The sequence below is a fragment of the Streptomyces sp. NPDC026673 genome (assembly GCF_040638135.1).
Taxonomy (GTDB): Bacteria; Actinomycetota; Actinomycetes; order Streptomycetales; family Streptomycetaceae; genus Actinacidiphila.
On record NZ_JBEZXR010000077.1, the window covers coordinates 1 to 41,298 of the forward strand.

Genomic DNA, 41,298 nt, shown 5'->3' on the forward strand with positions numbered 1-41,298 from the left:
CGCACCCCGGCCCGGGGTGCGGAGGACCGGCCGTCCGGCGTACGCGAAGGGGGCCCGGGCGGATGTGCGGCCGGAGGGGGATCGCCGTTCCAGCCTGGGGGTCGGGGGTGGCGGGCGCGTTCCCGCGCGGTTCACCGGCGGGGGTCGCCCGCCGCGGGCCGACGACCGGGGCCGGTGGTTGTCGCCCCGCGCCGGGCCTCGCCCGGGACGCGGTACCGGTCGGACCGGCGCCGGGCCGTGCTGGACGGAGGCCTGGAAGCGTTTCGCGGTACGGCGCGAGGGCCGGCCGTCCTCGGCGACGCAGCGGGCCGGCCGCGGGCGCGCGGTCTCGCTCAGGGGCGCGTCACGATGCTGCGCGAGGGCCTTCCGGAGCCTCCCCGGACCGGGCTTTCCCGCCGTGTGCGTGGGACATTCCGTGGCGGGTTGACGGCCGGGGAAGGCGGGGCGGTCGCCTGCGGGGGTGGGCATGACGGTGTTCACAGGGCGCTCCTGTCCAGGTAGCGCCGCTCCTCGAAGAACTCGCGCTCGGTCCACTGGGCGGTAACCCCCGCGGTGGTGCGGGTGATCCGCACGACGCAGTCGGGCAGGTGCCACACCCGCGAGGGCGTCCTGCCCGGGTGCGTCTCCTCGGCGGGGCCGAACACCGCCTCGGCCGCGGCAAGCACCTCGACGAAGCTGGCGTCGAGGGGGGCGGCGTCCTCGTCGACGGCCGGCCAGTGGTTGATGCCCGAGAACCGGATGTCGAGGTTGCGGACCCGCCCGCGGGAGATGTTGATCGTCTGCAGCAGTTTTCCGAGGTCCCACGTCGCCCGAGCGATGATCGGGCCGTTGGGGACCGAGTCGACGGTGGTCCAGCCGAGGTGCGCCATGAGCGCCGGAACCTCGTCGCCTGACCAGGCCCACTGCCAGCCGCGGACGACGGCCAGCGTCGCGTGCACGGCGGCGGTGTCGGCGGTCCTGAAGTCGGTCACGGCTGCTCCTGGGGCTCGTAGCCGACCACTTTATGAGCGCCGGCCACGGAGCGGGTTGATCGGTGGCGCAGCGTCGACGCGGGCATGCGGGCCGCGGTGGCCCACTGCCTCCCGTGCTCGTCATCCCGGTGCTGCAGGTGCGGTGCCTCCCGCGGTCGTGAACGAGTGCTGTCGTGAGCCGTCGACAAAGCCACCATGGGTTCGGCCCCCGTAGACGAGGCGAGGGTGTCCACTCTCAGTGCGTGACGACCGAGATGGACACCCTCGCTACCGCACTCCACGTGCGTGTCGACGACTGGTCGAAGGATGCGCCGGAGCCGGCGCCATGGCGGCCCGCGGTGGGCATCGCCGCTCGGCTGTCGGACGCCGAGCCGGTCACCGTGGCGGTGAGGCGGGCTCTGCTCGGTTACACCTCCGTGGCCCGCCGGATCCGGCATGCCCGAACCCCCCTGCGGCACCTGTTCCCCCACCTGCCACTGCAGCCCGGCTGCGACAAGCGGCTGCGGCGGACTGCCCGTCCGCTTCGCGCCGACCGGTGCCAAGGCTGGCGAACGCGAGACGTTGCCCGACCCGCCGGCCGTCGAACCTCAGCTGACCGGCCACCGCCCGGGCGGACACTGATCGCCGACCGGCACCAGCACGGGCGCGCGTTCGAGCGGGCGCCTGGCACAGCCGGACGTGCGGTCGCTGCGGCAGGCTCGCAAAGGCGAACCCGAGCGGGCCGGAGCGCAGCTGCTCACACCGCTGCGGCAGCCGATCGAGTCGGTCGACGACACGCTCAAGGCCGGCCGCACACCTGGCGGAGTGGCTGTCCGCGTCCTGCGACGACTCCTCGCCCTGACCGCCGCCGGCCGGCACGACCACCACACCGGCCGTCCCGACCTACGGTCCCTGACCGCCTGCGACCACCAGTCACCGGGAACCGGTCTCTAAAAGCCGTCGACGTCGACGACGGCCTCCGCGAAGGCCTCCGGTGCCTCCTGGGGCACGTTGTGGCCGATGCCCTTCAGCGTCCGATGGGCGTACTTCCCGGAGAACTTGCCGCGGTAGAGGGCGCCGTCGCCGGCCGGGGTGAACGGGTCCGCCTCACCGTCGAGGGTGATCGTGGGCACGCCGATCACCGGGCCCGCGGCCAGCCGCCGCTCGAGGCGGTCGTAGCGCGGGTCGCCCTCCGCCAGGCCGAGCCGCCAGCGGTAGTTGTGGAGCACGATGGCGACATAGTCCGGGTTGTCGAAGGACGCCGCGGTGCGGTTGAACGTGGCGTCGTCGAAATCCCAGGTGGGGGAGTTGAACTCCCAGACCAGGCGCGCGAGGTCGTGCCGGTTCTCCTCCAGGCCGAGCCGGCCGCGCTCCGTGGCGAAGTAGTACTGGTACCACCACGCCCACTCCGCCTTCGGCGGCAACGGCATCTTGTTGCTCTCGCGGTTGGTGATCAGGTAGCCGGTGACGGAGACAAGGGCCTTGCAGCGCTCCGGCCAGACCGCCGCGATGATGTCGGCGGTCCGCGACCCCCAGTCGTAGCCGGCGAGGACGGCCTTCTCGATCCGCAGGGCGTTCATCAGGGCGATGACGTCGAGCGCGACCACCGACTGCTGTGCGTTGCGGAAGGTCTTGGGCGAGCGGAAGCGCGTCGTGCCGTGACCGCGCAGATGCGGGACGATCACCCGGTAGCCCTGCGCCGCCAGCAGTGGCGCGACGTCGACGAAGCTGTGGATGTCGTAGGGCCAGCCGTGCAGGAGTATCACCGGCGGTCCGTCGGCGGGGCCCGCCTCGGCGTAACCGATGCTCAGGACGCCGGCGTGGACCTGCTTCAGCGCGCCGAAGGAGGTGTACGTCCCCGGGGTGACGGTCGGCCCGCCGCCGGGCTGCGGCCGGTTCGGCGCCGCGGCCGAGGCCGAGGGCGCCGCGAGGCCCGACAGCCCGGCCAGCGAAGCCGCGGCGGCACCCGCACCGAAGACCTTGCCAAAGGTCCGCCTGTCGATCATCCCAAACCTTCTTTCGTGAACGGGAGTTCTCCGTCGGCAACCCTCGCACGCTCATCGTCACCGGTCAAGGAGGTGACGATTCCGGTTCGGTGACCCCGGACTCCCCGGCGTCCCGGTGGCGGGGGCGGCCGGTCGGGTGGCGACGCGGGATGACAAGATGAGGTCCGGCCGTCGGCCGCGCGTGCCCGCCCGCACGCCCGCCGTTCCCGTCGGCCCTCCCGGGCACCTCGCGGCAGTGTCGCCGCCGGACGGCCCGTCACGCGGCCGTCCGCATCTCGCGGTCCCGCGTTCCCCGTCGCTACCGCTGGAGTTCCGCCATGTCCCACCGCACCGGCCTGATCCTCGACTTCGGCGGTGTCCTGACCACGCCTCTGCTGCCCGCCGTCCTCGCGTTCGAGCGGCGCGAGGGCCTGGCCGAGGGTGCCTGCATCACCGCGCTCTACCTCGACGAGGAAGGCACGCGGCGCACCCATGACCTCGAGCGCGGCGCGATCACCCAGACGGAATGGAACATCGCCGCGGGCCGGCGCCTCGGTGTGGCGCCCGACAACCTCATGGGCCGCATCTTCGCCGACCTGCGCCCCGAGACGGCCCTGATCGACGCCGCGGCCGCCGCACGGCGCGCCGGTGTGCGGGTCGGGATCCTGTCGAACTCCGTCGGCCTGGACCCGTGGAACCTCTACGACGGCTACGACCTGGAGCGTTCGTACGACGCGGTCGTCATCTCCGAGCAGCACGGGATGCGCAAGCCCGAGCCCGCCATCTTCCGGCTGACGCTGGAGGAGCTCGGTCTGCCCGCCGAGGCCTGCGTGTTCGTGGACGACACCGAGCAGTACCTCGCGCCGGCGGCGGAGTTGGGGCTCGCGGGCGTCCACGCCAAGGACCCGAAGGAGACGATCGCGCAACTGGAGGCGCTGCTCGGCGTTTCCCTGAGCTGAGCGGAGCTGAGCCGGACGGGCCGCCCGGGCGGTCCGCCCGGGCAGCCCGGACCGTGCGGACCACCCGGGCCACCCGGGCCACCCGGGCGATCAGGGCGGCCCGCCGGGACCGGTCAGAGGCCGGACGCCAGCCTCCGCAGGATTCGCTCGGCGGGCTCCTCGGTGGCGTGACGGTATCCGGTGCCGGCCCACAGGTTGATCCGCTCGGGATCGCCCGCGGCCGCGGCCGCCTTGCGCATCGGGCTGGTCAGGTGGTGGAGGGCGGGATACCCCGCGGGCGCGCCCTCGGTGTGGCGGTCGGTGAAGTCGTTGCGCAGCGCCCGAGCGGGGCGGCCCGTGAAGGCCCGGGTCACCACCGTGTCGCGCGGCGCCGGGTCGGCCAGCGCTGCCCTGTGGGGCCGCGAGGTGCCGGCCTCCTCGGCGCGCAGCAGGACGGTGCCGACCATGACCGCCGCGGCTCCGGCGCGCAGCGCCCCGGCGACCGCCTCCGGGGTGGCCACACCGCCGGCGGCCACGAGCGGCAGGGATACCGCCCTGCGTACCTCGCCGAGCAGGTCGGTCAGGGGGACGGACGCCGGGATGTGCTGCGGGGTGAGCGTGCCCGAGTGCCCGCCGGCGGCCGACGCCTGCACGGCGAGCACGTCGGCGCCGGCCTCCGCGGCGAGCCGGGCCTCCTCGGCCGAGGTGACCGTCTGGACGACCACGCTTCCGGCGGCGCGCAGCGCGGCGACCACCGCTGCCTCCGGGATGCCGAAGGTGAAGCTCACGACCGGTACCGGGTCGGACAGCAGCAGCTCGATCTTGTCCCGCCAGTGGTCGTCGTCCTCGACGATCTCCGCCGCGAGGACCTCGATCCCGTGCTTCTCGGCCTCGGGCGCGATCGCGCGGGCGTAGTGCCGGAAGGCGTCCGGATCGACCGGGACGGGGTTGGGTGCGAAGAGGTTGACGCCGAAGGCCACCCCTTCGGTGCGGACCGCGGCGATCTGCTCGGCCAGTGCCGCCGTGGTGCGGTAGCCGCCGGCCAGGAAGCCGAGACCGCCCGCCCGGGCCACCGCGGTGACCAGGGCGGGAGTGGTGGGACCGCCGGCCATCGGCGCGGCGAGGACAGGGGTGTCGACCCCGAGGGCGGCCAGTGGGGAGACCATGATGTGAGTGTTCCTCCTGTGGGGGTGGCGGCGTTCGCCCGCGGGGTCAGGCGCCGGCCGGTTCCCGCTGCGGCGGCCGGGCGCCCAGCAGCGCCAGGCAGTTGGCCCAGAGCGGGTCGAGCTGGGACGCATTGTTGTAGAGCTTGGCGAAGAGCACTTGTCCCTCGAGCTGCGCGACGACGGATCGCGCGGCCTCGCGGGTGTCGGTGACCGTGACCTCGCCGCGCGTCAGAGCCTCGACGACGACGGCTTCGACCATGTCGACCTGCGCCTCGAATATCTCCTGCAGCCGGTCGCGGAAGACCTCGGTCTGGTTGCTCATCTCGAGCGCGAGGTTGCCGAAGATGCAGCCGGAGATGGTCCCGCAGGTCAGCTGCCCGGCCTGCTGGGCGGCCTGCGCGTGCTCGAACAGCTCGCGCAGGCGGTACAGGGGCGCCCCGGAGCCGTTCAGCACGCGGGCCCAGACGTGCTGCCGGGCGGCCCACTCCTGGTCGATGACGGCGAGCGCGAGAGCCTCCTTGGACGCGAAGAAGTAGTAGAAGCTGCCCTTGGGCACGCCGGCCGTCCTGCAGATCTCCGCCACGCCCAGGGCCGCGTATCCGCGCAGCTCGATGAGCGAGTGGGCGGCGCTGAGGATCTTCTCTCCGGCGTCACTGGTGCGTCCCATGTTTGTCAGTATACGACCGCTCGACTACCTTTACTAGACCGGTCGACTAGTCATCCGGTCGGCCCGATCCCCGGCGCCGTCCGCACGCGGACCCGCGCCACCTTTCCTACCGTTGTGCACAGAGGAGAGCTGACACCATGAACGCTGACCCGACGAACGACCCGATGCGCGAGACGCTGTCCCGCTGGCAGGCCGCCTTCGACGGCCACCGGCCGGACGACATGGCCGAGCTGTTCACATCCGACGCCTTCTTCCAGGGATTCGGACCGGAGGTCACGGTCGGCCGGGACGCGGTGCGCGCCTACTACGACGCGGTCCCCGAGTATCGCAGGGCCCATGTGGGCAAGGTGCAGGGCTACCGGATCGGCGAGGAGGTGGCCGGCGGCTTCGCCGACGTCGTCTTCCGGGATCCCTCGGGCTGGGAGGCTCCGGTGCACCTGTCGCTCGTCCTGCAGCGCGAGGGCGGCGACTGGCGGATCCGGGCCTACCACGTCTCCCGGATCGCCACCGACCACTGAGGCCCGTGCGGTCACCCGCCCGCCGGGCGGGGCCCGTTGAGAGCCCGCGCCTCCCAGAAGGGAGGAAAGCGATCGTGGCGCCGTCCCCGGTCGTGGGCGCAGGGTGGTGGTCGTGGAGGACCGCCGGTTCGTCGCCGGCTCGGCCGACCGCCCGTCGTACATCCCAGCAGTTCCGAAGAGAGGCAATGCCGTGAAGGAGTTCCTGGTCGAACTCACCACCACCGTTCCCGAGGGCACCGACCCGGCCGAGGTCGACCGCCGTCGCGCGGCCGAGGCCGTCCGGGCCGGTGAGCTGGCCGCCGCCGGCCACCTGGTCAGGCTGTGGCGCCCGGTGGGCGAGCTGCGCAGCATCGGCCTGTGGCGCGCCGCCGACGAGGCCGAACTGTACGAGAAGGTCCTCGGCACCCTTCCGCTGTGGCCGTGGATGTCCCCGGTGGTCACCGCCGTCCAGTCGCATCCCAATGATCCGGGGAAGGCGGGCGGCGCGGCCTGATCGCGCGCGTTCCACCGCGCACGGCTCCCCGCCGCCCGGCAACGGTCGCGACGGGGGGCCGTGGCCCGTTCCGCCCCGGGTTCGAACCGTCGAGGAATATGTCATGAGCGAATCAATCCAGCGTGGTGCCGCCCCCCGCGGCGGCGCACCCGGCTCGCCTTGGGCGCACGTCGCCCAGGCGGCGGCGGCGCTGGCGGCGGCCATGGGGGTCGGCCGCTTCGTCTACACCCCGATCCTCCCTCTGATGCAGGCCCGGGCGGGCCTGACGGCCGGGGCCGCCGCGCACCTGGCCACCGCCAACTACGCGGGGTACCTCATCGGCGCGCTCGCCGGGACCTTCCTCCCGCGGCTGACGCGCTCCGCCGCCGTTCTGCGCGGCTCGCTGCTGGTGCTCGTGGCGACGCTCGCGGCGATGCCGCTGACGCACGCCACCGCGGTGTGGCTGGTGTTGCGGCTGGTCGCGGGGGCGGTGAGCGCGTCGGTCTTCGTGATCGCCGTCAGTTCGCTCCTCGGCCGGCTGCGCGAGCACCCTCCGCACCTGCCCGGCTGGGGCTTCGGAGGGGTCGGGGCCGGGATCGCGCTGTCCGGCCTGCTCGTCCTGGTCCTGCGCGGCTTCGCCGACTGGCGGGCCGCGTGGTGGGCGTCCGCAGCCCTGGCGGCACTGCTCTCCGTGCCCGCCTGGACCATGCGGCCGGAGCAGGCGCCGCCGACGACGGCGGCCGCGGCCCCGGGCGTACCGGAACAGGAGCCGGTGCCGCGTACGCACCGCTGGTTCGGCGCCCTGTTCGCCTCCTACACCCTGGAGGGCGTCGGCTACATCATCGCCGGCACCTTCCTGGTCGCCGCCATCGACCAGGGCTCGCCCGGCCGCCTCGGCAGCGGCGCCTGGGTCCTGGCCGGTGTGGCGGCGGTTCCCTCCGCCGCGCTGTGGGCGAGGCTGGGGCGGCGCTGGTCCCGCCCGGACGTCCTGCTCGCCGCGCTGGTCGTGCAGGCCGTCGGCATCGCCCTGCCGGCCCTGGTCAAGGGGCCCGCGGCGGCCCTCGCCTCGGCGTTCCTCTTCGGCGCCACCTTCATCGGCGTCAGCACGCTCGCGCTCGCGGCCGGAGCCCATCTGCGCTTCCCCCGTTCCGTCGCGCTGCTGACCGCCGGGTATTCGGTCGGCCAGATCCTCGGCCCCCTGGCCGCCGCACCGCTGCTCCACCACGGTTACCGGCAGGCACTGATCCTGGCGGCGTGCGTCGTCCTGGCCGCCGCCGTCGCGGCGCTCGTGCTCCGGGTCGGATTCCCGCACCGCATGGAGCCGCCGCTGCCGCGGGAACCCGCGGCCGGGGGGACGTTCGCGCCGGTCAAGGGGGCCAGGACGGGTGCCGGATGACCGGCGGGCGCGGGGCGTCCGTAGCCGCCCTTTGACAGTTCTCGACCGGTCGTCTACTTTGTAGATGACCGGTCGTCTAGTACCGGATCGCATGACTCCCCACACAGAAGGAACACCATGAGCGTTCAGGGTCAGAAGGTCGCGGTCGTCACGGGTGCGTCGCAGGGTATCGGTGCGGGTCTGGTGGCCGCGTACCGGAAGTTGGGTTACGGCGTGGTGGCCACGTCCCGGAACATCGCGCCGTCGGCTGACCCCGAGGTGGTGACGGTGCAGGGCGACATCGCGGACTGGAACACGGCGGAGCGGGTGATCGCGGCCGGTGTGGAGCGGTTCGGGCGGATCGACACGCTGGTGAACAACGCGGGGATCTTCGTGGCGAAGCCGTTCACCGAGTTCACCGAGGAGGACTACCGCGCGGTGCTGGGCGTGAACGTGGACGGCTTCTTCCGGATCACGCAGCTGGCGGTGGAGCGGATGCTGGAGCAGGGCGACGGCCACATCGTGCAGATCACCAGCAGCCTCGGCGACCAGGCCGACGCGAAGATCACGTCGGTGCTGGCGGCCCTGACCAAGGGCGGTCTGCAGTCGGCGACGAGGGCGCTGGCGATCGAGTACGCGACCCAGGGGATCCGGGCGAACGCGGTGGCGCTCGGCACGATCAAGACGCCGATGCACCCGGTGGAGTACCACGAGACGCTGGCCGGCCTGCACCCGATGGGTCGGATGGGCGAGATCGACGACATCGTCGACGCCGTCATCTACCTGGAGAACGCGCCCTTCGTGACCGGCGTGACCCTGCCCGTCGACGGCGGCCAGACCGCCGGCCGCTGAACGACCGCGCTCCGTACGGTCCATGCGGTCCGCGGCGGGCGGCCCCACCCCACCCCCGCCGCGGACCGCTCCCCGCGGAGCACCCGCCAGGACCCCGCATCCCCCCTCCACGCACCGGAGTTCGTGATGAGCAAGACATTCCTGATCACCGGCGTCAGCAGCGGCCTCGGCCGCGCCTTCGCCCAGGAGGCGCTGGGCGCCGGCCACCGGGTCGTGGGTACGGTCCGCGCGCCCGAGCGGATCGCCGAGTTCGAGGCGCTGGCCCCGGGCCGCGCCATCGCCAGGCTGCTGGACGTGACGGACGAACAGGCCGTCACGCCCCTCGTCGACGAGGTGGAGCGGACCGTCGGCCCCATCGACGTGCTGATCAGCAACGCCGGGTACGGCCTCGAAGGCACCGTCGAGGAGTCGACGATGGCGGATCTGCGCCGGCAGTTCGAGGTCAACGTCTTCGGCAGCGTCGCCGTCATCAAGGCCGTCCTGCCCCACATGCGCCGGCGCCGTGGCGGGCACATCGTGACGCTCTCGTCCATGGCCGGCCTCACCGCGCTGCCCGGAGTCGCCTTCTACGGGGCGAGCAAGTTCGCCATGGAGGGCATCGCCGACTCCCTGGCCCAGGAGGTCGCCGGTTTCGGCATCCACGTGACCTCCCTCGCGCTCGGCTCCTTCCGCACCGACTGGGCGGGCCGCTCGATGACCCGCGTTCCGCGCAGCATCCCCGACTACGACGCCCTGTTCGATCCCATCCGGGCGGCCCGGCAGACCAAGAGCGGCAACCAGACCGGTGACCCGGTACGCGCCGCCCGGGCCCTGCTGCGGGTCCTGGACGCCGACAACCCTCCGGTCCACCTCGTTCTCGGCACGGACGCCCTGCGTCTGGTGGAGGAGGGGCGACGGCGGTTGGGCGACGACCTCGCAGCGTGGGCCGATGTGACCGCCTCCACCGACTTCCCCGACGGCCGGTGAACACCCGAAGCCGCATCCTCCCCGGCCCGACCGCCGGGGCTCCCGCCACCGCGTTTGGAACCTCTCCCGTGAACGAATCCCGCCCCCGTACGCCCGTCGACTTCTGGTTCGACCCCGTGTGCCCGTGGACCTGGCTGTCCTCCCGCTGGATGCTCGAGGTCGAAAGGATCCGGCCGGTCGACGTCACCTGGCGCGTGATGAGCCTGGCCGTGCTCAACGAGGACCGGCTGGATCAGCTGCCGGATCGTATTCGCGAGCTGATGGGCCTGGCATGGGCGCCGGTCCGCGTCCTGACCGCGGCCTCCCAGGCTCACGGCCCCGAGGTGACGGAGCCCTTGTACACCGCCATGGGCACACGCTTCCACCAGTTGCAGCAGCCCAGGACCAGGCCGACGATCGAGGCCGCGCTGCGCGACGTCGGTCTGCCCCTCGGTCTCGCGGACGCCGGCGACACCGACGCCTTCGACGCGCGGGTACGCGCCTCCCACCAGGAGGCCATCGACCTGGTCGGCGCGGACGTCGGCAGCCCCGTGGTCGCCGTACCGGGTCCGGACGCCGCCAGGACCGCGTTCTTCGGCCCGGTGGTCAGCCCCGCCCCGAAGGGCGAGGAGGCCGGGCGCCTTTGGGACGCCGCAACCGTCCTCGCCTCCATGCCGGGCTTCTACGAGATCAAGCGCACCCGCACCGCCGGTCCCGTCTTCGACTGACGCGCGGCGGCCCGTCCAAGAGGCCCCGCGCCTCCAAGCCGGCATCCGGGGTTCCGCCCCGGATGCCGGCTTGTCGTCGGAGCCGCGGGTCAGCGGCCGGGCGTGAGGCTCGGGGGCTCCGACAGGGCGGACTTGGCGCGCCGGGTGGCCTCGTCGGCGAGGACTTCGAGCCGGTCGTGGGCCAGGGCGTCCATGGTCAGTTCGGCCACGGTCGCGGCGCTGATCTTCGGCGCGTCCACCCAGGAGCTGAGGTCGGTGTCCACGAAACCGGCGTGGACCCCCACCACCAGCGTGCCCTGCGCGTGGAGGCCCTGGCGGAAGGCTTCCGTCAACGACCACTGCGCCGCCTTGGACGCCGCGTATCCGGGGAACTCCGGCCGGCCGACCCAGGAGGCGAGCGAGAGCATGTTGACCAGCGCCCCGCCGCCGTTGCGGGCCAGGATCGGGGCGAAGGCGCGGGAGACCGCCCAGGTGCCGAAGTAGTTGACCTCCATCGCCTGGCGGGCTCCTTCGAAGCCGCCCTCCAGGAGCGTGGTGCTCACGCCGCCGACGCCGGCGTTGTTGATGACGATGGTGACGTCGCCTGCCGCGGCGGCCGCCGCGGCGACCTCCTCGGACTTGGTGACGTCCAGCCGCAGGGGAACCAGGCAGTCGTCCACCAGGCTCTGGTCGACGACGCTGTCCGGATCACGGACGCCGGCGTAGACCTTGGACGCGCCGTGGGTGATGAGCGCGCGGGCGAAGGCACGGCCGATGCCGCGATTGGCGCCCGTTACCAGGGCGACCGACCCTTTGATGTGCATCGTGCTCCCTTTGCTGCGGGCGTGCCCTCGCGGGCGGGCCGCTCGACGGGGCGGCCGCGAGCGACGCGGCGGCCGACGGCACAGGCGCGGATCAGCCTGCGACCCCCAGGCTAGCAGCTGACTTTAAGTGTGAAAGTCAGATGGGCTGGGGGTCGTCCGAACGGAGACGCGGTGCGGCCGGGACCTTGTATCGGTGGCCGGAGCGATCGGCGCCTTACGCGCGACGGACGGTGCCACCGCCCACCACCCACCGCTCACCGTGCGCCGAGGGCGTGGTCGCGCGGCGGGAGCTCGCCGAGGGGCCGCTTCGAGGAGGAAAGTGCAGCAGGACGTGTTCCGCCGCCGGTGGGGCAGGGTGTCGACGCCGGGCGTCGTGCCGGGGAGCCGGTACGGGCCGGGACGCGCCGCAGCCGGCGGCAGCCGGGGGAATCGGCTGCCGCCGGCCACGGCGCGTGCCCGCGGACGGATGTCAGGGCCGGCCGGCGGGCTGGTTCTCCCACGCCTGCTCCAGCGCCCGGGTGAACAGCTCCGCGGGCTGCAGGCCGCTCACGCCGTACTTCCGGTCCAGCACGAAGAAGGGGACACCGCCGGCGCCCAGTTCCGCCGCCGCGCGCTCGTCGGCCCTGACCTCCCGGGCGTACGCGTCGCGGTCGGCGAGGACCGCGCGCGCCTCCGCCTCGTCCAGACCCGCCTCGACCGCGAGGCCGACCAGGGTCTCCGTGTCGTAGATCGAGCGCTCGTCGGCGAAGTTCACCTGGAAGGCCAGATCCAGCAGCTTCTTCTGGAGGCCGCGCTCCTTGGCGAAGTGCAGGAGGCGGTGGACGTCGAAGGTGTTGCCGTGGACGCGTCCGCCGATCCGGAAGCCGAGCCCCTCGGTGCGTGCCTCGGACGCGGCGTGCTCCTCCCGCGCGACTTGCTGTTCACGAGTGCGCCCGTACTGCGCGGCCACGGCGTCGATGATCGGCGTGGTGCCCTGCTTGGCGTCCGGATTGAGCTCGAAGGAGCGGTGCACCACCTCGACGCCGTCGCGGTGCTCGAAGCCGGCCAGGGCTCGCTCGAAACGCGCCTTGCCGATGTAGCACCAGGGGCAGGCGATGTCGGTCCAGATCTCGACGCGCATGTTCCGCATCTCCGTGTTCGTGGGGTGGGTGAGGGGGGTGCGGGGCGGGACCCGCATCCGGCGACGGCGCCGCGCGGACCCTCCGTGACGGAGGGCTCGGGCGCGGCGCCGTGCCGGGTGGTGTGCCGGGGGAGGTCAGGCGGTCTTGAGCCGCTCGGCGACCTTGACGACACGCTCGGCCTGGACGCGGGCCGCGGTGCGGGTGACCTCGTTCACCGGGTTGGTGCCCTGGCCGTCCACGTGGGAGGTGCCGTAGGGGTTGCCGTCCACGAACTTGGAGGGCTGGGTGAAGCCGGGGGTGACCGTCACGCCGCCGAAGTGGTGGATCGAGGTGTAGAGGGACAGCAGCGTGGCCTCCTGGCCGGCGTGGGAGGTGGCCGAGGAGACGAAGCCGCTGAAGACCTTGTCGATCAGCCGGCCCGAGGCCCACAGGCCACCGAGGGTGTCGATGAACTGCTTGAGCTGCGCGGAGACGTTGCCGAAGCGGGTGGGGGTACCGAAGATCACGGCGTCCGCCCAGTCGATGTCCTCGGGCGTCGCCAGCGGGACGGTGGCGGTGGCCGCGTGATGGGCGGCCCAGGCCGGGTTGGCCTCGATGGCGGCCTGCGGGGCGAGTTCGGCCGCCTTGAGCAGGCGGACCTCGGCGCCCACCTTGACGGCGGCGTCGTGCAGCTCCTTGGCGATCTCGGTGATCGTGCCGGTCGACGAGTAGTAGACGATGGCGAGCTTGACGGGGGTGGCCACAGGAGGCCTCCGTTTCCTTGCGATGTGGGGATGATCGATCCGGTACTAGCCGACCGGTCGGCTATTCGAAGGTAAGCGACCGGTCGGCTAGTGTCAAAGCCCCGACCTCCGCGAACGTGATCGTCCGGCCTCGGGCCCTTGTGGGGGCGGGCGGAAGGCGTGTCATTGATTGGTCAAGGAGCTAGAGTGGACGCATGCCGTCCGAAGAGCAGGTGCAGCCCCTCGATGCCAGCGAGGAAGCGTTCGTGCGCGAGCTGGGCCGGGTGCTGCTCGAGCTGCCCCGTGCCGTCGACGCCGACATGGTGAAGGCGGGAGGGCTTCCGCTCTCCGAGTACACCCCGTTGATGTACCTCTCCGAGGCCCCCGGGCGGGCCATGCGGATGAGTGAACTCGCCGCCACCTGCAGCCTCTCGCTGAGCGGGATGACCCGGGTGGTCATCCGGCTCGAGAAGCACGGGTGGGTCGAGCGGGTGAAGTGCACCGAGGACGGCCGCGGTTGGAACGCCGTGCTCACGGACGCCGGGCTCGATCGCCTGGTCCGGGCATGGCCGGCGCATCTGGCGAGCGTGCGACGCCACCTCGTCGACCACTTCAAGGGCCACGACCTCGCCGAACTCGTCATCGCGTTCCGGCGCGTCGCCGTCACCGGGGAGCCGGCCCACGACTGACCCTCCGGCGGTGCCGCGCAGTCCGTCGCGCCCCGCCCAAGGGCCCCGGATCCGGGGTGTGCGCTCCTTGCCCTCTTGTACGTCACCTGTCAAAATGGTGACATGATGCATGTGTTCAAGTGCGGTCTGCCCGTGCTGGACTTCGTGGGCACCCTGAGGCGCCGCCGCAACCCGGACCCCCAGGAGATGCTGACCACGCCGGAGAGCCTCGACGCGTGGTTCCGCGAGTCCGGGCTCGTCGACGGCGAGGTGCACTCCCGGCCGTCCGACGTGGAGGAGGCGGTGTCCCTCCGGGAGGCCGTCTACTCGCTCGTCAGGTCCAGGCTGGCCGACGAGGACTACGACGCCGACGCGCTCGCCCTGATCAACGCCGTGGCGCGCACGCCGTCCGCCGTTCCGCAGCTCACCCGGGAGGGGCGCCGGGTCGAGGCGAATCCGCAGCAGGCCCTGTCGTCGGTGGCCCGGGAGGCCGTCCGGGTGCTCAGCGGCCCGGAGGTACTGCTGATCAAGGAGTGCGGCAGGCCCGAGTGCACGCAGATCTACATCGACCGGTCGCACGGCAGCCGCCGCGAGTGGTGCGCCATGGATCCGTGCGGGAACCGGATGAAGGCCGCCGCCTATCGTGCGCGCAAGAAGGCGGCCTTGGCGGGCCGGTAGCGGATCCACCGCGTCCGTGAGCGCCGTGACCGCGAGGTGGCGGTAGCCGGCCCTCACGGCGGCCGTACGGCGGCCGTATGGCCGTTGAGCAGGCCTGGTCAGGGCGCTGCGTCCCTCGTCCGCGATGCGGTGGTGCCGTGCGGCGAGGGCCGTTCGGCCGAGGGCGGGGACGGGTCCCGGAAGGACGCTCTCCGCGCCTGTCTCCAGGACGCGCGGGCACGCCTCGGCGCCGGTCTTCCCGTGCGGCGGGTGTACCGGTGAGGACGATGTCCCCGGTTAAGGCCGCGCCTTCCGCTGGCAGATGGTGAGGGGTCCCCGCTGGCGATGGGGCCCCCGCCGGTGCCCATCCGCCGGTGCGCACCGTCTCCCGCGTGGCGAGACCCGTGGCGCGGGGCGGCGCGCCCGCGCCGACGGTGATCCCCGTGGCCGCCGTCGACGGCGACAGGGGTGACGAGAACCTCAATCGAGCAGTCCCCGGACCGGGTTCGTCCCGTGGGCGGCGGCGATGTGGCGCGAACGCCGGACGACCGGTCGCCCGCGGTGAACGCGCGGGTGACCGGTCGTCGAGTGGCGAAGGCCCGGGCGTACCCCGGACGAGGCTCAGCGCTCCGGGCGCTCCGTCCCCGGGGCCGCGTGCTCCGTCGCCGGCGCGTCCTCCTTCAGCCAGTGGGCATGCCACGTCCTCGCCCAGCGGCGCGACACATAGCCCGTGCGCATTCCGAGCCGCGCCTCGGGGTCCTGGTACGCCTTCCGGACATGCCCGATGAGCACGATGGCGATGGCCCAGGCCAGGACGTCGTGGACGAAGATCGCGCTGGTGCGGGAGACCGCGGGCAGCACGCCCGTGAACCACATCAGCAGTCCGGTGGCCATCATGACCAGCACGGTCCCGGCGAGCCAGCCCGCGTAGATCTTCTGACCCGCGTTGAACTTGCCCGCGGGGCGCAGGTCCGGCGAGGTGAGGCGTTTGCGGACGGCCCGCAGCCACTGCTTGTCGTACCCGGCGAAGCGGTTCAGCCTGCGCAGGTCGGCGCGGAAGGCGGGAGAGGCGAGTCCGAGGAGGAAGGGCAGCGGCAGCAGGATCCCCGACCACTCGTGGACCGTGGCGACCAGGTGGCGGCGCCCCACCAACTGGGCCAGCGGCCCGAGGTACAGACAGGCGGCGGTCGCCACGCACAGCAGCATCAGCGCGGCCGTGCCGCGGTGCACCAGGCGCTCGGCCCCGCTGAACCGCAGGACGCGCCCGGCGCGCTCAGGCGGCGTCGCCACGCCTGTCCGCTCCGTCGAGCCAGCCGTCGATGTCATAGCCGTACTCCTCCCAGTAGCCGGGGATGACCTCGTCGGTCACGGTGATGCCGGACAGCCACTTGGCCGACTTGTAGAAGTACATGGGGGCCGCGTACAGCCGCACGGGGCCGCCGTGTTCGTGGGTCATGGGCTTGTCCTGCATCTTCAGGGCCACCAGCATGTCGGCGCGGCGTGCCTGGGTGAGGGTCAGGCTCTCGGTGTAGACGCCGTCGAAGCACGTGAAGTGGATCGCCTTGCCGTCGGGGCGCACCCCGGCGGCGTCCAGGATGTCCGACAGCAGCACGCCCTCGAAGGGGGTGTTCGCCACCCGCCAGCCGTCCGTGCACTGCACATCGCGCACGATCCGCTTCTGGGGGAGGGCGCGCAGGTCGTCGAGCGTGTACGTCCTCGGGCGGTCGACGAGACCGTTGACCTTCAGCCGGTAGTTGGTCTCGTCCTTGTGGGGCACCGAGCCGACGACGCTGTAGTAGCGGAAGCCGCCCGGGTTGGGCAGTACCCCGGTGAGCCCGGTGGGGTCGGCCTGCGAGGCGGCGCCGAGGAAGTGCTCCCAGCCGCGCTGCACCCACGGCGCGGTGGCGACGCCGACGACGCCGGCGCCGAGCATGCCGAGCATCGCGCGGCGGGCGACGGGGGTGCCGCGCTCCGGCTGGTTCTCGTGGTCGGTCATGGTCGTCACACCCCGTTCTGGGAGAGGAAGTCGGCGGCCCGTTCCGCGATGGCGTACACCGTCGCGTTGGTGTTCCCCGAGACGATGGACGGCATGACGGAGGCGTCGGCGACGCGCAGCCCCCCGATGCCGCGGACCCTCAGCTCCTCGTCGACCACGGCGTGTTCGTCCGTGCCGAGGCGGCAGGTGCCGACCGGGTGGAAGTACGAAGCCAGTCCCCGGCGGAGGTACGCCCCGATCGCCTCGTCGTCCCGGACGTCCACGCCGGGCAGCACCTCTTCCCCGCGCCAGGGGTCCAGCGCCTTCGCCCGGCCGATCTCGCGGGCCGCACGGATGCCGGCGATCATCGCCGGCAGGTCGCGGGGGTCGGTGTAGTAGCCGGGGTCGATCACGGGGGCGGTGCCGGGGGAGGACGACGCCAGGCGGACGGTGCCGCGGCTGTGCGGACGCATCAGCGAGACGCGGATGGTGTAGCCCTCGCGCGGTCCCGCCAGGGTGGGCGCGTGGCTCGGGACGTCGACGAAGATGATCTGCAGGTCGGGGGCGTCGGCCGTGGGCGTGCTGCGCAGCAGGCCGAGGGCCTCCCCGTGGTTGTTGCGCGCGGCGGGGACCGGGCGGGCGGCGGAGTAGACGAGACCGGCCATCACATGGTCCTGCAGGTTGCCCCCGACGCCGGGCAGGTCGTGGAGCACCTCGACGCCGGTCTCCCGCAGATGCCGCTGCGGGCCGATGCCCGACAGCATCAGCAGCTGCGGTGTCCCGATGGCGCCGGCCGTGAGGACCACCTCCCGGGCGGCACGGACGGTGAACTCCCGGCTCCCGACGGTGTACGCCACGCCCGTGCACCGTCCGCCGTCCACCAGGACGCGGTGGACGAGGGCGCCGGTCACGACCCGGAGACCGGCCCGCCCCGAGGCGGGCGCGAGATAGGCGTCGGCGGCGCTCTGGCGCCTGCCGTCCACGATGTTCAGGTCCGGCCGGCCGAACCCCTCCTCCAGCCCGGAGCTGATGTCGGCCGCACGGGGATGCCCCACTTCGGCGGCGGCTTCCAGACATGCCTCCAGGACCGGGTTCGGCTCGCGTGCGGGCGCCACGGTCAGCGGCCCGTCCTGCCCGCGCGTACCGGGGTCGCGGCCCTCGGCGCGTTCGCTGCGCATCAGGTACGGCAACAGGGCGTCGAAGTCCCAGCCCTTCGCGTCGCCCGCGGCCCAGGCGTCGTAGGAGGCGCGGTGCCCGCGGGTGAAGACCATGGCGTTGATCGCCGACGAGCCGCCGATTCCGCGGCCCCGCGCGAGGGGGACCGACGTCCCGGTGGACGCCTGCTCGGTCGTGCGGTCGCCCCAGTTGGACGAGGTGCCGAGCAGCAGGGGCCAGGCGGGGGGAACCGGCATCGCCTCCGGCATCTCGGAGCCGCCCGCCTCCAGCAGGAGTACGCGGGCGTCGCCGCGCGCGGACAGGCGCGCGGCCAGCACGCTGCCGGCCGTGCCCGCGCCCACCACGACGTAGTCGTATTCCACAGCCTGGCTCACGCAGCCTCTCCCGTTCCGGTGACGCGAGGACCGCCTCGTCACCTATTGAAGTGGTGAGACTTTCGCACGACAAAAGGTCACCTGTCAAAGTGGTGATGAATCCCAAGGGGTGGACTCATGCTCCCCGAATGTGTTCTTGATGCGCGCTTTGATGCCGATATGCCCCGGCACTTGGTTGCATGATGCAGCGCTTTCCTGATCTACTTTCTTGACGCAGCAAACTATTCGCTCGGGGAACTGCGGCTCTGGTGTGCGCCCCGCATGAGCAGAGGGATCTTCGTGAGCTTTCACCGTCGGGGCGGGGTCGCGCGGAGACGTGAGGGGGCGGAGGCGAGTCGGCTGATCGCGTCCGTCGGCGCGGGGTCCGCCCCTCTCCGGTTCCCGATCCGCCCCTGCGGATCCCGAAGTTGAGCCGGCCGGGAACCCGGCTGATCGGCGCGTGCGGTTCACCCGATGGTCGCCCGGTGCTCCGCGGCGGCGGTGGAGGCGGTGCGTCCCGTGCCCCTCGCATGGCCCGGGAGTCGTCGACACGGGTGCGTTGGCCGGAAGTTGACGGTCCCTCGATTCCGGAGGATTTGCTGTGAGTGGAATTCGCGGGCCTTCCGCAGGCCGGCGGCACGGCGCAGCACGGTGCCGCCGGGGGAATCGGCCTCTCTCGTTCAAGATTTGGGACCTTTCATGACATCAGAAACACCCGTACGCCGGCGCCACGCGTCGCGCCGCAGGCCGGCCCTGCTGGCCGCGGTCGGCGCGCTGGCGGTCGCCGGTTCGGTCGCCGTGCCGCTGACGGCACAGGCCACCGGCTCCGCGCCGGCGGACACCGCCCGGCAGCGCGATTTCGCCGCGGCGGCCGACGAGTACCACGTGCCGGAGCAGCTGCTGCTGGCCGTGGCGTACCAGGAGTCGGCGTGGGATGGCCATGCGGGCGTGCACAGCGCGAGCGGCGGCTACGGCCCGATGCACCTCACGGACGTGACCGCGGAGATGGTGGCCGGCGACGCCGGAGCGGCCGGCCGCAGCGACCTCGCGTCGTTCGTCGCCGACCCCGCCCTGCACACCCTCCAGGCCGCGGCCAAGCTCACCGGCCTGTCCGCGCGGGAGCTGAGGAACGACCCGGCCGCCAACATCCGCGGCGGCGCGGCGCTCCTCGCGTCGTACCAGAAGGCCACGGCCGGGACCGCCTCCGCCGACCCGGGTGACTGGTACGGGGCGGTCGCCCGCTACAGCCAGGCCTCGCAGCAGCAGGGAGCCAAGGCGTTCGCGAACCGTGTCTTCGCCACGCTGGCGAAGGGCGCGGGCCGCACCACCACGGACGGCCAGCGGGTCAGCCTCGCCGCCATGCCGCAGGTCGAGCCCGCGAAGGCCCAGCTGGCGAAGCTGCACCTGAAGGCCGCGGCGACCGCCGACGTCGAGTGCCCCACCACGGTGGACTGCACCTTCGTGCCGGCGGCGTCGACCAACGGCCAGGTCTCGAACCGGCCCGCCAACGGGATCCGGATCGACACCATCGTCATCCACGACACCGAGGGCTCGTACGAGTCCGCCATCGCCACCTTCCAGGCCCCGGGCAGCACGACCGCCTCGCACTACGTGATGCGGTCGTCGGACGGTGCGGTGGCGCAGATGATGCCCACGAAGGACATCTCCTTCCACGCGGGCAACTACTCCACCAACATGCACTCCCTCGGCATCGAGCACGAGGGTTTCGCCGCGCACGGCGCCGACTGGTACACCGAGGCGCAGTACGAGGCCACGGCGGAACTGGTGAAGTACCTGGCCGACCGCTTCGGCGTCCCGCTCGACCGGCAACACATCGTGGGCCATGACAACGTTGCCGGCCCGAACTCGGTGTCGGTCTCCGGCATGCACTGGGACCCGGGCACCGCCTGGGACTGGGAGCACTTCATGGCCCTGCTCGGCGCGCCCGTCATCGGCAAGCACGGGGTGGGCGACGTCGGTTCGGTGGTGACCATCGCCCCCGGGTTCCAGCGCAACCTGCAGACGGTCCAGATCTGCCCGTCCGACGACCCGACCGGTGCCACGCCCGAGTGCACCAAGGTGACGCAGCCGTCGAACACCCTGTTCGTGCGGACCGCCCCCAGTGACACCGCCCCCCTCTTCGGGGACCCGGCGATCCACTCCGGTGCCAACGGCACCGACCGGATCAACGACTGGGGCAACACCGTCCAGGCCGGTCAGCAGTTCGTCGTGGCCGGGAAGGACGGCGACTGGACCGCGATCTGGTACAGCGGCGCCAAGGTGTGGTTCCACAACCCCCACGGTGTCAACACCATCCCGGCGCACGGCGGTTACACCATCGTCAAGGCCGGCGTGACGCCCGCCACGCCGCCCGGCAAGGTGTACGGCAGCAGCTACCCGGACGCCTCGGAGTACCCGGCCGGGTACGGCGCCTCCACCCAGGCCCCGCTGAGCATGTACAGCATCTCGTCCGGCCAGGCGTACGTCGCCACCGCGCAGCCGGCCCTGACCGACGACTACTTCAAGGCCGACGGCAAGGTCGTCTTCGGCGCCAAGAAGATGTACACGATCCAGTACAACCACCGGGTCGCCCTGGTGTACGCGAACGACGTGATCGCCACGGTGCGCCCCGCGCACGACGGTCGCTGACACCCGTACGACACGCCGAGGGTGGGGCCCGTGAGCCGCGGCTTCCGGGCCCCACCCGCGCGTGGGACTCCCCGGTCCTCCCCCTCACCCGCCCCCGCCGGGGCCCGGTCGGGCATCCCGGCGGGGGCGGGACCCACCGACTGCACCACCTCTGGAGCCACAGGTGCGCACAGCACTCCTGCCCGTAGCACTCGTCACCGCCGCCCTCGGTGTGTCCGCCGTCTCCTGCGCGGACGCGCCCCGCCACGGTGGCACGGCCGCCGAGGCGCCAGCGGAGGACCTGCGGGTGGGGGCCGTCTGCTCATCGCATTTCGCGTTCGCCACGGACGTTTCGTGCGGGCTCGTGGACCTCGGCGACGTGCGCTTCCACTGCTCCGGTACGCACGACGACCCCTGCCCCCGGACCCATTCCGTCACGTTCGAGAACATCGGCAGGACCTCGGTGCGGCTGGTGACGGTCAGCGGATCGGCGCCGGGGGAGCGGCACGAGACCGTGTCCCGCCCGCTGCGGACCGGGGCGCGGACGGTCGTGGCGCCGAGGGCCGGCGACCGGTACCTCTACGACGTCCTCCTGCGCGCAGGGACCGGCTCGGCCGCGGTGGGGGTCGTCGCCGTCTCCTGAAGCCGGAGTACGGGGCCCGTGGGAAGCACGAGATGGCGGTGTGGTTAACATATGAGCACCGCCTAGCTCGAAAGATAAGCCTGTGACTGTCAACGAGGACTCGTTCACCGACTGGAAGCACCGCGAGGAGATCGCGGAATCGATGATTCCGATCATCGGGAAGCTACACAGGGAGCGGGACGTGACCGTCCTGCTGCACAGCCGCTCCTTGGTGAACAAGTCGGTGATCAGCATCCTCAAGGCCCACCGGTTCGTTCGGCAGATCGCCGGAGAGGAGCTCTCGGTCACCGAGACGCTGCCGTTCCTGCGGGCCCTCACCACGCTCGACCTCGGCCCGTCCCAGATCGACCTCGGCATGCTCGCCGCGACCTACAAGGCCGACGACCGCGGGCTGTCCGTCGAGGAGTTCACCGCCGGGGCCGTCGCGGGCGCCACGGGCGCCAACAAGATCGAGCGCCGTGAGCCGCGCGACGTCGTCCTCTACGGCTTCGGCCGCATCGGCCGCCTCCTCGCCCGCCTGCTGATCGAGAAGGCCGGTTCCGGCAACGGACTGCGCCTGCGCGCCATCGTCGTCCGCCGCGGCTCGGGCCAGGACATCATCAAGCGCGCCTCCCTGCTGCGCCGGGACTCCATCCACGGCCAGTTCCAGGGCACGATCACCGTCGACGAGGCGAACAGCACGATCATCGCCAACGGCAACGCGATCAAGGTCGTCTACGCCGACGACCCGGCGTCGCTGGACTACACGGCCTACGGCATCAAGAACGCCATCCTCATCGACAACACCGGCAAGTGGCGCGACCGCGAGGGCCTCTCCCAGCACCTGCGCCCCGGCGTCGACAAGGTCGTCCTGACCGCCCCGGGCAAGGGCGACGTGCCCAACGTCGTCCACGGCGTCAACCACGACATGATCAAGCCGGACGAGCGGATCCTGTCCTGCGCCTCCTGCACCACCAACGCGATCGTCCCACCGCTGAAGGCGATGGCCGACGAGTACGGCGTCCTGCGCGGGCACGTCGAGACCGTCCACTCGTTCACCAACGACCAGAACCTGCTGGACAATTACCACAGCTCCGACCGGCGCGGCCGTTCGGCGCCGCTCAACATGGTCATCACCGAGACCGGCGCCGCCTCCGCCGTTGCCAAGGCGCTGCCCGACCTCAAGGCGACGATCACCGGCAGCTCGATCCGCGTGCCGGTACCCGACGTCTCGATCGCGATCCTCAGCCTCCGGCTCGGGCGCGAGACCACCCGCCAGGAGGTCCTCGACCACCTCCGCGACGTCTCGCTGACCTCGCCGCTCAAGCGCCAGATCGACTTCATCAGCGCCCCCGACGCGGTGTCGAGCGACTTCATCGGATCGCGCCATGCCTCGATCGTCGACGCGGGCGCCACCAAGGTGGACGGCGACAACGCCATCCTCTACCTCTGGTACGACAACGAGTTCGGCTACTCGTGCCAGGTCATCCGGGTCGTCCAGCACGTCTCCGAGGTGGAGTACCCGACCTACCCCGCCCCGGCCGCCGCCGACCTGAGGCCGTGACCGCGCGTCGTGCCGCCGGGGCCGCGCCGGGCCCGGGCGGTACGACGGCGGGGCCCGGCGCGGCGGCGCGGCGCGGAGGGTCCGCGCGGATCCGTCAATTCGTTTGCGCCTTCGGCCGGGCGGCCGCAGCATGAGCCGCGTGAGAACGTTGCCGCCGTCGGAGGCGCTTGTCGGATGACCCCGCACGGAGAAGAGCGCGCCACCCTGTGCGGGCCGGACGGGCTGCCGGTGCTGACGTACGTCGAGGGGGTACGGGACGGCCGCCCCTGGGCGGACCTCGTGGAGGTGGTGGGGCCCGACCCGGTGCCCGCCGTCCTTGGCGGCATGCCCGGGTGGGCCGTCTCGGGATCTGTGGAGCTCGGCGAGCGGCTCCTGCGGCACGGCGCCCGCGTCCTGCGCCACGCCCATGCCATGGAGCGCGACCTGGTCGCCGATCCCCCGCCCCCGGAGTGGGCCGCCGTGCCCCTGCCGGACGGACTGCGGGCGGCGCCCTGCGACCGCGAGGCCCGTGAACTGCTCACCGCGTGGCGGTCCGCCTTCGCGCCCGGACACCCGGACCACCATCCGGGAAGCGACGAGGAGGTGCTCGAAGCCCAGTTGGCGCCGCTGCTGTCGGGCGCGGTCCTCGGGCCGGTCCTGCCGTGCAGCGCCCTGGCCGTGGACGAGGCCGACCGCGTGGTCGCGGGGGTCGTCGTCACGGACCGCGACGGCCTTCCCTGGGTCGGGACGGTCTTCCGGCGGCCGGAGCCCCGCTGCGCCGGCCTCGGTTCCCGGCTCCTGCGCCGCGCGCTTGCGGACGCCGCGGCGGGCGGCCTGACGCGGATCGGCCTGGCGGTGAGCGACGCCAACCCCGCACGCGCGCTCTACGAGAGGCTCGGGTTCGCGGTCACCGGCACGTCGCTCACCGTTCTCGTCCCCTGATTCCGGAGGGCGGACGCGTGCCGCCGGCGACCGCCCGCGAAGCGCCCGATCAGGCTCCGTCCGTGTGACGGTCCGCCACCGTTCGAGCACCCCGGCGACGGACGGTGCTCCCGCTACGCAGGAGGCCGGCGCCCGAGCCGGCCAGGACGGCCACGACGACGATCGTGCCGAACGAACCGTCGGCTCGCGAGGTGCCGAAGCCGTAAGCCGCCGCGACGACCGCCGCGAAGAGCAGAACGCCCGCGAGCAGGCGTCGTCGTGTGGAGACCGCGTTCACAATCTTCCCCCTGTCGGCGTTCGCCATCGGAGCGTCGCCATGGATGCCCTGACCGCAGACTGTCCCGTCCGATCACGAGGGGCAACCCGTCTGAGGTGAACCTGAGGTTGGGCGCCGGACGCGCCGGACGTGCCGGACGCGCCGATGACGGTGACGCCGGACCCGCTCCCGGCGGGGGAAGGTTCATCTGGCAGCCATGTGATCGTCGGGAACGTGTCCGCCACGTCGGACAAAGTGCCGTTTCGGCGTGACGTGATCGTGCGCCGGAACGTCGCCCCATGCGACCGCACGAAAGAACGGACACTTGCCCCTTCAGCTCCTCGCCCGTCTGCGGGCCCCGGTCCGGCCTTCCCCGGGTGTCGTACTGGCGGGGGCCGTGCTGGCGATCCTCGCCTCCTTGGCGGGGCCCGCTCCTTCCGCGGCCGCGCACCCGTTCGGCCCGCCGTCCACCGCCCAGGCCGGCGTCCAGGGCTCTCGCCTCGTGATCGCGTGGAACACCGACAAGCTCGATTGGGTGGCACTCGGCGAGTCGCTCGGAGTCTTCGGCGGCCGGGACAGCGGGGGGAACTCCTCGAACCTGTCCTTCGCGCAGAGACTGCAGCGATCGACGGCGGTCCGTGACTACCTGCTCCGGCACATCGCCGTCGCTCAGGCCGGCCGTCCCTGCCACGGGACGGTCGTCGGGGGGATGGAGGACTTCCTCGCCCGGGGAGCGCAGGTGGCCTTCGACTGCCCGGCGCCCGTGGTCGACGTACAGGTCACGATCAGCGCCCTCACGGATCTCCACCCGGCGTACCGGACCATGCTCACCTCCGCCGGCCCCGCCGAGCCCCAGCAGACGCTGTTCACCTCCGCCCGGCCGACCACGCAGGTGCGTTTCACGGCTTCCGGCGGAAGCGTCCGCGGAACGGTCGTGGCCTTCTCCATCGGCACCTTTGCCGCCGCCCTCGCCATCGGCGGCTTCGTTCTCCGGCGGTCGCGCCGTCGCAAGGGCGCCCGAGCCGGCAGCACCCCCATCTCGGTTCACCACTCTCAGACCGCGCCGGGCAAGCAGGCCGCGGCACCCGCCGACACCGGCGCCCGTTCCAGGAGCAACGCATGACAGGGATAGGAAGCCTCGACAACCACCTGATCGCCCTCTTCGACGGCGGGTCCCTGTTCTGGGTGACCCTGATCGTCGCGCTCGGCGTCGGCGCGGCTCATGCGGTGGCCCCCGGTCACGGCAAGAGCATCACGGCCGCCTATCTGGTGGGGACGCGGGGACACTACAAGGACGCGGCACGCCTCGGGGTCATCGTCGCGACGATGCACACCTTCTCGGTGCTGGTCCTCGCACTGTTGTGGGTGGGAGTCAGCAGCACGGCGGTCAGCACCAAGACCGCCACCGCGTGGATGCAGGTCGCCGCGGGAGCGGTCGTCGCGATCGTGGGCGTGGGCCTGGTGTACCGGCACGTCCGTGGCCGCGGCCACTCCCACGGGCACGGGCACGGGCACGCTCATGGACACCCACACGGGCATGACCACCCGCACGGGCATGAGCACCCCCATGGGCACGACCACCCGCACGGTCACGCCCATGGGGACGACCACTCGCACGGTCACGCCCACGGGCACGACCACTCCCACGAACACCACGGCCACGACACGGCCGTGCGGGACGACAGCGCCCACGCCCACCACCACGTCGAGCAGTTGACCAACCCGTGGTCCCGGAAGGGCCTCGCGGCGCTGGCCCTCTCCGGCGGGCTGCTGCCGTCGCCGTCGGCGTTCCTGATCTTCGTGAGCGGGTTGCTGACCGGCCGCGCGCTCGGGGCACTGGCCATCGTGATCACGTTCGGAGTGGGCATGGCGCTGACGCTCACGGGTGTCGGTGTCGCCACCATCCGCGGATTCTCGGTCGTCGAGCGGCACTTCCGCGGTCGGACGGGCACGGCCAGGCTGCGGGCGTGGACGCCTCTCCTGGCCGGTGTCGCGGTGGTGACGGCGGGCTGCTTCTACATCGCCGGCGCGGTCTCCACGCTGCAGGACGACGGGGACGACCTGGTGCCGGCGTCCAGCACGGCGAGGCTGCCGTAGCCGAGGCGCACGGCGACGTCCTCCCCGTCAGTCACGGGTGAGGACGTCGCGGAGCGAGTCCAGGACCGCCGGGAGCCGTTCCGCGGGGATGCCCCCGCCCTGGGCCATGTCGCCGCTGCCGCCGCCGCGTCCGCCGAGCAGTCGCTTCACCAGGGCGGAAGCGGAGCGGCCGGCCTGACGGGCGGCGGGGTTGACGGCGACGACGAGGGCGGCCTTGCCCGTGCCGGAGGTGCCGATGACCACGACGCCGGGCCGGTTCGGGGACAGTCGGTCGCGGACGGCCGTGGCGAGGTGCCGGGCGTCGTCCATGCTTCCGTCGGTGGTCGCGGTGACGGTGAGGGTGCCGTCGACGTCGGTGGTCCGGTCGGCGAGTTCCGCGGCACGGGCCAGGGTGGTCTGGCGGCGGAGTTCGGCCGTCTGCCGGTCGGCGGTCTTGAGGCGGTCGAGGAGGGACGCGACGCGGTCGGGCAGTTCGGCGCGCGGCGCCTGGAGTTGCTCGGCGACGCGGGAGACGAGGTCGCGCTCGCGGGCGAGGTAGCCGAAGCCCTCGATGCCGACGGCCGCCTCCAGACGGCGCATGCCCGCGCCGACCGATGATTCGCCGGTGAGGGCGATGACGCCGATCTGAGAGGCGTGCCGCACATGCGTGCCGCCGCACAGCTCCCTCGACCAAGGGCCGCCGATCTCCACGACGCGGACCTGCTCGCCGTAGGTCTCGCCGAACAGGGCGAGCGCGCCGAGCTCCTTGGCCTCCGCCAGCGGCATCCAGCGGACGCCCACCGGCAGGTCGCGACGCAGGGCCTGGGCGGCGGCCTCCTCCACCTCGCTGCGGGTCGCCGGTCCGAGCGGGCCGCGCCAGGGGAAGTCCAGGCGGAGGTGACCGGGGCGGTTGTACGAGCCGGACTGCAGCGCGGTGGGGCCGAGGACCTGGCGGAGCGCGGCGTGCAGGACGTGGGTGCCGGAGTGTGCCTGGCGTGCGCCGAGCCGCCACTCGGGGTCGACCGCGGCGTGGACGCCGTCGCCGGTGGCGAGTTCGCCGGCGGTGACGCGGATCCGGTGGGCGACCAGTCCGGGCAGGGGGCGCTGGACGTCGATGACCTCGGCTTCGGCGGAGGCGGAGGTGAGGTGTCCGGCGTCGCTGTCCTGTCCGCCGGACTCGGCGTAGAAGGGGGTGCGGTCCAGGACGACGGTCGCGATCTCGCCGGTGTGCACGGAGGCACGGGGGCCGTTCGGGCCGAGGATGGCCAGGATGCGGGAGTCGGTTCGGAGGGTGTCCCAGGCCTGCCAGTCGGTGGGCCCGTGCGTGTCGAGGACGCTCCGGTAGGCGGTGGTGTCGGTGGCGCCGCCCGCCTTGCGGGCACGGGCGTCGGCGCGGGCGCGCTCTCGCTGGTCGCGCATGAGGGCGGCGAAGCCGTCGCGGTCGACGTCGACGCCCTGTTCGGCGGCCATCTCCAGGGTGAGGTCGATGGGGAAGCCGTATGTGTCGTGCAGGAGGAAGGCCCGGTCGCCGGGCAGCGCGTGGCCGCCCGTCTTCTTGACGTCGGCGATGGCGGTGTCGAGCACGGTGGTGCCCTGCCGAAGGGTGGCGCGGAAGGCGTCCTCCTCGGCGTAGGCCTGCTGGGAGATGCGGTCGAACTGTTCGGCGACCTCGGGATAGCTCGGTGCCATGCAGTCGCGGGCGACCGGCAGCAGCTCCGGGAGCGCGGGGTCCTGGTGGCCGAGCAGTCGCATGGCGCGGACCGAGCGGCGCAGGATGCGGCGCAGGACGTAGCCGCGGCCTTCGTTGCCGGGCGCGGTGCCGTCGGCGAGCAGCATGAGCGCGGTGCGGACGTGGTCGGCGACCACTCTGAGCCGGACGTCGGCCTGGGCGTCGGCGCCGTAGCGCGCCCCGGACAGGGTCGCCGCGTGGTCCAGGACCGGGCGGGTCTCGTCGATCTCGTAGAGGTTGTCGACGCCCTGCAGCAGGGTGGCCATGCGTTCCAGCCCATGCCGGTGTCGATGTTGCGGCGGGGCAGTTCACCGAGGACGGGGTAGCCGGCCTTGCCGGGGCCCTCGCCGCGTTCGTACTGCATGAAGACCAGGTTCCAGAACTCCATGTAGCGGTCCTCGTCGACCGCTGGACCGCCGGCCCGGCCGAGGGCGGGGCCGCGGTCGTAGTACAGGTCGGAGCACGGGCCGCAGGGCCCGGGGACGCCCATGGACCAGAAGTTGTCCTCGTCGCCCCGGCGCACGATCCGCTCCTCGGGGAGGTCCGCGACGCGGCGCCAGATCGCGGCGCTCTCCTCGTCGGTGTGGTGCACGGTGACCCAGATACGGTCCGGGTCGAGACCGAATCCGCGGTAGGCGACGGGCGTGGTGGACAGCTCCCACGCGTAGGCGATGGCCTCTTCCTTGAAGTAGTCCCCGAAGGAGAAGTTGCCGTTCATCTGGAAGAACGAGCCGTGCCGGGTGGTGCGGCCGACCTCCTCGATGTCGAGGGTGCGCACGCACTTCTGGACGCTGGTGGCGCGGGGCCAGGGCGCGGCGGCCTCGCCGGTCGGGTAGGGCTTGAAGGGCACCATGCCCGCGTTGACGAACAGCAGGGTCGGGTCGGGCGTCGGCAGGGGCGCGCTGGGGGCGACGTGGTGGCCGCGTTCGGCGAAGTACTCGAGGAAGCGGCGGCGGATCTCTGCGGTGCGCACAACGGGCTCCGGAGCGGGGAGGAAGGGCGGGAAGGTCACAGGGGGCGCGCGGCGGTGGCGCGGTCGGGATGGCGGGGCCCGAGGAGGACGGTGATCCCGGTGCCGTCCTCGGCCGGGTGGGTGGCCTGGGTCCAGCCGCTGCGCCGGTAGAAGCGCAGGGCACGAGTGGCCTGTACGGAGGTGAGCAGCCATGCCCGGTCGCCGGGTGCGTCGTTGGTGACGGCGTCCAGGAGGCCGGCGGCGACGCCGGTGCCCTGGGCGGTGGGTCGGACGGCGAGTTCGTCGACTTCGCGGGCACCGCACAGCCAGGCCGCGGTCCGATCGGTGCCCAGGGCGGCGTGGGCCAGTCCGTAGCAGCGGCCGGAGGGGAAGGGGGAGGGCGTCGTCCAGGCGGTGGCGAAGCCGAGGAGTTCGTCGCCCGCGCAGGCGACGGCCGCGGTGAAGCCCGGGCGTACGACGTCCCGCGCGAGGCGGTCGAGGAAGAGGTCCGCCTCCCTGTCGCCCTCGTTCCACGGAGGTGCGGAGAACGCCTCGCGGTAGGCGACTCTCAGCGCCGGGGCGTAGGCCAGGAGCCGGTCGGCCGCGACGGGGCGGACGCCGGCGGTCATGCCGCCGGGACCAGGGTGGCGTGCTCCAGCGGAGCGGAGGGATCGATCGACACCCCCAGCGGTACGGGTTCCACACCCGCCCGGACGAGGAGGTCTCCGACGGCGGCGATCATCGCGCCGTTGTCGGTGCACAGGCGCAGCGGCGGCACCCGCAGCCGGATGCCCGCCGCGGCGCACCGCTCCTCGGCCAGGGCCCGTACCCGCGAGTTGGCGGCCACGCCGCCGACCACCACCAGGTCCCGTACTCCGTGGTCGCGGCAGGCCGCGAGGGCCTTGCGGGTGAGGACGTCGGCGATGGCCTCCTGCAGCGAGGCGGCCGCGTCCGGGACGTGGCCGTCGGGGTGGTGCTCGGCCCAGCGGGCGGCCGCGGTCTTCAGCCCGGAGAAGGAGAAGGCGTACGGGTCGTCGCGCGGTCCGGTCATCGGGCGGGGGAAGGCGATCGCGCGGGGGTCGCCGCCGCGGGCGGCACGGTCGATGGCCGGGCCTCCGGGATAGGGGAGGCCGAGCACTCGGGCGGCCTTGTCGAAGCACTCTCCGGCGGCGTCGTCGAGGGTGTCGCCCAGATGGACGATCGGGTCGCGTGCCAGGTCGCGGACGAGGAGCAGCGAGGTGTGGCCTCCGGAGACGATCAGCACCACGCAGGGATCGGGCAGCGGCCCGTGCTCCAGGGTGTCGGCGGCCACGTGCCCGGCCAGGTGGTGGACTCCGTACAGCGGCACCCCAAGGGCGTAGGCGTAGCTCTTCGCGGCGGCCACGCCGACCTGCAGGGCCCCGGAGAGTCCGGGGCCGGTCGTGACGGCGACGGCGCTGACATCGCGCAGGCCGAGTCCGGCGTCGGCGAGGGCGGCCCGGACCACCGGGCCCACGGAGTGGAGGTGAGCGCGGGCGGCGATCTCGGGGACGACACCGCCGAAGCGGGCGTGCTCGTCCATGCTCGACGCCACGGCGTGGCCGAGCAGCCGCCCGTTCTCCACCAGGCCCGCCCCGGTCTCGTCACAGGACGACTCGATGCCCAGGACCACCACGTTCGCCTCCCGGCTCCTTATTGCGTACTCATTGCAATTGCATAGTAAGGGCATCTGTAGGCGCACAGACGCCCCGGACCCGTCGGCGTGGTCCGGGGCGTCGGGATCGGGCGGGAGCCCGAAGGCGGCGGCTCAGTCGGTGTGCGGTTCCGCGGGTCGCAGGTCCGCCGTCCACTTCTCCTCGATGCGGCCGAACTTCCACACCAGCACGGCCACGAGCCAGGTGGCGAAGAAGAGGCCCACGATGACGAAGCCGATGATGTTGAGGTCGAGGCCGGAGACCCAGTCCCAGAACGCGCCGTGGAGGCCTGCCTTCTCGGCGATCAGGCCGAGGAGCTCGACGGTGCCGATGATGAGCGCCACGGCGACCGACAGGCCCGTGATGGTGAGGTTGTAGTAGACCTTCCGGACGGGCTTGGAGAAGGCCCACTCGTAGGCGAAGTTCATGAACGAGCCGTCGATGGTGTCCAGCAGCGACATGCCGGCCGCGAAGAGCACCGGCAGGCAGAGGATCGCGTACCAGGGCAGCCCCGAGGCGGCGCCGGAGCCGGCCAGGACGAGTAGGGCGATCTCGGTGGCGGTGTCGAAGCCCAGTCCGAAGAGCAGGCCGAGCGGGTACATTTGCCACGGCTTGGTGATGGACTTCATCAGCCGGCCGAGGAGCCGGTTCATGAAGCCGCGGTTGTTCAGCTGCTCCTCCAGGGCCGCCTCGTCGAAGTGGCCGGAGCGCATCTGCCGGAAGACCTTCCAGATCCCGGCCAGGATCAGCAGGTTGATGACGGCGATGACATAGAGGAACGTGCCGGAGACGGTGGTGCCGATCCAGCCGGTGACGTTGTGCAGCTGCGAGTCGTCGTTCTCCACCGGCCCGGCGAGCGCCTTGACGCCCAGCGACAGCAGGAAGGCCAGTCCGAAGACGATCGAGGAATGGCCGAGGGAGAACCAGAAGCCGACCGAGAGCGGCCGCTGGCCTTCGCCCATCAGCTTGCGGGTGGTGTTGTCGATGGCCGCGATGTGGTCGGCGTCGAAGGCGTGCCGCATGCCCAGGGTGTAGGCGGTCACGCCGATGCCGACGCCGAAGGACTTCGCGCCGAGGCTGTAGTGCTCCGGAGCGACGACGGCCACGAGAGTGAACCAGCCAATGACGTGCAGGCCGACGACGAAGCCCGCCATGCCCCCGACGCGGGCCCATTCCCGGGGGCTGAGCGCGTGGCGGACGCGGTGGAGCAGGGGCTGGGCTCCTGGTGCGGCGGACGGAGCGGTGGACATGGGCGCCTCTTTCTGGACATGCCTGCTGACATGTCAAATTAGGCGCGAGTGAAAATTACCTGCAATCTCATTGCAGTTAACAGTCAGTGCTCATAGGGCAATGAAGTGGTCAAGGGGCAGGCAGGCATGAACCCGACGGCGGCGACCAGGGATGCCTGGAACGTGAACCGGCCCGGCGGACGTGAGGCGAGTGTGCTGCGGGAGTGCGGCCTGCGGTGCACCCAGCCGCGGCTCCACCTCCTCGCCTTGCTCCGCGGCCACGACGGGCATCTCTCCGCCAACCAGATCCGCCGCCACATGGCCGAGCAAGGCGTGCCCGTGAACATCACGACGGTCTACCGGACCCTGGAAACCCTCACCGAACGGGGCGTGGTGAGCATGACCCACGGGCCGTCCACCACCGTCTACTGCCTCACCCGGAGCCCGCATCACCACGCCGTTTGCAGCACATGCGGATCCGTCACCAGGATGCACGCCGACCGGCTCGCGGCCGCGGTACTCGCCGCCGAGGAGGCGACCGGCTTCCGGCTCGACGCCACAGATGGCCTCATACTGCGCGGACTGTGTCCCGAATGTCGCGAAGACGGGGCCGGCCGGGGCCGGCGGATTGCCGGTTGGAAAGACGATCACCCCGCGGAAAGGACCGCGCCCGATACCGCGGGCACGACGCCGCCGAAGGCTGACGGGCCGACCCCGCCGGGGAACATGCTGGTGCACTAGTCAGGCTGTTGCAAGTTTCTCGCAAGAGCAAGCGTATGGTGACAGTGGCTCAATCGATCACCATCGCTGAAAGGGGCTGTGCCTGATGGGCACGTACTCGCTTCCCGATATGCCCTATGACTACTCCGCGCTGGAGCCGGCGATCACGGGGGAGATCCTCGAACTCCACCACGCCAAGCACCACGCCGCCTACGTCAAGGGCGCCAATGACACCCTCGAGCAGATCGCCGAGGCGCGCGACAAGGACGCCATCACCCCGACGGGGCTGGTCGGCCTGGAGAAGACCTTCGCCTTCAACCTCTCCGGTCACGTCCTGCACTCGATCTTCTGGCAGAACCTCTCCCCGGACGGCGGCGACCGCCCCGACGGAGCCCTTGCCGACGCCATCGACGAGCACCTCGGCGGCTTCGAGGCGTTCAAGAAGCAGTTGACCGTGGCCACCGCCTCCGTCCAGGGTTCCGGGTGGGGCGTCCTCGCCTGGGAGCCGCTCGGCAAGCGTCTGATCGTCGAGCAGGTCTACGACCACCACGGCAACGTCGGCCACGGCGCCACGCCGCTGCTGGTCTTCGACGCCTGGGAGCACGCCTACTACCTGCAGTACAAGAACGTCCGTCCCGACTACGTCACCAAGCTCTGGGACATCGTCAACTGGAACGACGTCACCGCCCGCTTCGACGCCGCGAAGGCGGCGTCCGGCGTCTGACGGCTCGCACGCGAACCGGCCCGCTCGCGCCCGCGAGCGGGCCGGACGTGTTCCGCGCCCCGCCGGCGGGGCGCAGCCGGAGGCGGGGGCGGCTGCCCGTCACCGCGGGTGTGCGAGTGAAGTACCGTAAGACCGCTCTGGTTTGGCTCGCAGGATCGAGGTCGTACGACGTGCTGGTGGCGGATCGGTATCGCTTGGACGCGCCCATCGGCCGCGGCGGCATGGGCGAGGTGTGGCGGGCCAACGACGAGGTGCTGGGACGCCCCGTGGCGGTGAAGCTCCTGCTGGGCGACGGAACCGACCCCTCAGCGGCCGCGCGGTTCCGGCTGGAGGCGCAGACGGCGGCGCGCCTGGGGCACCCGCATGTCGTGGCGGTGTTCGACTTCGGGTCCTGGGAGGGCCGGTTCTTCCTCGTCATGGAGCTGGTCGAGGGCGACAGCCTGGCCGGGCGGCTGGAGTCCGGGCACCCGCTGGGCGCGGAGGACGTCGCGGTCGTCGCCGCGCAGGCCGCCGCGGGCCTCGCGGCCGCGCACCAGCAGGGCATCGTCCACCGCGACATCAAGCCCGGCAACCTGATGCTGGACGCCGTCGGATCGGTCAAGATCGGCGACTTCGGGATCGCCCGCTTCGTCGACGACCCCGCCAACGCGCTCACCATGACGGGACAGATCGTCGGCACGAGCCTCTACCTGGCTCCCGAACGGGCACTCGGCCAGACCGCGGGGCCGCCCTCCGACGTCTACGCCCTCGGCTGCGTCCTGTACCAGTTGCTGACGGGCCGTCCGCCGTTCCAGGCCGACAGCCCCACGGGCCTGCTGTACCAGCACATCGACAGCGCCCCCGTTCCTCCGTCCCGGCTCGGCGCCGATGTGCCCGCCGCCTTCGAGGCGTATCTCCTCGGGCTGCTCGCCAAGCAGCCGGACGACCGGCCGACGGCCCAGGCGGTGGCCGACTGGTTCCGCACGGACGCCTGGCGCGGGCGCCCGGAGGCCCTGCCCGCCGCCGCGCCCCGGCCCGTCGCCCCCGGCGGCGCGGGCAACGAGGCCGGCTCCGCCACGACGCGCCATCGGCCCCCGGCGGTGCGGTCCGCGTCCAGGCGCCGGGCGGCACCGCCGCAGCGGCGCAGCCCGGGCGAGTTCATCAGGTACCGGCCCCGCGTGGCGAGCGCCATAGCCGGAGCGGTTGCCTTCGTGGTGGCGGTGCTCATCGGCATGGTCTCGTTCTCGCCGGAGAGCAGCTCCGCCGACACCCCGGGCGCCGACCCGAGCACGACGTCGTCCGAGGGGACCTCGCCCTGAGTCCGGGCTGGGCGTGACGCCCGCTGGGTGACGGCCGGGGCCGGGGCGGGACCGGTCAGCCGACGCCGCCCGCGGACGGCTCGATCGCACCGACGGCCACCAGGCCGATGATCACGGCCCCGAGAAGCAGCCGGTAGATCACGAACGGCGTGAAGCTGTGGGTGGAGATGTACTTGAGGAACCAGGCGATGGCCGCGTAGCCGACCACGAAGGCGATCCCGGTGGCGAGCAGCGTCGGCCCCCAGGCCGGGGCCGGCCCTTCGCCGATCTTGAACAGCTCCAGGGTGCCGGACGCGAGCACCGCGGGGATGGCGAGCAGGAAGGAGTAGCGGGCCGCCGCCTCACGGCTGTACCCGAGGAAGAGCCCGGCGCTGATCGTGCCGCCGGAGCGGGAGACGCCGGGGATCAGGGCGAGGGACTGGGCGAAGCCGTACCCCAGGGCGTGGGGGAGGGTCAGCTCGGTGATGGGCTTGGCGCTGCGGATGGCCCTGGTGCGGTCGGCCACGGCCAGGATGAGCCCGAAGAGGATCAGCACCGTGCCCGTGATGCGCAGATCACGCAGCGACGTCTCGATGCTGTGCTGGAACACGGCGCCGAGGACGGCGATGGGCACCGTGCCGATGATGACGAACCAGCCCATCCGCGCGTCGGGGTCCTTGCGCCGGTCGGCGACGAAGAGGGACGCCGTCCAGGCCTTGACGATCGAGGCGATGTCGCGGCGGAAGTAGATCAGCACCGCCGTCTCGGTGCCCAGCTGGGTCACGGCGGTGAAGGCGGAGCCAGGGTCCTTCCAGCCGGCCATGGCGGAGAACACGCGCAGGTGCGCGCTGGACGAGACGGGCAGGAACTCGGTGAGCCCCTGCAGCAAGCCGAGGACGGTGGCTTCGAACCAGGACATCGGGGGGTGACTCCACAGATGGTCGGGGGCGCCGCGACCCGGCGGCGAAGCCGCCCACGAGGCCGTGGCGCCGGAGAACTCGGGAAACTCTGCGGCCATCGGCCGGTGGCCCGTGGGGCGGCCGGTGGCTTCGTACGGTGGGCGGCCCCCTGCGGGCCATCCGCAGAACTACCGCGTCAGGTAAAGAAGTTCCCAAGCCACCCTGATGGACGAGCGATCTTCGGCCGGGAGGGCGGAGAGGGCCTGGTGGCGGCGGGAACGCGGGCCCCGGCGAGGCGCCGCGCACGGGTGAGCGGCGACGGGTGAGGGGCGGTGACCGGCGGCCACCTTTGCCCATCCTTTACCATGGTGGAACCCTCGTCGTTCCGAGCATGAAGAAGGAGCCGCGGTTCCCGCGATGGACCATCCTCCGAGTACCGACCGTGTCAGTCCCCGAAAGCCCCGCCGCCGTGTGGGAACGGGGGTGACACGGTGACCGAAGTCCTCCTCCTTCTCGCGGCCCTGCTGCTGACCCTCGCCTGCGCGGTGTTCGTCGCGGCGGAGTTCTCCCTGACCACGGTGGAGCGCGGTGAGCTGGAACGCTCCGCGGCCGCGGGCGAGCGCGGCGCGGACGGCGCGCTGAAGGCGGTACGCAGGCTGACACTGCAGCTGTCCGGCGCGCAGCTGGGCATCACGGTGACCTCGCTGGTCATCGGGATGCTCGCCGAGCCGTCGGTCGCGGCGCTGCTGGCGGGTCCGATCGGGGCCGTCGGCCTTCCCGACGGGGCCGCTTCCGTCACGGCCACCATCCTGGGCGTGAGCATCTCGACCGTCGTGCTGATGGTGATCGGCGAGCTGGTGCCCAAGAACTGGGCGATCTCCAGCCCGCTGGCCGTCGCCAAGGTGGTCGCCGGGCCGCAGCGCGGCTTCACCGCGGCGTTCTCGCCGTTGATCAACCACCTCAACGACTCCGCGAACCGCCTGGTGCGCCGATTGGGGCTGGAGCCCGCCGAGGAGCTGGCCTCCGCCCGCACACCGGACGAGCTGCGGGCGCTGGCCCGGCACTCGGCCGCCGTCGGCGTGCTGGAACCCGACTCCGCCGAGCTCTTCGTCCGCACGCTCCACCTGAGCGAGCTGACCGCGGAGAACGTCATGACCCCACGTGTGGACGTACGGGCCCTGGAGGCCCACGCCAGCGCCGCCGACGCGGCTCGGCTGTCCCTGTCGACCGGCCTGTCCCGCTTCCCGGTGTACCGGGACAGCCTCGACGAGGTCATCGGCACCGTCCACATCCGCGACGTCCTGGCCCTCCCCGCCGCCGAACGCGCCACCACAGCGGTGACCGCGCTGGCCACCGCGCCGCTGCTGGTGCCCGACAGCCTGCCCGTCAACCGGCTGCTGGAGCGGTTGCGCAGCCGCCGCACCATGGCCGTGGTCATCGACGAGTACGGCGGCACGGCCGGCGTCGTCACCGTGGAGGACGTCGTCGAGGAGGTCGTCGGCGACGTACGCGACGAGCACGACCCGCAGCAGCGACCCGACCTCGCACCCTGCGGCGACGGGACATGGGAGGCCGACGGCAACGTCCGCATCGACCAGCTCGCCGGCATCGGCCTGGTGCTCTCCGACGGCCCGTACGAGACCGTCGCCGGTCTCCTGGCCACCACCCTGGGCCGGATCCCCGCGCGCGGCGATGCCGCCGACCTCGACGGCTGGCGGCTCACCGTACTCAGCGTCGACCACCACGTCGCCGAGCGGGTCCGTGTCGCACGCGTTCCGGAGGTCGCCCGATGACCGTGCTGCAGCTCGCCGTCGGCGCTCTGACGCTGCTGACCAACGCCTTCTTCGTGGGCGGCGAATTCGCCCTGATCTCGGTCCGGCGCAGCCAGATCGAGCCGCGCGCCCAGTCCGGGGACAAGCGCGCCCGCACCGTCATCTGGGGCCTGGAGCACCTGTCCGCCCTGCTGGCCACCGCACAGTTGGGCATCACCGTCTCCTCGCTGGTGCTGGGCGCGGTCGCCGAGCCGGCCATCGCGCATCTGCTGGAGCCCGGCTTCGAGGCGGTCCACGTGCCGCACGCCCTGGTGCACCCGATCTCGTTCGTGATCGCCCTGACCGCGGCCACCTACCTGCACATGCTGATCGGCGAGATGGTCCCGAAGAACATCGCGCTCGCCGCGCCCGAGCGCTCGGCGCTGCTGCTCGGCCCGCCGCTGGTCGCGGTCACCCGCGCCCTGCGCCCGGTCGTCTTCGGCATCAACGCCTTCGCCAACGTCCTGCTGCGGCTGCTGCGCGTCGAGCCGAAGAACGAGGTCACCGCCGTCTTCACCGACGACGAACTCGCCCGCCTGGTCCAGGACTCCAGCGCCGCGGGGCTGCTCGACGCCACCGGCGGCGAGCGCCTGCGCGACGCCCTGGAACTCGGCAGCCGTCCGGTCGGCGAGATACTTGTACCGGCGGGCCGCATGGTCACCGTCGACGAGCGGGTCACCCCGGACGAGCTGGAACGGAAGGCCTCGGCCTCCGGCTTCTCCCGTCTCCCGGTCACCGGCGACGGGGGCGACGTCCTCGGGTTCCTGCACATCAAGGACACCCTCGGCGTCGCCGAGCGCGACCGCCCGTTCCCCCGGAGCGCCCTCCACCCCGTCATCCGGCTCCGCCCCACCACGCCGCTGGACGACACCCTCACCGCCCTCCGCTCCGCCGGCACCCATCTCGCCGCGGTCACCGGGGACGACGGCACGCTCCTCGGCTACGTCACCATGGAGGACGTCCTGGAGGAGCTCGTCGGATCCGCCGCCCCCGTGGAGGAGGCGGCGTAGACCCGCGGGCTCGGGCCGGGGCCAGGCGGGCGTCCCGCTCGGGGCATCCCGCGGGCGGCGCGGTCCGGGAGCGCACGGCGATGGCCGCACGCCCGGCCGGGCGTGCGGCCGGCCGGGCGTGCGGCCGGGTCGCGGTGATGGTGCCGTACCCGGTCATGGAGCGGGCACGGCACCCCGCATCTCCCGCGCCGGGTTGCCGCCCCACCGCGCCCGGTCGGGGACCTCCTCGCCCTTCATGAGGAAGGAGTCGGGCGCCAGGACCGCCTGGTCGCCCATGGTCACGCCGTAGTGGACGAGGGCGCCGATGCCGAGGGTGCAGCCGCTGCCCAGCGTGGTGCGGTCCGACTTGAAGGTGCCGTCCTCCTGGGAGTGGCACTGGATACGGGTGCCCTCGTTGAGGACGCACTCGTCGCCGATGGCGACCAGGGAGCGCTCGGGCAGGTAGCAGCCGTCGTCGAAGACCCGGCGGCCGATCCGGACGCCGAGCAGCCGCCAGATGGCGGGCTTGAAGGGCGTGCCGTTGAAGACCGCGATCGCCTCCGTCGGGTGGGTGATCTTCCAGTAGCGCTCGTGCCGCCAGAAGGGACGTTCGTAGATCGAGCAGTACTGCGGCCGCAGCCCGCGCGGGCCCGCGGTGGCGCGTTCGATCAGCATCATGTCGGCGACCGCGAAGAGCAGGGTGAGGACGTTGGCGAGGGCGATCACCGGGGGGCCGAACGTGCCGTACAGGTCAGCGGCCACCGACACGACCAGTGCGACCCAGAGGAAGAACAGCCAGCGCGACAGCAGGTGCAGGGCCATGGTGGCGGCGTTGTGCCTGTTCTTGGCCGCCAGGCGGCGGCGGAAGGTCTCGCCCTCCTTGAGGTGGTCGAACCTGGTGTCCCGCAGGACGGTCCGGGGGATCTCGAAGCTGGGGGAGCCGAGGAGGCCGACGCCTTCGCGGACCTCCCCGTCCAGCGGGACCATGACCTTGGTCGCCAGGAGGCAGTCGTCCCCGGTCCTGCCCCGCGCGGGGTAGGCGATCTGGTTGCCGAGGAAGTTGTGCGGGCCGATCCGCACCTCGGACACCCTGAACGAGGTGCCGGAGTAGTCGGTGTTGATGACCGAGAGCCCGTCGGCGATCATCGTTCCCCTGCCGACCGAGGTCAGCCGGGGGGCGTCCTGCCTGACCGTCAGGCCGAAGTTGGACCCGGTCTGCTCGACATCGCCGAGGTCGTACCCGAGGCGGCACAGGTAGTGGACGATGGCCGAGCTGTCGCCGAACAGGACCTTGTGGAACCGCCGGTTGGTGAGAAAGCCGATGGCCCGGTGCATTCCGTACCGGAAGCCGAACAGGGGGTAGACCGTGTCCGGTCTGACAGCCGGACTCAGCACGCGCGGGACCGTCACCGACAGGAGGGCCCCGAGGACCACCGCGCCGAAGAAGAAGATCGCCGAGGCCGCCAGGGCATCGGCGTAGAACGTCCAGCGCGTGAGCGCCGTCGGCCCGGGCTGCACGAGGACGCGGAACTGCGGGACCGCCGTCACGAGGATGACGGCACCGCCGACGACCAGGGGGATGTGGACGAGCAGGGCCGTCAGGACCTGGGTCACCGCATAGACCGCCCTGCGCACGGGGCCGCAGCGGGCCGGGCCGACCGCGCGGCCGTCGTCCGTGTCGGTGCGCTGCGCGGGGGAGCCGTGCCAGTGCTCGCCGTCGGGGACGCGCTGGCCGGCGTGGAGCGAGGAGGCGTGAGCGAGGCGGCTGCCGTTCCCCATCGCGGTGTCGATGTCGAGCACCGTCGCCTCGCCGATTACGACGTCCCGGCCGAGTGTGACCGTGCCGGTCCGGATCACTCCGTACTGTGCCCGGTAGCAGTTGAGGAAGGAGTCCCTGCGGATCACCGAACCGTCGCCGATGGTCAGCAGGTCCGTGCAGACCGGCAGATGACGCGAGAGGACCGTGACGCGGCGCCCGATCCTCGCGCCGAGCGCCCGGAGATAGAGCGAGTAGAGCGGCGATCCGGCGAAGAGTGCCAGCGGGTTCGACCGGATCAGGGTCTTGACGCACCAGAAGCGGAAGTACGCCAGGCTCCAGAGGCGGATCTGCCGGGGACGCCACCGGCCGACCAGCAGCCACTTGGCCGCGATGGGCAGGGTGCACACGGCGAGGAAGACGCCGGCACCGAACAGCACGGCCCGCAGATAGGCGTCGAGCACACCGGAGCCCTCCGCTATCCATTCCACGCCCTTGGCGAAGACGAGGGCGGCGGCGTAGGAGTAGGCGAGGAAGAAGACCAGTTGCAGCGCCGCGCACAGTGCGTAACGCGGTGTGCCGGACGGTGCCGGACCGGTTCCTCCGGCCTCCCCCGCCCCGGGGGAGGGGACGGGGGGCGCCGGGGCCGGCGGCGGGGCGTCCGCCAGGGCCGTCGCCAGGCTCCTGATCGTCGGGTGGCGGTAGACCTCCTTGATGGAGACCGGCGGCACGTCCCCGCGTTTCCTCAGCCGCGCGCAGAAGCGCGCCATCAGCATGGAGTCCGCGCCGAGGTCGGTGAAGAAGTCGCTGTCGACCGGGACCCGCTCGACCTGCACGATCTGGGCCAGCACCTCGGCGAGGACGCGCTCGGAACCGGCGGCCGAGGATTCCTCGGGATCCGGGGTCAGGAGGTCGACCCGGTTGTCCGTCATGGCGGCTCCATGAGGGATGCGGACCACATGCGGTGGAGCCTGCGCACCGAGGGCTCCCGGCCTCGATCAAGGTCCGAGCGTGCGATGCGGGATGTGCGAGGGGCTCTTCGCGTCCGGCTGCTGGGATAAAGCGTATGCGCAGTCTCCGCCCAGGTCGTTGAGCCTGCCACCGGACGGGCGGTCGCCTTCGGTGACGGCACCGGCGCGGTGGGTGGTAGTCCCTGGTGGCGGGGGTTGAACGGGACGGTTCGCCCGTGCGGCCGGGTGTCCCGTCTCAATTGATTCGGTCCCGTTGCAGGTCCGGCCGTTGCTCCCCGGAGGGTTCCGTCCAGCGATGGCGAAGGGCCGAGCGTTGGCACCGAAGGATGATGGCCACTAAGAGGCCGCGCGGATAGGCGTGTGGTCATGGTCGGCGGTTCGGGCGTCCGTCCCAGCGGTGGGTCGTCCATGCCCGGCGGATCAGGCTACG

The 41,298-nt window shown here is 72.3% G+C and carries 37 protein-coding genes and 2 pseudogenes; 21 read left to right on the forward strand and 18 right to left on the reverse strand.

The annotated features are described in order from the left end of the window. Positions 1–209: 209 nt before the first annotated feature. Together AB0F62_RS34705 and AB0F62_RS34710 are read right to left on the reverse strand one after the other, a co-directional pair. Positions 210–336: pseudogene (locus AB0F62_RS34705) on the reverse strand (IS481 family transposase); the annotation flags it as partial. A 140-nt stretch (positions 337–476) separates the two neighbouring features. Next, positions 477–971, reverse strand: coding sequence for a DUF6301 family protein (locus tag AB0F62_RS34710; protein ID WP_361808813.1), 495 nt, complete (start codon positions 969–971; stop codon positions 477–479). A 678-nt stretch (positions 972–1,649) separates the two neighbouring features. Here AB0F62_RS34710 and AB0F62_RS34715 point away from each other — a divergent pair. After that, positions 1,650–1,904: a hypothetical protein gene (locus tag AB0F62_RS34715; RefSeq protein WP_361808816.1), complete on the forward strand. Its 255-nt coding sequence runs from the start codon at positions 1,650–1,652 to the stop codon at positions 1,902–1,904. On the opposite strand, the gene AB0F62_RS34720 is transcribed toward AB0F62_RS34715, so the two are convergent. Beyond that, positions 1,901–2,956 carry an alpha/beta hydrolase gene (locus AB0F62_RS34720; protein WP_361808819.1) on the reverse strand — a complete coding sequence of 352 codons (1,056 nt, stop codon included), beginning with the start codon at positions 2,954–2,956 and terminating at the stop codon, positions 1,901–1,903. The genes AB0F62_RS34715 and AB0F62_RS34720 overlap by 4 nt on opposite strands. Before the next feature lie 317 nt (positions 2,957–3,273). Between AB0F62_RS34720 and AB0F62_RS34725 the strand changes: the two genes are divergently transcribed. Continuing rightward, entirely contained in the window at positions 3,274–3,894 is a 621-nt protein-coding gene (locus AB0F62_RS34725; RefSeq protein ID WP_361808822.1) for an HAD-IA family hydrolase, read from the forward strand. Between the two features lie 113 nt (positions 3,895–4,007). On the opposite strand, the gene AB0F62_RS34730 is transcribed toward AB0F62_RS34725, so the two are convergent. Then, complete coding sequence (locus AB0F62_RS34730) at positions 4,008–5,039, reverse strand: nitronate monooxygenase (RefSeq protein ID WP_361808825.1); 1,032 nt, start codon at positions 5,037–5,039, stop codon at positions 4,008–4,010. Between the two features lie 46 nt (positions 5,040–5,085). Next, on the reverse strand, positions 5,086–5,706 hold the full coding sequence (locus tag AB0F62_RS34735; protein ID WP_361808828.1) for a TetR/AcrR family transcriptional regulator: 621 nt from the start codon (positions 5,704–5,706) through the stop codon (positions 5,086–5,088). A gap of 137 nt (positions 5,707–5,843) precedes the next feature. On the opposite strand from AB0F62_RS34735, the gene AB0F62_RS34740 reads away from it, so the two are divergent. The 6 genes from AB0F62_RS34740 (at position 5,844) to AB0F62_RS34765 (ending at position 10,596) form a co-directional block, all read left to right on the forward strand. Beyond that, the gene (locus tag AB0F62_RS34740; RefSeq protein WP_361808831.1) at positions 5,844–6,224 is read left to right on the forward strand and encodes a nuclear transport factor 2 family protein; all 381 of its coding nucleotides are present in this window, start codon (positions 5,844–5,846) and stop codon (positions 6,222–6,224) included. Positions 6,225–6,414: 190 nt separating this feature from the next. Continuing rightward, complete coding sequence (locus AB0F62_RS34745) at positions 6,415–6,717, forward strand: muconolactone Delta-isomerase family protein (protein WP_361808834.1); 303 nt, start codon at positions 6,415–6,417, stop codon at positions 6,715–6,717. A gap of 103 nt (positions 6,718–6,820) precedes the next feature. Then, positions 6,821–8,092, forward strand: coding sequence for a YbfB/YjiJ family MFS transporter (locus AB0F62_RS34750; protein ID WP_361808837.1), 1,272 nt, complete (start codon positions 6,821–6,823; stop codon positions 8,090–8,092). A gap of 117 nt (positions 8,093–8,209) precedes the next feature. Next, on the forward strand, positions 8,210–8,923 hold the full coding sequence (locus AB0F62_RS34755) for an SDR family oxidoreductase (RefSeq protein ID WP_361808840.1): 714 nt from the start codon (positions 8,210–8,212) through the stop codon (positions 8,921–8,923). Positions 8,924–9,049: 126 nt separating this feature from the next. Next, positions 9,050–9,889, forward strand: coding sequence for an oxidoreductase (locus AB0F62_RS34760; RefSeq protein WP_361808843.1), 840 nt, complete (start codon positions 9,050–9,052; stop codon positions 9,887–9,889). Positions 9,890–9,957: 68 nt separating this feature from the next. Continuing rightward, positions 9,958–10,596: a DsbA family protein gene (locus tag AB0F62_RS34765; protein ID WP_361808846.1), complete on the forward strand. Its 639-nt coding sequence runs from the start codon at positions 9,958–9,960 to the stop codon at positions 10,594–10,596. An 89-nt stretch (positions 10,597–10,685) separates the two neighbouring features. Here AB0F62_RS34765 and AB0F62_RS34770 read toward each other — a convergent pair whose 3' ends face one another. From AB0F62_RS34770 to wrbA, 3 genes are all read right to left on the reverse strand, one after another. After that, positions 10,686–11,399: an SDR family oxidoreductase gene (locus tag AB0F62_RS34770; protein WP_361808850.1), complete on the reverse strand. Its 714-nt coding sequence runs from the start codon at positions 11,397–11,399 to the stop codon at positions 10,686–10,688. Between the two features lie 469 nt (positions 11,400–11,868). Continuing rightward, complete coding sequence (locus tag AB0F62_RS34775; protein WP_361808853.1) at positions 11,869–12,519, reverse strand: DsbA family oxidoreductase; 651 nt, start codon at positions 12,517–12,519, stop codon at positions 11,869–11,871. 135 nt (positions 12,520–12,654) lie between these two features. After that, positions 12,655–13,263, reverse strand: a complete 609-nt coding sequence (wrbA, locus tag AB0F62_RS34780) for an NAD(P)H:quinone oxidoreductase (protein ID WP_361808856.1) — start codon at positions 13,261–13,263, stop codon at positions 12,655–12,657. 194 nt (positions 13,264–13,457) lie between these two features. Here wrbA and AB0F62_RS34785 point away from each other — a divergent pair, with 194 nt between their 5' ends. Together AB0F62_RS34785 and AB0F62_RS34790 are read left to right on the forward strand one after the other, a co-directional pair. After that, a complete protein-coding gene (locus tag AB0F62_RS34785) occupies positions 13,458–13,931 on the forward strand; it encodes a MarR family transcriptional regulator (RefSeq protein WP_361808859.1) in 474 nt (157 codons plus the stop codon). Between the two features lie 105 nt (positions 13,932–14,036). Further along, on the forward strand, positions 14,037–14,588 hold the full coding sequence (locus AB0F62_RS34790; RefSeq protein WP_361808916.1) for a CGNR zinc finger domain-containing protein: 552 nt from the start codon (positions 14,037–14,039) through the stop codon (positions 14,586–14,588). 600 nt (positions 14,589–15,188) lie between these two features. Here the strand turns inward: AB0F62_RS34790 and AB0F62_RS34795 are convergent. From AB0F62_RS34795 to AB0F62_RS34805, 3 genes are read right to left on the reverse strand one after another with little or no spacing between them, the layout of a single operon-like run. Then, positions 15,189–15,893 carry a cytochrome b/b6 domain-containing protein gene (locus tag AB0F62_RS34795; protein WP_361808862.1) on the reverse strand — a complete coding sequence of 235 codons (705 nt, stop codon included), beginning with the start codon at positions 15,891–15,893 and terminating at the stop codon, positions 15,189–15,191. Continuing rightward, the gene (locus tag AB0F62_RS34800) at positions 15,841–16,563 is read right to left on the reverse strand and encodes a molybdopterin-dependent oxidoreductase (RefSeq protein ID WP_361808865.1); all 723 of its coding nucleotides are present in this window, start codon (positions 16,561–16,563) and stop codon (positions 15,841–15,843) included. The genes AB0F62_RS34795 and AB0F62_RS34800 overlap by 53 nt, the downstream gene beginning before the upstream one ends. Before the next feature lie 5 nt (positions 16,564–16,568). Continuing rightward, positions 16,569–18,092, reverse strand: a complete 1,524-nt coding sequence (locus AB0F62_RS34805; RefSeq protein ID WP_361808868.1) for a GMC family oxidoreductase N-terminal domain-containing protein — start codon at positions 18,090–18,092, stop codon at positions 16,569–16,571. A 678-nt stretch (positions 18,093–18,770) separates the two neighbouring features. Between AB0F62_RS34805 and AB0F62_RS34810 the strand changes: the two genes are divergently transcribed. The 4 genes from AB0F62_RS34810 (at position 18,771) to AB0F62_RS34825 (ending at position 23,806) form a co-directional block, all read left to right on the forward strand. Further along, complete coding sequence (locus AB0F62_RS34810) at positions 18,771–20,720, forward strand: N-acetylmuramoyl-L-alanine amidase (protein ID WP_361808871.1); 1,950 nt, start codon at positions 18,771–18,773, stop codon at positions 20,718–20,720. A gap of 163 nt (positions 20,721–20,883) precedes the next feature. Then, entirely contained in the window at positions 20,884–21,342 is a 459-nt protein-coding gene (locus AB0F62_RS34815; RefSeq protein WP_361808874.1) for a hypothetical protein, read from the forward strand. 82 nt (positions 21,343–21,424) lie between these two features. Beyond that, on the forward strand, positions 21,425–22,885 hold the full coding sequence (locus tag AB0F62_RS34820; protein WP_361808877.1) for a glyceraldehyde-3-phosphate dehydrogenase: 1,461 nt from the start codon (positions 21,425–21,427) through the stop codon (positions 22,883–22,885). Between the two features lie 174 nt (positions 22,886–23,059). Then, the gene (locus AB0F62_RS34825) at positions 23,060–23,806 is read left to right on the forward strand and encodes a GNAT family N-acetyltransferase (protein WP_361808880.1); all 747 of its coding nucleotides are present in this window, start codon (positions 23,060–23,062) and stop codon (positions 23,804–23,806) included. Positions 23,807–23,855: 49 nt separating this feature from the next. On the opposite strand, the gene AB0F62_RS34830 is transcribed toward AB0F62_RS34825, so the two are convergent. After that, the gene (locus AB0F62_RS34830; protein WP_361808883.1) at positions 23,856–24,110 is read right to left on the reverse strand and encodes a hypothetical protein; all 255 of its coding nucleotides are present in this window, start codon (positions 24,108–24,110) and stop codon (positions 23,856–23,858) included. A gap of 277 nt (positions 24,111–24,387) precedes the next feature. Between AB0F62_RS34830 and AB0F62_RS34835 the strand changes: the two genes are divergently transcribed. Both AB0F62_RS34835 and AB0F62_RS34840 read left to right on the forward strand, forming a co-directional pair. Then, the gene (locus tag AB0F62_RS34835) at positions 24,388–25,185 is read left to right on the forward strand and encodes a hypothetical protein (protein ID WP_361808886.1); all 798 of its coding nucleotides are present in this window, start codon (positions 24,388–24,390) and stop codon (positions 25,183–25,185) included. After that, a complete protein-coding gene (locus AB0F62_RS34840; protein ID WP_361808889.1) occupies positions 25,182–26,159 on the forward strand; it encodes a hypothetical protein in 978 nt (325 codons plus the stop codon). The genes AB0F62_RS34835 and AB0F62_RS34840 overlap by 4 nt, the downstream gene beginning before the upstream one ends. Before the next feature lie 27 nt (positions 26,160–26,186). Here the strand turns inward: AB0F62_RS34840 and alaS are convergent. From alaS to AB0F62_RS34860, 4 genes and pseudogenes are all read right to left on the reverse strand, one after another. Then, a pseudogene (gene alaS / locus AB0F62_RS34845) lies at positions 26,187–28,840 on the reverse strand (alanine--tRNA ligase). Positions 28,841–28,875: 35 nt separating this feature from the next. After that, a complete protein-coding gene (locus AB0F62_RS34850; protein ID WP_361808892.1) occupies positions 28,876–29,448 on the reverse strand; it encodes a GNAT family N-acetyltransferase in 573 nt (190 codons plus the stop codon). After that, on the reverse strand, positions 29,445–30,470 hold the full coding sequence (gene tsaD / locus AB0F62_RS34855; protein ID WP_361808919.1) for a tRNA (adenosine(37)-N6)-threonylcarbamoyltransferase complex transferase subunit TsaD: 1,026 nt from the start codon (positions 30,468–30,470) through the stop codon (positions 29,445–29,447). The genes AB0F62_RS34850 and tsaD overlap by 4 nt, the downstream gene beginning before the upstream one ends. 135 nt (positions 30,471–30,605) lie before the next feature. Continuing rightward, positions 30,606–31,742 (reverse strand): HoxN/HupN/NixA family nickel/cobalt transporter, encoded by a 1,137-nt coding sequence (locus AB0F62_RS34860; RefSeq protein ID WP_361808895.1) that lies wholly within the window; start codon positions 31,740–31,742, stop codon positions 30,606–30,608. A 126-nt stretch (positions 31,743–31,868) separates the two neighbouring features. Between AB0F62_RS34860 and AB0F62_RS34865 the strand changes: the two genes are divergently transcribed. The 3 genes from AB0F62_RS34865 to AB0F62_RS34875 all read left to right on the forward strand — a co-directional run bounded on the left by AB0F62_RS34865 (position 31,869) and on the right by AB0F62_RS34875 (position 34,463). Next, the gene (locus tag AB0F62_RS34865) at positions 31,869–32,462 is read left to right on the forward strand and encodes a Fur family transcriptional regulator (RefSeq protein WP_361808898.1); all 594 of its coding nucleotides are present in this window, start codon (positions 31,869–31,871) and stop codon (positions 32,460–32,462) included. Between the two features lie 85 nt (positions 32,463–32,547). After that, positions 32,548–33,165 carry a superoxide dismutase gene (locus AB0F62_RS34870; RefSeq protein WP_361808901.1) on the forward strand — a complete coding sequence of 206 codons (618 nt, stop codon included), beginning with the start codon at positions 32,548–32,550 and terminating at the stop codon, positions 33,163–33,165. A 221-nt stretch (positions 33,166–33,386) separates the two neighbouring features. Continuing rightward, complete coding sequence (locus tag AB0F62_RS34875) at positions 33,387–34,463, forward strand: serine/threonine-protein kinase (protein ID WP_361808922.1); 1,077 nt, start codon at positions 33,387–33,389, stop codon at positions 34,461–34,463. Positions 34,464–34,518: 55 nt separating this feature from the next. Here the strand turns inward: AB0F62_RS34875 and AB0F62_RS34880 are convergent, their stop codons facing one another. Beyond that, a complete protein-coding gene (locus AB0F62_RS34880; protein ID WP_361808904.1) occupies positions 34,519–35,361 on the reverse strand; it encodes an undecaprenyl-diphosphate phosphatase in 843 nt (280 codons plus the stop codon). A 471-nt stretch (positions 35,362–35,832) separates the two neighbouring features. Here AB0F62_RS34880 and AB0F62_RS34885 point away from each other — a divergent pair, with 471 nt between their 5' ends. After that, a complete protein-coding gene (locus AB0F62_RS34885; RefSeq protein WP_361808907.1) occupies positions 35,833–37,134 on the forward strand; it encodes a hemolysin family protein in 1,302 nt (433 codons plus the stop codon). Continuing rightward, a complete protein-coding gene (locus AB0F62_RS34890; RefSeq protein WP_361808910.1) occupies positions 37,131–38,162 on the forward strand; it encodes a hemolysin family protein in 1,032 nt (343 codons plus the stop codon). Before AB0F62_RS34885 ends, AB0F62_RS34890 begins: the two co-directional genes overlap by 4 nt. 153 nt (positions 38,163–38,315) lie before the next feature. On the opposite strand, the gene AB0F62_RS34895 is transcribed toward AB0F62_RS34890, so the two are convergent. After that, the gene (locus tag AB0F62_RS34895; protein WP_361808913.1) at positions 38,316–40,829 is read right to left on the reverse strand and encodes a Pls/PosA family non-ribosomal peptide synthetase; all 2,514 of its coding nucleotides are present in this window, start codon (positions 40,827–40,829) and stop codon (positions 38,316–38,318) included. Positions 40,830–41,298 lie beyond the last annotated feature (469 nt).

Bases quoted from the DNA above. Each gene is read 5' to 3' on its own strand.
- AB0F62_RS34720 (WP_361808819.1), bottom strand. From the start codon at position 2,956: ATGATCGACAGGCGGACCTTTGGCAAGGTCTTCGGTGCGGGTGCCGCC.
- AB0F62_RS34725 (WP_361808822.1), top strand. From the start codon at position 3,274: ATGTCCCACCGCACCGGCCTGATCCTCGACTTCGGCGGTGTCCTGACC.
- AB0F62_RS34730 (WP_361808825.1), bottom strand. From the start codon at position 5,039: ATGGTCTCCCCACTGGCCGCCCTCGGGGTCGACACCCCTGTCCTCGCC.
- AB0F62_RS34735 (WP_361808828.1), bottom strand. From the start codon at position 5,706: ATGGGACGCACCAGTGACGCCGGAGAGAAGATCCTCAGCGCCGCCCAC.
- AB0F62_RS34740 (WP_361808831.1), top strand. From the start codon at position 5,844: ATGAACGCTGACCCGACGAACGACCCGATGCGCGAGACGCTGTCCCGC.
- AB0F62_RS34750 (WP_361808837.1), top strand. From the start codon at position 6,821: ATGAGCGAATCAATCCAGCGTGGTGCCGCCCCCCGCGGCGGCGCACCC.
- AB0F62_RS34755 (WP_361808840.1), top strand. From the start codon at position 8,210: ATGAGCGTTCAGGGTCAGAAGGTCGCGGTCGTCACGGGTGCGTCGCAG.
- AB0F62_RS34760 (WP_361808843.1), top strand. From the start codon at position 9,050: ATGAGCAAGACATTCCTGATCACCGGCGTCAGCAGCGGCCTCGGCCGC.
- AB0F62_RS34770 (WP_361808850.1), bottom strand. From the start codon at position 11,399: ATGCACATCAAAGGGTCGGTCGCCCTGGTAACGGGCGCCAATCGCGGC.
- AB0F62_RS34775 (WP_361808853.1), bottom strand. From the start codon at position 12,519: ATGCGCGTCGAGATCTGGACCGACATCGCCTGCCCCTGGTGCTACATC.
- AB0F62_RS34785 (WP_361808859.1), top strand. From the start codon at position 13,458: ATGCCGTCCGAAGAGCAGGTGCAGCCCCTCGATGCCAGCGAGGAAGCG.
- AB0F62_RS34790 (WP_361808916.1), top strand. From the start codon at position 14,037: ATGCATGTGTTCAAGTGCGGTCTGCCCGTGCTGGACTTCGTGGGCACC.
- AB0F62_RS34795 (WP_361808862.1), bottom strand. From the start codon at position 15,893: ATGACATCGACGGCTGGCTCGACGGAGCGGACAGGCGTGGCGACGCCG.
- AB0F62_RS34800 (WP_361808865.1), bottom strand. From the start codon at position 16,563: ATGACCGACCACGAGAACCAGCCGGAGCGCGGCACCCCCGTCGCCCGC.
- AB0F62_RS34810 (WP_361808871.1), top strand. From the start codon at position 18,771: ATGACATCAGAAACACCCGTACGCCGGCGCCACGCGTCGCGCCGCAGG.
- AB0F62_RS34825 (WP_361808880.1), top strand. From the start codon at position 23,060: ATGACCCCGCACGGAGAAGAGCGCGCCACCCTGTGCGGGCCGGACGGG.
- AB0F62_RS34830 (WP_361808883.1), bottom strand. From the start codon at position 24,110: ATGGCGAACGCCGACAGGGGGAAGATTGTGAACGCGGTCTCCACACGA.
- AB0F62_RS34840 (WP_361808889.1), top strand. From the start codon at position 25,182: ATGACAGGGATAGGAAGCCTCGACAACCACCTGATCGCCCTCTTCGAC.
- AB0F62_RS34850 (WP_361808892.1), bottom strand. From the start codon at position 29,448: ATGACCGCCGGCGTCCGCCCCGTCGCGGCCGACCGGCTCCTGGCCTAC.
- AB0F62_RS34860 (WP_361808895.1), bottom strand. From the start codon at position 31,742: ATGTCCACCGCTCCGTCCGCCGCACCAGGAGCCCAGCCCCTGCTCCAC.
- AB0F62_RS34865 (WP_361808898.1), top strand. From the start codon at position 31,869: ATGAACCCGACGGCGGCGACCAGGGATGCCTGGAACGTGAACCGGCCC.
- AB0F62_RS34870 (WP_361808901.1), top strand. From the start codon at position 32,548: ATGGGCACGTACTCGCTTCCCGATATGCCCTATGACTACTCCGCGCTG.
- AB0F62_RS34875 (WP_361808922.1), top strand. From the start codon at position 33,387: ATGGGCGAGGTGTGGCGGGCCAACGACGAGGTGCTGGGACGCCCCGTG.
- AB0F62_RS34880 (WP_361808904.1), bottom strand. From the start codon at position 35,361: ATGTCCTGGTTCGAAGCCACCGTCCTCGGCTTGCTGCAGGGGCTCACC.
- AB0F62_RS34890 (WP_361808910.1), top strand. From the start codon at position 37,131: ATGACCGTGCTGCAGCTCGCCGTCGGCGCTCTGACGCTGCTGACCAAC.
- AB0F62_RS34895 (WP_361808913.1), bottom strand. From the start codon at position 40,829: ATGACGGACAACCGGGTCGACCTCCTGACCCCGGATCCCGAGGAATCC.